Source organism: Streptomyces sp. NPDC037242, from assembly GCF_055604165.1.
This window is the reverse complement of record NZ_JBVJUY010000048.1, coordinates 1-46,376: the sequence shown is the minus strand read 5'-3', so window position 1 is coordinate 46,376 and position 46,376 is coordinate 1. Positions and strand designations below refer to the sequence as shown.

The 46,376-nt window shown below is 71.4% G+C and carries 39 protein-coding genes and 1 tRNA gene; 16 read left to right on the top strand and 24 right to left on the bottom strand.

Going from position 1 to position 46,376, the window contains the following annotated elements; genetic code table 11:
* Nucleotides 1-214 precede the first annotated feature (214 nt).
* Both ACZ7GJ_RS36175 and ACZ7GJ_RS36170 read left to right on the top strand, forming a co-directional pair.
* Nucleotides 215-1,573 carry an LCP family protein gene (locus ACZ7GJ_RS36175; protein ID WP_470757981.1) on the top strand — a complete coding sequence of 453 codons (1,359 nt, stop codon included), beginning with the start codon at nt 215-217 and terminating at the stop codon, nt 1,571-1,573.
* Nucleotides 1,574-1,731: 158 nt separating this feature from the next.
* Nucleotides 1,732-2,877, top strand: a complete 1,146-nt coding sequence (locus ACZ7GJ_RS36170) for an acyltransferase family protein (protein ID WP_470757979.1) — start codon at nt 1,732-1,734, stop codon at nt 2,875-2,877.
* Between the two features lie 118 nt (nt 2,878-2,995).
* Here ACZ7GJ_RS36170 and ACZ7GJ_RS36165 read toward each other — a convergent pair whose 3' ends face one another.
* From ACZ7GJ_RS36165 to ACZ7GJ_RS36155, 3 genes are all read right to left on the bottom strand, one after another.
* Nucleotides 2,996-3,799 (bottom strand): polyprenol monophosphomannose synthase, encoded by an 804-nt coding sequence (locus ACZ7GJ_RS36165; RefSeq protein ID WP_470757977.1) that lies wholly within the window; start codon nt 3,797-3,799, stop codon nt 2,996-2,998.
* Nucleotides 3,800-3,824: 25 nt separating this feature from the next.
* Nucleotides 3,825-4,907: a mannose-1-phosphate guanylyltransferase gene (gene manB / locus ACZ7GJ_RS36160; RefSeq protein WP_470757975.1), complete on the bottom strand. Its 1,083-nt coding sequence runs from the start codon at nt 4,905-4,907 to the stop codon at nt 3,825-3,827.
* 109 nt (nt 4,908-5,016) lie between these two features.
* Nucleotides 5,017-6,174 carry an acyl-CoA dehydrogenase family protein gene (locus ACZ7GJ_RS36155; protein WP_470757973.1) on the bottom strand — a complete coding sequence of 386 codons (1,158 nt, stop codon included), beginning with the start codon at nt 6,172-6,174 and terminating at the stop codon, nt 5,017-5,019.
* Nucleotides 6,175-6,368: 194 nt separating this feature from the next.
* Here ACZ7GJ_RS36155 and ACZ7GJ_RS36150 point away from each other — a divergent pair, with 194 nt between their 5' ends.
* Together ACZ7GJ_RS36150 and ACZ7GJ_RS36145 are read left to right on the top strand one after the other, a co-directional pair.
* Nucleotides 6,369-7,712, top strand: a complete 1,344-nt coding sequence (locus ACZ7GJ_RS36150; protein ID WP_365916603.1) for a UDP-glucose dehydrogenase family protein — start codon at nt 6,369-6,371, stop codon at nt 7,710-7,712.
* A 202-nt stretch (nt 7,713-7,914) separates the two neighbouring features.
* The gene (locus ACZ7GJ_RS36145; protein ID WP_470757971.1) at nt 7,915-9,204 is read left to right on the top strand and encodes a glycosyltransferase 87 family protein; all 1,290 of its coding nucleotides are present in this window, start codon (nt 7,915-7,917) and stop codon (nt 9,202-9,204) included.
* 6 nt (nt 9,205-9,210) lie between these two features.
* On the opposite strand, the gene ACZ7GJ_RS36140 is transcribed toward ACZ7GJ_RS36145, so the two are convergent.
* From ACZ7GJ_RS36140 to ACZ7GJ_RS36125, 4 genes are all read right to left on the bottom strand, one after another.
* Complete coding sequence (locus ACZ7GJ_RS36140; RefSeq protein WP_470757969.1) at nt 9,211-10,263, bottom strand: membrane dipeptidase; 1,053 nt, start codon at nt 10,261-10,263, stop codon at nt 9,211-9,213.
* Nucleotides 10,264-10,478: 215 nt separating this feature from the next.
* Nucleotides 10,479-11,669 (bottom strand): dipeptidase, encoded by a 1,191-nt coding sequence (locus ACZ7GJ_RS36135; protein WP_470757967.1) that lies wholly within the window; start codon nt 11,667-11,669, stop codon nt 10,479-10,481.
* Nucleotides 11,666-12,163 carry a 5-(carboxyamino)imidazole ribonucleotide mutase gene (gene purE, locus ACZ7GJ_RS36130; RefSeq protein WP_470757989.1) on the bottom strand — a complete coding sequence of 166 codons (498 nt, stop codon included), beginning with the start codon at nt 12,161-12,163 and terminating at the stop codon, nt 11,666-11,668. The genes ACZ7GJ_RS36135 and purE overlap by 4 nt, the downstream gene beginning before the upstream one ends.
* A 32-nt stretch (nt 12,164-12,195) precedes the next feature.
* Nucleotides 12,196-13,314 (bottom strand): 5-(carboxyamino)imidazole ribonucleotide synthase, encoded by a 1,119-nt coding sequence (locus ACZ7GJ_RS36125; protein WP_365916898.1) that lies wholly within the window; start codon nt 13,312-13,314, stop codon nt 12,196-12,198.
* A 230-nt stretch (nt 13,315-13,544) separates the two neighbouring features.
* On the opposite strand from ACZ7GJ_RS36125, the gene ACZ7GJ_RS36120 reads away from it, so the two are divergent.
* Nucleotides 13,545-14,066: a GtrA family protein gene (locus tag ACZ7GJ_RS36120; RefSeq protein ID WP_470757965.1), complete on the top strand. Its 522-nt coding sequence runs from the start codon at nt 13,545-13,547 to the stop codon at nt 14,064-14,066.
* Nucleotides 14,067-14,096: 30 nt separating this feature from the next.
* Here the strand turns inward: ACZ7GJ_RS36120 and ACZ7GJ_RS36115 are convergent, their stop codons facing one another.
* Both ACZ7GJ_RS36115 and ACZ7GJ_RS36110 read right to left on the bottom strand, forming a co-directional pair.
* Nucleotides 14,097-15,362 (bottom strand): ATP-binding protein, encoded by a 1,266-nt coding sequence (locus ACZ7GJ_RS36115; RefSeq protein WP_470757963.1) that lies wholly within the window; start codon nt 15,360-15,362, stop codon nt 14,097-14,099.
* Between the two features lie 14 nt (nt 15,363-15,376).
* On the bottom strand, nt 15,377-16,054 hold the full coding sequence (locus ACZ7GJ_RS36110; protein WP_183069176.1) for a response regulator transcription factor: 678 nt from the start codon (nt 16,052-16,054) through the stop codon (nt 15,377-15,379).
* A gap of 494 nt (nt 16,055-16,548) precedes the next feature.
* Between ACZ7GJ_RS36110 and ACZ7GJ_RS36105 the strand changes: the two genes are divergently transcribed.
* Nucleotides 16,549-18,066, top strand: a complete 1,518-nt coding sequence (locus tag ACZ7GJ_RS36105; protein WP_470757961.1) for a peptide MFS transporter — start codon at nt 16,549-16,551, stop codon at nt 18,064-18,066.
* Between the two features lie 101 nt (nt 18,067-18,167).
* On the opposite strand, the gene ACZ7GJ_RS36100 is transcribed toward ACZ7GJ_RS36105, so the two are convergent.
* The 8 genes from ACZ7GJ_RS36100 to hutU form a co-directional block, all read right to left on the bottom strand.
* Entirely contained in the window at nt 18,168-19,406 is a 1,239-nt protein-coding gene (locus tag ACZ7GJ_RS36100; protein WP_470757959.1) for a hypothetical protein, read from the bottom strand.
* A 14-nt stretch (nt 19,407-19,420) separates the two neighbouring features.
* Nucleotides 19,421-20,593 carry a hypothetical protein gene (locus ACZ7GJ_RS36095; RefSeq protein WP_470757957.1) on the bottom strand — a complete coding sequence of 391 codons (1,173 nt, stop codon included), beginning with the start codon at nt 20,591-20,593 and terminating at the stop codon, nt 19,421-19,423.
* Nucleotides 20,590-21,630: a COG1470 family protein gene (locus ACZ7GJ_RS36090; protein ID WP_470757955.1), complete on the bottom strand. Its 1,041-nt coding sequence runs from the start codon at nt 21,628-21,630 to the stop codon at nt 20,590-20,592. Before ACZ7GJ_RS36090 ends, ACZ7GJ_RS36095 begins: the two co-directional genes overlap by 4 nt.
* Before the next feature lie 17 nt (nt 21,631-21,647).
* Nucleotides 21,648-22,334: an LPXTG cell wall anchor domain-containing protein gene (locus ACZ7GJ_RS36085; protein ID WP_470757953.1), complete on the bottom strand. Its 687-nt coding sequence runs from the start codon at nt 22,332-22,334 to the stop codon at nt 21,648-21,650.
* A gap of 127 nt (nt 22,335-22,461) precedes the next feature.
* Nucleotides 22,462-23,640, bottom strand: a complete 1,179-nt coding sequence (hutI, locus tag ACZ7GJ_RS36080) for an imidazolonepropionase (RefSeq protein ID WP_470757951.1) — start codon at nt 23,638-23,640, stop codon at nt 22,462-22,464.
* A gap of 163 nt (nt 23,641-23,803) precedes the next feature.
* A complete protein-coding gene (locus ACZ7GJ_RS36075) occupies nt 23,804-25,144 on the bottom strand; it encodes a formimidoylglutamate deiminase (RefSeq protein ID WP_470757949.1) in 1,341 nt (446 codons plus the stop codon).
* On the bottom strand, nt 25,135-26,325 hold the full coding sequence (locus ACZ7GJ_RS36070) for an allantoate amidohydrolase (RefSeq protein WP_470757987.1): 1,191 nt from the start codon (nt 26,323-26,325) through the stop codon (nt 25,135-25,137). The genes ACZ7GJ_RS36075 and ACZ7GJ_RS36070 overlap by 10 nt, the downstream gene beginning before the upstream one ends.
* Nucleotides 26,326-26,336: 11 nt before the next feature.
* On the bottom strand, nt 26,337-28,001 hold the full coding sequence (hutU, locus tag ACZ7GJ_RS36065) for a urocanate hydratase (RefSeq protein ID WP_470757947.1): 1,665 nt from the start codon (nt 27,999-28,001) through the stop codon (nt 26,337-26,339).
* A gap of 104 nt (nt 28,002-28,105) precedes the next feature.
* Between hutU and ACZ7GJ_RS36060 the strand changes: the two genes are divergently transcribed.
* Nucleotides 28,106-29,446, top strand: a complete 1,341-nt coding sequence (locus ACZ7GJ_RS36060) for a type III PLP-dependent enzyme domain-containing protein (RefSeq protein ID WP_470757945.1) — start codon at nt 28,106-28,108, stop codon at nt 29,444-29,446.
* 31 nt (nt 29,447-29,477) lie between these two features.
* Here ACZ7GJ_RS36060 and ACZ7GJ_RS36055 read toward each other — a convergent pair whose 3' ends face one another.
* On the bottom strand, nt 29,478-30,320 hold the full coding sequence (locus ACZ7GJ_RS36055) for a MurR/RpiR family transcriptional regulator (protein ID WP_470757943.1): 843 nt from the start codon (nt 30,318-30,320) through the stop codon (nt 29,478-29,480).
* Nucleotides 30,321-30,461: 141 nt separating this feature from the next.
* Here ACZ7GJ_RS36055 and ACZ7GJ_RS36050 point away from each other — a divergent pair, with 141 nt between their 5' ends.
* A complete protein-coding gene (locus ACZ7GJ_RS36050) occupies nt 30,462-30,836 on the top strand; it encodes a hypothetical protein (RefSeq protein ID WP_470757941.1) in 375 nt (124 codons plus the stop codon).
* A gap of 291 nt (nt 30,837-31,127) precedes the next feature.
* Here the strand turns inward: ACZ7GJ_RS36050 and ACZ7GJ_RS36045 are convergent, their stop codons facing one another.
* Nucleotides 31,128-32,510, bottom strand: a complete 1,383-nt coding sequence (locus tag ACZ7GJ_RS36045; protein ID WP_470757985.1) for a cystathionine beta-synthase — start codon at nt 32,508-32,510, stop codon at nt 31,128-31,130.
* Between the two features lie 122 nt (nt 32,511-32,632).
* Here ACZ7GJ_RS36045 and ACZ7GJ_RS36040 point away from each other — a divergent pair, with 122 nt between their 5' ends.
* The 3 genes from ACZ7GJ_RS36040 (at nt 32,633) to ACZ7GJ_RS36030 (ending at nt 36,400) form a co-directional block, all read left to right on the top strand.
* Nucleotides 32,633-33,706 (top strand): SGNH/GDSL hydrolase family protein, encoded by a 1,074-nt coding sequence (locus ACZ7GJ_RS36040; protein ID WP_470757939.1) that lies wholly within the window; start codon nt 32,633-32,635, stop codon nt 33,704-33,706.
* Between the two features lie 182 nt (nt 33,707-33,888).
* Complete coding sequence (locus ACZ7GJ_RS36035; protein WP_365916642.1) at nt 33,889-35,109, top strand: acetyl-CoA C-acetyltransferase; 1,221 nt, start codon at nt 33,889-33,891, stop codon at nt 35,107-35,109.
* Nucleotides 35,110-35,593: 484 nt separating this feature from the next.
* Complete coding sequence (locus ACZ7GJ_RS36030) at nt 35,594-36,400, top strand: hypothetical protein (RefSeq protein WP_470757983.1); 807 nt, start codon at nt 35,594-35,596, stop codon at nt 36,398-36,400.
* On the opposite strand, the gene ACZ7GJ_RS36025 is transcribed toward ACZ7GJ_RS36030, so the two are convergent.
* Complete coding sequence (locus ACZ7GJ_RS36025) at nt 36,384-36,731, bottom strand: hypothetical protein (RefSeq protein ID WP_470757937.1); 348 nt, start codon at nt 36,729-36,731, stop codon at nt 36,384-36,386. The genes ACZ7GJ_RS36030 and ACZ7GJ_RS36025 overlap by 17 nt on opposite strands.
* Before the next feature lie 101 nt (nt 36,732-36,832).
* Here ACZ7GJ_RS36025 and ACZ7GJ_RS36020 point away from each other — a divergent pair, with 101 nt between their 5' ends.
* Nucleotides 36,833-37,063 carry a DUF4287 domain-containing protein gene (locus ACZ7GJ_RS36020; RefSeq protein ID WP_365916646.1) on the top strand — a complete coding sequence of 77 codons (231 nt, stop codon included), beginning with the start codon at nt 36,833-36,835 and terminating at the stop codon, nt 37,061-37,063.
* 122 nt (nt 37,064-37,185) lie between these two features.
* Here ACZ7GJ_RS36020 and ACZ7GJ_RS36015 read toward each other — a convergent pair whose 3' ends face one another.
* Both ACZ7GJ_RS36015 and ACZ7GJ_RS36010 read right to left on the bottom strand, forming a co-directional pair.
* Nucleotides 37,186-38,040 (bottom strand): Bax inhibitor-1/YccA family protein, encoded by an 855-nt coding sequence (locus ACZ7GJ_RS36015; RefSeq protein ID WP_470757936.1) that lies wholly within the window; start codon nt 38,038-38,040, stop codon nt 37,186-37,188.
* Nucleotides 38,041-38,208: 168 nt separating this feature from the next.
* A tRNA-Leu gene (locus ACZ7GJ_RS36010) sits at nt 38,209-38,293 on the bottom strand.
* A 556-nt stretch (nt 38,294-38,849) separates the two neighbouring features.
* Here ACZ7GJ_RS36010 and ACZ7GJ_RS36005 point away from each other — a divergent pair.
* Complete coding sequence (locus ACZ7GJ_RS36005) at nt 38,850-39,617, top strand: ABC transporter ATP-binding protein (RefSeq protein ID WP_365916904.1); 768 nt, start codon at nt 38,850-38,852, stop codon at nt 39,615-39,617.
* A gap of 57 nt (nt 39,618-39,674) precedes the next feature.
* Nucleotides 39,675-42,224, top strand: coding sequence for an ABC transporter permease (locus ACZ7GJ_RS36000; protein WP_470757935.1), 2,550 nt, complete (start codon nt 39,675-39,677; stop codon nt 42,222-42,224).
* A gap of 88 nt (nt 42,225-42,312) precedes the next feature.
* On the opposite strand, the gene ACZ7GJ_RS35995 is transcribed toward ACZ7GJ_RS36000, so the two are convergent.
* Nucleotides 42,313-43,626, bottom strand: a complete 1,314-nt coding sequence (locus tag ACZ7GJ_RS35995) for a class I SAM-dependent methyltransferase (RefSeq protein ID WP_470757934.1) — start codon at nt 43,624-43,626, stop codon at nt 42,313-42,315.
* A gap of 164 nt (nt 43,627-43,790) precedes the next feature.
* Nucleotides 43,791-45,176, bottom strand: a complete 1,386-nt coding sequence (locus tag ACZ7GJ_RS35990; protein ID WP_365916655.1) for an NAD(P)/FAD-dependent oxidoreductase — start codon at nt 45,174-45,176, stop codon at nt 43,791-43,793.
* Between the two features lie 538 nt (nt 45,177-45,714).
* Between ACZ7GJ_RS35990 and ACZ7GJ_RS35985 the strand changes: the two genes are divergently transcribed.
* Together ACZ7GJ_RS35985 and ACZ7GJ_RS35980 are read left to right on the top strand one after the other, a co-directional pair.
* Entirely contained in the window at nt 45,715-45,990 is a 276-nt protein-coding gene (locus tag ACZ7GJ_RS35985) for a type II toxin-antitoxin system Phd/YefM family antitoxin (protein WP_470757933.1), read from the top strand.
* Nucleotides 45,987-46,256, top strand: coding sequence for a type II toxin-antitoxin system RelE family toxin (locus ACZ7GJ_RS35980; protein WP_470757932.1), 270 nt, complete (start codon nt 45,987-45,989; stop codon nt 46,254-46,256). The genes ACZ7GJ_RS35985 and ACZ7GJ_RS35980 overlap by 4 nt, the downstream gene beginning before the upstream one ends.
* Nucleotides 46,257-46,376 lie beyond the last annotated feature (120 nt).

Below are 46,376 nucleotides of genomic sequence, written 5' to 3'. Positions count from 1 at the left end.
CCCCCCCCCCCCCCCCCCCCCCCCCCCCCCCCCCCCCCCCCCCCCCCCCCCCCCCCCCCCCCCCCCCCCCCCCCCCCCCCCCCCCCCCCCACGCCGCGGACACCCGCCAGACACCCCCTGAGTGCGTCGCAGAGGCATCAGCTCTGCAACAGCACCGGTACGAACGTCCGCCCGCCCTGTCGGCGGGCCTGCCCGAGCAGGCATTCTTGGGCACATGAGTGACTGGGACGGGTGGAACGGCGACCGCGAGGACCGCGGCCGCCGCGATGACGGGTACGGACGCGGCAGCGACCGGGCGCAGCCGGAAGGCGCGCGGCGGATGCGCCACGTCCAGCGGCCGCAGCAGCCGCAGCCCCCGCGGCAGCGGCCGGCCCAGCCCCCGAACCGCCCGGCGCCGCCGCCCGCGCCCGGGTACGGCGTACCGCAGCAGCAGGCGCAGAGCCACGACACGTACGGCGGGTACGACAGCGGCTACAACACCGGCCAGGTCTACGGGTCCCCGGCGGGCAGCGGCCAGGGCATCCCGCCGCAGTCCCCGTCGGGCCCGGGGGGCCCCGGGGGCCCGCGCAGGCCGGGCGGTGCGCCCGGTCCGGCCCCGGACTGGCGCAAGCGGATCAAGATCGGCTCGATCGTGCTGGTCTCGGCGCTGCTGGTGACCGGTATCGGCACGTACGTCTGGGCCGACTCCAACGTGCGCCGCGAGGTGGACCTCTCCAAGGTCATCGAGCGCCCGAAGGAGGGCGACTGCACGACGTACCTGATCGTGGGCTCCGACAGCCGCGAGGGCATGTCCGACGAGGAGAAGAAGAAGCTCCACACCGGCTCGGCCGAGGGCAAGCGGACCGACTCGATGATGATCCTGGCGAAGTGCTCCAGCGGGAACACGATGGTCTCGCTGCCGCGCGACTCGGACGTGGAGATCCCCTCCTTCGTCGGCTCGGACAGCGGGAAGAAGTACGCCGGCACGGGCAAGCGGACCAAGCTCAACGCGGCGTACGCGGAGGACGGCCCCGAACTGCTGGTGCGGACGGTGGAGTACAACACCGGTCTGCGCATCGACCACTACGCGGAGATCGGCTTCGCGGGCTTCGCGAACATCGTGGACGCACTGGGCGGTGTGGAGCTGGACATCGAGCAGGGCTTCAAGGACGAGAAGTCGGGCGCCGACTTCAAGGCGGGCAAGCAGACGCTGAACGGCGAGCAGTCGCTGGCCTACGTCCGCACCCGGTACGCCTTCGCCGAGTCGGACCTCCAGCGGACGAAGAACCAGCAGAAGTTCCTGTCGGCGCTCGCCAACCAGGCGGCGACGCCCTCGACGATCATCAACCCCTTCGCGCTGTACCCGATGCTGGGCGCGGGTCTGGACACGCTCATCGTGGACAAGGACATGTCCCTGTGGGACATGGGCCAGATGTTCTTCGCGATGAAGGGCATCAACGGCGGCGACGGCGTGTCGATGAACATGCCCATCTCCGGGCAGCGCGGTGGCAACCTGGTGTGGGACAAGGCGAAGGTGCAGCAGTTGGTGAAGCAGATCCAGAACGACGAGAAGGTCACCGTCCGCGGGGACTGACGTCGCCCGCCGCCGAGTTGCCGGTTGCCCGGGGGTGACGCCCGGGCGACGGGGGCGTTTCGCGGGGTGAGATGAAGCACTCGTTCCGCGACTCGCTGGACAGCCTTGTGTGTTTTTCGTAAAACTGATCCGCCCTGCTTGCTGGCTCTGGAGCGTAGATGTCTTTGCCATCGTCCCCGCCTGTCCTCGGCGACCGACGGCAGGACGGCGCGACAGCGGCGCCCCTGACCGCCTTCCCCGCGCAGCAGCACCGGGCGGCCGCCAAGCCCCGCCTGCGCGTGCTGGACGGCCTGCGCATCCTCGCGGCGGTGGTGGTGCTCAGCGCCCACTACCTGCACCCCGACATCTGGGGCAGCCGCAACGGCGAGCTCTTCGGCTTCGCGGCCACGGCCTCCCGGTACGGCTGGCTCGGCGTCGAGCTGTTCTTCATGATCAGCGGCTTCGTCATCTGCATGTCCGCCTGGGGCCGGCCGCTCGGCGGATACCTGCGCAGCCGGGTGATCCGCCTCGGGCCTGCGTACTGGTTCTGCGTGTTGACCACCGGGGCCGTGCTGCTGGCGTACGCGCAGTTCTACGGCGGCAAGCACCCCACCCCGAGCGAGATCCTCACCAATCTGACGATGGTGCAGATGCCGCTGAAGAACCCCTCGCTCGACCCCTCCTACTGGACCCTGTGGTCCGAGGCGCGGTTCTACCTGATCTTCGCGTTCGTCGCCTGGAAGGGGCTGACGTACCGCAGGGTGATGAACTTCTGCTGGATCTGGACGGTCGCCTCGCTGCTGGCGCCGACCTCCGGTCTGCCGCTGCTGGAGACGGTGGCCAACGCCGCGTACTCGCCGCTGTTCATCTCCGGCATCTGCTTCTACCTGATCCGCCGCGAGGGTGCGCGCGTGGGCGAGCCGTGGATCCTGCTGGCGCTGTCCTGGCTGCTCATGCAGCGCTACATGGTCGAGATCGCCACCTGGAACACCCGCTCCGGGGACAAGCTGTCCTGGGCCGTCTGCGTGGCCGTGGTGACCGCGTTCTACGGCGTGATGGCCGCCGTTGCGCTGGGATGGCTCGACCGGATCAACTGGGCCTGGCTGTCGGTCGCCGGTTCGATGTCGTACCCGCTCTACCTGCTCCACCAGCAGGTGGGCGTCAAGCTGATGGAGCGCTGGTCCGACAACGTCGGGGCGTACTGGCTGCTGCTGTCCATGACGAGCGCGATGCTGCTGGCCTCGTACCTGATCGTGCGGTTCGTGGAGCGGCCTGGCTCCGCGGCCCTCAAGCGGATGCTGGAGCGGCGGCCCGGCCGGCGCTGAGGCCCGGGCCCGGCGCGGCAGCGCCGTACGGAAACGGAAACGACGGAAGGGGCACCCCCGAGGGGGTGCCCCTTCTGCTTGTCCTGCTCGCCGGTCGTCCCGGCCTGCCGTGCGGTGGTCAGCGGACGCGGGCGCGCAGCTTCCACGGCATGGCGATGGACTCCAGCTGGACCGCGAGGTTCATCTTGGACTCACCGACGGTGCGGTCCTCGAAGTGGATCGGGACCTCCATGACCTGGAAGGCACGGCGCAGCGCCTTGAACTTCATCTCCACCTGGAAGCTGTAGCCGGCGCTGCCGACCGAGGCCAGGTCGATCGCCTTCAGCGCGTCGGCGCTCCACAGGTTGAAGCCGCCCGTGATGTCGCGCAGGCGGGTGCCCAGGATGGTGCTCGCGTAGGCGTTGGCCCAGCGGGAGAGCAGCTTGCGGTGCGCGCCCCAGGCGTCGGACAGGGTGCCGCCGGGGACGTAGCGGCTGCCGACGACGAGGCCGGAACCGGTGGACAGGGCCACGCCCAGCATCTCGGCGATCTTGCCCGCCGGGTGGGAGCCGTCCGCGTCCATCTGGAGCACGTAGTGGGCGCCCTCCTCGACGGCCTTGGCCATGCCCGCGGCGTAGGCGCGGCCGAGGCCGTCCTTCGTGGTGCGGTGCAGGACCGACATGCGCGGCTTGCCGTCCTTGGTGAGGAAGCCCTCCGCGAGCTCCTCGGCGATCTTGCCGGTGCCGTCGGGCGAGGAGTCGTCCACGATCAGCAGCCGCAGCCCCGGCTGGTCCAGGCCCATGAGGAGCTCGACCATGCCGGGGAGGTTGCCCGCCTCGTTGTACGTGGGCATGACGACGGTGAGCGGCGTGCTCGCCCAGGATTCGGGGAGCTGCGTGGTTGCGATGTCGGTCTCGCGGGGAGTCTGCTGTGCGCCTATCACAGGGTTATTGCCTCACTGAAGTTGGTCACCGGTCGGAGGAGAAGCGGACGGCGGCGGCAGGCACTTCGGCCTCGCACCACACACGCACCCCTGCGCGAAGTTCGTTGTCAGCCCCTACGACGGCACCGTCACCGATGACCGCACCGTCCACGACCGTGCGCGATCCCACGGAGGCGCCGGCGCCGATCAGGCTCGCGCTCACATGCGTGTCCGGGCCGATGGTCGCACCGTCCAGCACGATGGAGCCCTGGACGACCGCGCCCGATTCGATCCGAGCACCAGCGCCCACAACGGTACCGCCAGAAAGCTTCGCTCCGTCAGCGACCTGGGCACCCGGAAGTACCAGGGCCTCGCCGCGGGGACCGGGGACGGCCGGGGAGGAGACGACACCGCGTACCAGATCGGCGGAAGCCTGGACGAAAGACTCCGGCTTGCCGAGGTCGAGCCAGTAGGTGTTGTCGATGACACCGTGCAGCTTGGCGCCGGAGGCGAGCAGACCGGGGAAGGTCTCGCGCTCGACGGAAACCGATCGACCGGCCGGAATGGCGTCGATCACGCTGCGGCGGAAGACGTAGCAGCCGGCGTTGATCTGGTCGGTGATGATCTCTTCGGGGGTCTGCGGCTTCTCGGTGAAGGCCAGCACCCGCCCCTCGGAGTCGGTGGGGACCAGACCGAAGGCGCGCGGGTCCTCGACCCGCGTCAGGTGCAGGGAGACGTCGGCGTCGGCCGCCTGGTGGGCATCGACCAGGCCGGCGATGTCCAGGCCGGTCAGGATGTCGCCGTTGAAGACCAGGACGGGGGCGTCCGGGCCTCCGGTCAGGCTCTGCGCGGCGTTGCGGATGGCGCCGCCGGTGCCGAGCGGCTCGTCCTCGACGACGTATTCAAGGGTGAGGCCGAAGTCGGATCCGTCGCCGAAGTACGGCTCGAAGACCTCGGCCAGGTAGCAGGTGGCCATCACGATGTGCGTGACACCGGCGGCAGCAGCCCTGGCTATTTGGTGGGCGAGGAACGGGACACCAGCAGCCGGGACCATCGGCTTGGGGGTGTTCACCGTTACGGGGCGCAGACGCGTCCCCTGCCCACCGACCAGCAGGATCGCTTCCGTCATTTGTTCTCTCCCCAACCGGTTCGGGCGTACGAAGGTTCAAAGTTAGCCCATCCGGGGACGCGCAAAGGCCGGAGGCGGCGGACCACAGCCGCCTCCGGCCACGTTCCGGTTACGGCAGGTTGCGGGCCATCACGATCCGCTGAACCTGATTCGTTCCTTCGTAAATCTGAGTGATCTTGGCATCGCGCATCATGCGCTCCACCGGGTAGTCACGGGTGTAGCCGTAGCCGCCGAGCAGCTGGACGGCGTCCGTGGTGACCTCCATGGCCACGTCGGAGGCGAAGCACTTGGCCGCCGCACCGAAGAAGGTGAGGTCAGCGTCGACGCGTTCCGATTTGGCGGCCGCGGAGTAGGTCAGCTGGCGGGCGGCCTCGATCTTCATGGCCATGTCCGCGAGCATGAACTGAACACCCTGGAAGTCACCGATCGGCTTGCCGAACTGCTTGCGCTCCTGGACGTACCCCTTGGCATAGTCCAGGGCACCCTGCGCGATGCCCAGGGCCTGAGCCGCAATCGTGATACGGGTGTGATCAAGGGTCTTCATCGCGGTGGCGAATCCGGTGCCCTCGGCGCCGATCATGCGGTCGGCGGGGATCCGTACGTTGTCGAGGTAGACCTCGCGCGTCGGGGATCCCTTGATGCCGAGCTTCTTCTCCGGGGCTCCGAAGGAGACGCCCTCGTCGCTCTTCTCGACGACGAAGGCGCTGATGCCCTTGGAGCGCTTCTCCGGGTCCGTCACGGCCATGACCGTGTAGTACTCGGAGACGCCCGCGTTGGTGATCCAGCGCTTGACGCCGTTGAGCACCCAGAAGTCCCCGTCGCGCACGGCGCGGGTCTTCATGCCGGCGGCGTCGGAACCCGCGTCGGGCTCGGACAGGGCGTACGAGAACATCGCGTCGCCCTTGGCCAGCGGGCCGAGGTACTTGGCCTTGAGCTCCTCGGACCCGGAGAGGATCACCGGGAGCGAGCCGAGCTTGTTCACGGCCGGGATGAGGGAGGAGGAGGCGCAGACGCGGGCCACTTCCTCGATCACGATCACGGTGGCGAGCGCGTCCGCGCCGGCGCCGCCGTAGGTCTCGGGCACGTGGACGGCGTGCAGGTCGCTGGCGACCAGGGCGTCGAGGGCCTCCTGCGGGAAGCGGGACTCCTCGTCGACCGCCGCCGCGAACGGCAGGATCTTCGCCTCGGCGAGCGAGCGGACGGACTCGCGGAGCATGTCGTGCTCCTCGGCCGGGCGGTACAGGTCGAAGTCGGCAGAACCCGCCAAGATCTCTCACTCCCCAGGGTGATGCGTGATGCTAACTACCGTTAAGTAACCCAAGCTTAGTGTCCGGCCGCCGAGCGCGACATGGACGTCGCACGTGAGTTGCGTGACAGCAGGGGCGGCCGTGGGGAGCTTCCCCCGGACGGGCCCGACTATGCTCGGTGGCCGCGATCGGCCCCGCTACATCTGGAGCACTCATGGCCCCCCTCAAGATCACTGTGATCGGCACCGGCTATCTCGGGGCGACGCATGCCGCCGCGATGGCGGAGCTGGGGTTCGAGGTGCTCGGGCTGGACGTGGTGCCGGAGAAGATCGAGATGCTGTCGGCCGGGCGCGTGCCGATGTACGAGCCGGGGCTGGAGGAGCTGCTGGCCGCGCACGTCGCCGGACTGCCGGGCTCCACCGGGCGGCTTCGGTTCACGACCTCGTGGGAAGAGGTCGGCGCCTTCGGTGACGTGCACTTCGTCTGCGTGAACACTCCGCAGAAGCACGGCGAGTACGCCTGCGACATGTCCTATGTGGACTCCGCGATGGAGTCCCTGGCGCCCCATCTGACGCGCCCCGTCCTCGTGGTCGGCAAGTCCACCGTGCCGGTGGGCTCGGCGGAGCGGCTCGCGGCGAAGCTGGCGGAGCGGTCCCCGGCGGGCGCCGAGGTGGAGCTCGCGTGGAACCCGGAGTTCCTGCGCGAGGGCTTCGCCGTGCAGGACACCCTCCACCCGGACCGGATCGTCATCGGAGTGAAGGGCGAGCGCGGCGAGAAGCTGCTGCGAGAGGTCTACGAGACCCCGATGTCCGAGGGCACCCCCCTGATCGTCACCGACTTCCCCACCGCGGAACTGGTGAAGACGGCGGCCAACTCCTTCCTCGCGACGAAGATCTCCTTCATCAACGCCATGGCCGAGGTCTGCGAGGCGGCCGGCGGCGACGTGGTCAAGCTCGCCGAGGCCATCGGGCACGACGAGCGCATCGGCGCGAAGTTCCTGCGGGCCGGCATCGGCTTCGGCGGCGGCTGCCTGCCGAAGGACATCCGCGCCTTCATGGCCCGGGCCGGCGAGCTCGGCGCCGACCAGGCGCTGACCTTCCTGCGCGAGGTCGACTCCATCAACATGCGCCGCCGCGGCCACATGGTCGAGCTGGCCCGCGACGCGGTCGGCGGCTCGTTCCTCGGCAAGCGGGTCGCGGTCCTCGGCGCCACCTTCAAGCCGGACTCCGACGACGTGCGCGACTCCCCCGCGCTGAACGTGGCCGGGCAGATCCACCTCCAGGGCGGCCAGGTGACGGTCTACGACCCGAAGGGCATGGACAACGCCCGCCGCGTCTTCCCGACCCTCGGCTACGCGGACTCCGCCCTGGAGGCGGCCCGCGGCGCGGAGGTCGTCCTGCACCTCACCGAGTGGCGCGAGTTCCGCGACCTCGACCCGGCGGAGCTGGGCACCGTGGTGACGGACCGCCTGATCCTCGACGGCCGCAACGCCCTCGACCCCTCCCGCTGGCGCGAGGCGGGCTGGACGTACCGGGCGATGGGTCGCCCGCGCGCGTAACGCTGCCGCGACCACCCCGACGGACGGAGTCCGGCGCAGCGGGCCGAAGCCCGGAAGGCGCCCCGGCGCCGACCGGCGCGAGGGCCGCGTCGGGGAACGGTGCCGTACCGGGCGATGGGTCGCCCGCGCGCCTGAGCTGGGAGTCTTTCCGGCGGCTGCGGCCGGGGTCCGGCAAAAGAATGAATAGGTAGACTAACGACCGATGACCAGCACACGCAGCCTCCCGACGACCGCCACCGCACCAGCGCCGGGGGCAGCCCCCGGCAACGGCCGGGGATCCTTCGACGCAGCACTGCGCGGGCGCGCCGGAATGCTCGGCATGGCGGCCTTCTGGCTGGCCACCCGGGCCGCGATGCTCGTGCTGCTCGTGACGCCGTTCCGCGGCAACAGCGTCCGCACCGAGATCACGAACACGTACCACAACTGGTTCGACGTGCTCGTGACGTGGACGATGCCGCACAACGACGTCATGTGGCAGTACCCGCCCGGCGCCGCGGCGATCTTCCTGTCGCCGAAGCTGCTCCCCTTCCTCAGCTACTTCCAGGGCTTCGTCGCGCTCACCGTGCTCTGCGACGCCCTGATCGCCTTCGGGCTCTTCCGCGCCGCCCGGCGGCCCGACGGGAGCATGGCCGGCGTGGCGCTGTGGCTGGGCGCGCTGCCGCTGCTGCTGGGGCTGCCCTTCGCGCGCTACGACCTCCAGGTCACCCTGCTGGCCGTCGCCTCGCTGCTCTGCCTGCGCTACCGCACCAAGCTCGGCGGGGCGCTCGCCGGCATCGGCGCCATGGTCAAGGTGTGGCCGCTGCTCGTCCTGCTCGGCACCCCGCGGGGCAAGAGCACCCGCGAGGCCATCGTGTCGGCCGTACTGGCGGCCGTCGCGCTGTTCGCCGTCTTCGCGGCCTTCTTCCGCGACACCCTCGGCTTCCTCGGCAACCAGGGCGACCGCGGGGTCCAGATCGAGTCGCTCGGCGGCTCCGCGCTGATGTTCGGCAAGCTCGTCGACATCTGGCCCGGCAAGGTCAAGTACCAGTACGGCGCCTTCGAGTACGTCGGCCCGTACGTCTCCAGCGTCGCGCGGCTCTCCGTCGCCCTGACGGTCATCGGCTTCCTGTGGCTGCTGCTGTGGCGCGTGAAGGCCAAGCGCTGGACGACCGCGACGCCGGCGGACGCCGCGCTCTGCGCCATCCTGCTGTTCACGGTCACCAGCCGCGTCATCAGCCCGCAGTACATGATCTGGCTGCTCGGCCTCGCCGCCGTCTGCCTGACCTCCCGGCACACCACCCAGCGTCCGATCGCGTGGCTGCTGGTCGTCATCTCCGGGCTGAGCACGGTCATCTACCCGCTGGTCTACGACTCGGACATCCTGGCCGGCACCGCCTTCGGCACCTTCCTGATGTGCGCCCGCAACGGGCTGCTGCTGGTCGCCGCGGTGTGGTCCGGCGTCCGCCTGTGGAAGGCGAGCGTCTCGCCCCTCCCGGCGGCCCCCGCTCTCTGAGCGGGCTCAGTTCGCCCTTCGGTGCTGTGCGGCGCGGGCCGTGAATTCCGCGTCGCGCAGCACCCTTTGTGCGTTGCCCCAGGTGAGCAGCGCCAGGTCGGTCTCCGGCCAGCCGCGCTCCAGCAGCTCCGCGAGCAGCTTCGGGTAGCCCGAGGGGTCGGTCAGGCCCGTCGGCCGGGGGACGCCCGGCTCGGCGCCGAAGCCGGCGCCCAGGCCCACGCAGGTCGGACCCGCGACGGCCCGTACGTGGTCCAGGTGGTCCGCCACCGCGTGCAGGGAGTCCCCGGTCCGAGCGGTGTCGAAGGTGACCATCGCCAGGCCGTTCGCCTCCCGAAGCGCGGCCAGGACCTCGTCGGTCGCGTTGTCCGGATGCGGGTTGAGCGCCGCGGCCGCCGTGTGCGAGATGATCACCGGCGCCTTGGAGGCCCCGGCGAGCTGGCAGGCCACCACGGGCCGGCAGCCGGTGAGGTCGAGCAGCATCGCCAGCCGGTTCGTCTCGCGGACCACCTCGTGGCCGAAGGCCGTCAGGCCCTCGTCCGCCCAGGGGGCTCCCGCGGGCGCGAGGATCCGTACGCCCAGTGCGTGGAAGGCGCGCAGCGCGCCCAGCGAGTCGGTCAGCGTGCAGCCGGGCACGGGCCCGAGGAACGAGGCGATCCGGCCCCGGTTGCGGGCGTCGGCCAGGTCGTCGGCGCTGAGCGCGAGGCACAGGCTGTCGGGGTAGCGGCGCACCAGGGCGCGCGCCACGTCGATCTGTTCGAGGGTGTCGGACACCACCTGGTCGCCGGCCGCGGCCTCGCGCGGGCGGCCCGGCGGCACGAGCAGCGACCAGAACTGGGCGCCCACTCCCCCGGCGCGCAGCCGCGGGATGTCGGTGTCGACGCCCACGTCCGGGGTGTCGATGTCGTGGTACGGGCTCTGGCGCAGGGTCCAGACGAGGGTGTTGCACCCGTCCGCGACGGGATGCACGGACAGCAGGGCGGCGGCCCGCTCCAGCGCTCCGGCCACCATCGCGACGGGGGTGTCCTCGGCTCCGATGGAGCCGGGTCCTACGGGGGTCACGGGGCTCGTTTGCGGTTCATCCTGCAGGTCGGCCATGGCAATCGCTCCGGTCTCGGCGGCAGCGGGGAGAGAAGCAGGGAAGATGTTGCCACCGTGACATGTGGGACGCCTGAGCCGCCCGGCAGGTGTGGCGTTCGGGTGTAACCGGCAGGTCACACCCGTCGCCGCACCGCCGGGCCGAGCAGGGCTGCGCTGGGCTGAGCAGCGCGCAGGGCCTACGGCGCCGCGTCCAGGACGGCGTTCGACGGTCCGCGGGACGCCGACTCCGCGCGCGCCACCGCTTCGGCGTCGCGCAGCGCCCGTACCGCGTTCGACCAGGTCAGCTTGGACAGGTCGGCCTTGGACCAGCCGCGGGTCAGCAGCTCGGCGATCAGGTTCGGGTACCCGGCCACGTCGTCCAGCCCGGACGGGGTGAAGGCCGTGCCGTCGTAGTCCCCGCCGATGCCGATGTGGTCGACGCCCGCCACCTCGCGCATGTGGTCCAGGTGGTCGGCCACCGTGGCGGCCGTGGCCACCGGACGCGGGCGCCCCGCCTCGAAGGCCCGGTGCAGGGCCATCGCCTCGGAAGTGGTGTCGAGGTGGTGCAGGCCGTGTGCACGCAGGTTCTCGTCCGCGGCCAGCGTCCACTCGACCGCCGCCGGGAGGATGAACTTCGGCACGAAGGTGGCCATCGCCACCCCGCCGTTGGCCGGCAGCAGCGCCAGCACGTCGTCCGGGATGTTGCGCGGGTGGTCGCAGACCGCCCGCGCGGAGGAGTGCGAGAAGATCACCGGCGCGGCCGAGGTGGCGATGGCGTCCCGCATCGTCGTCGCGGCGACGTGCGAGAGGTCGACCAGCATGCCGATGCGGTTCATCTCGCGCACGACCGCGCGGCCGAAGTCCGTCAGGCCCCCGTGCCGGGGCTCGTCGGTCGCCGAGTCCGCCCAGTCGATGGTGTCGTTGTGCGTGAGCGTCATGTACCGCACGCCGAGGCGGTGCAGGGCGCGCAGCGTGGCGAGCGAGTTGTTGATGGAGTGCCCGCCCTCGGCGCCCATCAGCGAGGCGATCCGGCCGTCGGCGCGGGCCGCCTCCATGTCGTCCGCCGTCAGCGCCCGCACCAGGTCGCCGGGGTAACGGTCGATCAGCTGGTCGACCGCGTCCATCTGCTCCAGCGTGGCGCTGACCGCCTCGTCGCCGGTCAGCTCGGTGCTGACGTAGACCGACCAGAACTGTGCGCCGACACCGCCTGCCCGCAGCCGGGGGATGTCGGTGTGCAGGTGCTGCGACTGGTCGCCGGCGATGTCCCGCCGGTCGAGGTCGTAGCGGACCTGCTTGCGCAGCGCCCAGGGAAGGTCGTTGTGGCCGTCGACGACCGGGTGCTCGGCCAGCAGCTCACGCGCCTCGTCCAGGCGCTGCGCCGCGCTCACTTGCCGAACCCGAAGGACTCCTGGCCGGCGACCTTCGTACGCAGCCGCTTGCCCTTCTCGGTGGCCTGGTCGCCCAGCTCCTGCTGGAACTCGCGCATCCGGGCCAGCAGCTCGGTGTCGTGCGCGGCCAGCATCCGTACGGCCAGCAGGCCCGCGTTGCGGGCGCCGGCCACCGAGACGGTGGCGACGGGAACCCCGGCGGGCATCTGGACGATCGACAGCAGCGAGTCCATGCCGTCGAGGTACTTCAGGGGCACGGGTACGCCGATGACCGGCAGCGGGGTGACCGACGCGAGCATGCCGGGCAGGTGGGCCGCCCCGCCGGCGCCGGCGATGACGGCCTTCAGACCGCGCTCGGCGGCCTGCTCCCCGTACGCGATCATCTCGCGCGGCATCCGGTGCGCGGAGACCACGTCGACCTCGTAGGGGATCTCGAACTCGTCCAGGGCCTGGGCGGCGGCCTCCATGACCGGCCAGTCCGAGTCGGAGCCCATGACGATGCCGATGAGGGGGTTGCTCTGGGTGCTCACTCGGTGATCGTTCCTCTGAGGTAGTCGGCGGCGTGACGTGCGCGCTCCAGCACATCGTCCAGGTCGTCGCCGTAGGTGTTGACGTGGCCGACCTTGCGGCCGTGTTTCACGTCCTTGCCGTACATGTGGATCTTCACCTGCGGGTCGTGCGCCATGCAGTGCAGGTACGCCGCGTACATGTCGGGGTAGTCCCCGCCCAGCACGTTCGCCATGACCGTCCAGCGGGCCCGGGGGCGCGGGTCGCCCAGGGGGAGGTCCAGGACCGCGCGGACGTGGTTGGCGAACTGGGAGGTGACGGCACCGTCCTGGGTCCAGTGGCCGCTGTTGTGCGGGCGCATCGCCAGTTCGTTGACCAGGATGCGGCCGTCGGTGGTCTCGAAGAGCTCCACGGCCAGGTGGCCGGTCACGCCGAGCTCCTTGGCGATGCGCAGGGCCAGGGCCTGTGCCTCGCCCGCCAGCTCCTCGGAGAGGTTCGGGGCGGGGGCGATCACCGTGTCGCAGACCCCGTCGACCTGGACGGACTCCACGACCGGGTAGGCCACGGCCTGGCCGTGCGGGGAGCGGACGATGTTGGCCGCGAGTTCGCGGACGTACTCGACCTTCTCCTCCGCGAGGACCGGGACGCCCGCCTTGAAGGGGGCCTCCGCGTCCTCGGGCGTGCGCACGAACCACACGCCCTTGCCGTCGTACCCGCCGCGCACCGTCTTGAGGATGACCGGGAAGCCGCCCACCTCGTCCGCGAAGGCCGCCGCGTCCGCCGGATCGCTCACGATCCGGTGGCGGGGGCTGGGCGCGCCGATCTCGTCGAGCTTGGCGCGCATCACCCCCTTGTCCTGGGCGTGCACCAACGCGTCGGGCCCTGGGCGGACGGGGATGCCGTCCGCTTCCAGGGCCCGGAGGTGTTCGGTGGGCACGTGCTCGTGATCGAAGGTGATCACGTCGCACCCGCGCGCGAAGGCACGCAGGGTCTCCAGATCGCGATAGTCGCCGATGACGACGTCGCTCACGACCTGGGCCGCCGAGTCCTGTGGGGTGTCACTGAGGATCTTGAATCTGATGCCGAGGGGGATGCCCGCCTCGTGGGTCATGCGGGCGAGCTGTCCGCCGCCGACCATGCCGACTACCGGGAACGTCACTCCTCCAGGGTATCCGCCGGTATTCCGCCATCCGGACACACCCCTGGCCCGTACCGATCGGTGCGCGCGTAGGACGTATGGGTGTGCCGTGCGTCGCACGGGGCCCGAAGGCACAGACGGACCACCGGGGCGACACTTAACATGGACGGGTTGACGGACGACCCCAGACGCCTCATCGGGGCGACAACGGACAGGGACTGACCAATCACATGAGCGTGCCGAAGAACGGATCTGCCCTCGACCGCGTACGCGGCCTCGCACGAGAGGTCGCCAAGTTCGGGGCCGTCGGCGGGATCGGCGTGCTGGTCAACCTGGGCGTCTTCAACCTGATCCGCAACACGACGGACCTGCAGGTCGTCCGGGCGAGCGTCATAGCCACCGTCGTGGCCATCGCCACGAACTACCTCGGCTTCCGCTACTTCGCCTACCGGGACCGGGCCAACCAGACCGGCCGGACCCGCGAGCTGACCCTCTTCGCCCTGTTCAGCGCGATCGGCCTGATCATCGAGAACGGCGTGCTGTACTCGGCCACCTACGGCTTCGGCTGGGACGGCCCGCTCGCCAGCAACTTCTTCAAGTTCGCCGGTATCGGCATCGCCACCGTCTTCCGCTTCTGGTCCTACCGGAGCTGGGTCTTCAAGGCCCTGCCCACGCCCGCTCCGGCCTCGCTGGTCGTCGAGCAGCGCGACGGCCAGAGCGCGTCCCGCGCCCCCGAGCCCGCGAACAACTAGCCGACCGCAGCGACCAGCGGCCCGCAACGGCTAGCGCACCGTCTGCTCCGGCTCCGCCGGTTGCGGGGCCGTCCGGCTGAGGAACAGCGCGAACACCGGCGGCTGCGCCTGGAGCAGCTCCAGACGGCCGCCGTCCGCCTCCGCGAGGTCCCGGGCCACCGCCAGGCCGATCCCGGTGGAGTTGCGGCCGCTGATGGCCCGCTCGAAGATCCGGTTGCCGAGGTCCGGCGGCACGCCCGGTCCCTCGTCCGTGACCTCCAGCACCGCCTGGTTGCCGATCACCCGGGTACGCAGTGCGACCGTGCCGCCACCGTGCATGAGCGCGTTCTCCACGAGGGTCGCCAGGACCTGCGAGACCGCCCCCGGGGTGCCGACGGCCCGCATGCCCGTCTTCCCGGAGCGCACGATGGCCCGTCCGGCGCTGCGGTAGGCCGGCCGCCACTCCTCCACCTGCTGTTTGACGACCTCGTCCAGGTCGAAGGGCACGGCCGAGCCGGTCCGCGGGTCGCGCGAGTTCGTCAGCAGCCGCTGCACCACGTCCGTGAGCCGCTCGACCTGGGTCAGGGCGATGGTCGCCTCCTCCCGTACGGTCTCCAGGTCCTCGGTGACCGTGATCTCCTCCAGCCGCATGGACAGCGCCGTGAGCGGGGTCCGCAGCTGGTGTGAGGCGTCCGCGGCCAGGCGTCGCTCGGCGGTCAGCATCCGCCCGATCCGCTCCGCACTGGCGTCCAGCACATCGGCGACCCGGTCCAGCTCGGGGACCCCGTACCGCTTGTGCCGGGGCCTGGGGTCCCCCGATCCGAGGCGCTCCGCCGTCTCGGCGAGGTCCGTGAGCGGCGAGGTCAGCCGGTTGGCCTGGCGTACGGCGAGCAGTACGGCCGCCACGACGGCCAGCAGCGCCACCGCGCCGACCACGGCCAGGGTGCGCCCGACCTCCCTGGTGACCGTGGAGCGCGAGACCTCGACGACCACGAGCTCGCCCTGCTCGCCGCGGGCGGTGCCCCGGATCACGCTGTCGGTGATCCGCTCGCCGACCTCCACGGCCGGCTGCCCGGGGACCGTGATCCGCGCGTAGCGGCCGGCGTCGAGCTGCTCGGCGAGCGCCTCGGGGTCGATCCGCTGCTTCTCCAGGACGTTCGACTCGACGATGCCCACCAGCCGCAGCGCTTCGGACTCGATCCGGTCCTGGGCGCTGCTGGTGATCGTCCGGGTCTCCACGATGACCAGGGAGACCCCGAAGACGGCGATGACGACGAGCACCACGGCGAGCGTGGAGTTGATCAGGCGGCGGCGCATGGCTTAGTGAAGGCTCAGCTCTTCTCGAAACGGAAGCCGACGCCCCGGACGGTGGCGATGTAGCGGGGGTTGGCGGCGTCGTCCCCGAGCTTCTTGCGCAGCCAGGAGATGTGCATGTCGAGGGTCTTCGTGGAGGACCACCAGGTGGTGTCCCAGACCTCGCGCATCAGCTGGTCGCGGGTGACGACCCGGCCGGCGTCGCGGACCAGGACGCGCAGCAGGTCGAACTCCTTGGCCGTGAGCTGGAGCTCCTCCTCCCCCATCCAGGCGCGGTGCGACTCGACGTCGATCCGCACCCCGTGGGTGGCGGGCGGCTGCGCCGCCTCGGTGGAGCCGCGCCGCAGCAGGGCCCGTACGCGGGCCAGCAGCTCGGCGAGCCGGAAGGGCTTGGTCACGTAGTCATCGGCGCCGGCGTCCAGGCCGACGACCGTGTCGACCTCGTCCGCGCGGGCGGTGAGGACCAGGATCGGGAAGCCGTGGCCCTCGGCGCGCAGCCGGCGGGCCACCTCCAGGCCGTCCATCCCCGGCAGGCCCAGATCCAGGACGACGAGGTCGACGCCGCCCTGCAGTCCTGCGTCCAGGGCGGTGGGGCCGTCCTCCCGGACCTCGACCTCGTACCCCTCCCGGCGCAGAGCACGGGCCAGCGGTTCCGAGATGGATGCGTCGTCCTCGGCGAGCAGTACACGCGTCATGTGGGTGATGGTAGTCCGCGGCGGCTGTGACAAGGGGCCCGCCGGTACACCCCTGGCTATCTGGTCTTATGAACTACTAACCGCCTTCGAATGTGACCGAACGGTTCCCGCCGCGCCTGTGATCCATCTCTCAAGTCCTTTCATATGCCACAGTGTCGTGTCGTATGGTGGCGAGACGCCTGATGCACTACCTGAGAGACCTTTGTGCCCAAAAGTGCGCCGAAGGTCTCTACTTCTGTCCTGACCGGTTCTGGCAGTCTTCTGTGACTGACCTGTCCGGGCTTGATGACAGTGAATGACCTATGGGCCGGGCCCGCCGCGCGAAGGTGCGCGACCGGGCGTGGATCCCGGTTACGGATGTCCCTCCGCTCCCGCCACCGCGGGGCGGGACCCCCAGGCGTGGGGTGGGGCACCCGCTGCCGGTGCCGGCCACCCCCCACCGGGCGCGGATGAGCTCACGAAGCCGAAGCGTCCCGAGCAAGCAAGGATCGACCATGGCTTCCAGCCTGACGAAGGATGCGGCGGATCCGTCCACCGAGAAGACCTTCTTCGGCCACCCCCGTGGCCTGGCCACTCTGTTCATGACCGAGATGTGGGAGCGCTTCTCCTACTACGGCATGCGCGCCCTTCTCGTCCTGTACCTGGTCTCCGGCGGCACCGAAGCCGCGACCGGCAGCCAGGGCGGCGGCCTCGCCTTCACGATGGCCACGGCCACGGCGATCTACTCCGTCTACGTGGCGATGGTCTACCTCATGGCCATGCCCGGCGGCTGGTTCGGCGACCGCGTCTGGGGTGCCCGCAAGACGGTCGCCATCGCCGGTGGTGTGATCATGGCCGGCCACGTGTCGCTGGCCGTCCCCGGCCAGGCGATGTTCTTCCTCGGCCTGATCCTGGTCGCGGCCGGTTCCGGTCTGCTGAAGGCCAACATCTCCACGATGGTCGGCCACCTCTACGAGGGTCCGGACGACCCGCGTCGTGACGGTGGCTTCACGATCTTCTACATCGGCATCAACCTCGGTGCCTTCGTCGCGCCCTTCGTCGTCGGCACCGTCGGCGAGAAGGTCAACTGGCACCTCGGCTTCCTGCTCGCCGCCGTCGGCATGGGCCTGGGCCTGGTCCAGTTCCTGCTCGGCACCAAGCACCTCAACGAGCGCAGCAGCCTGGTTCCGAACCCGCTGTCGCCCGCCGAGCGCAAGAGCGTCATCGTCAAGGTCGCGGCCGTCGTCCTCGTCGGTGCCGTGTTCTACGGCGTCGTCGCCGCCCTGGGCATGTACACCCTGAACTGGGCGCTGGTCCCGATCACCCTCGCCGGCCTGATCATCCCGGTCGCCGTCCTGGTCCGCATCAAGCGCGACAAGGACCTCTCGGGTACCGAGCAGTCGAAGATGACCGCGTACATCTGGTTCTTCGTCGCCGCCGCCGTCTTCTGGATGATCTACGACCAGGGTGGTTCGACCCTGTCGCTGTTCGCCGACGGCAAGACCGCCGACACCGTCTTCGGCCTCGGCTTCCCGGCCACCTGGTACCAGTCGCTGAACCCGCTGTTCGTCATGGGTCTGGCGCCGCTCTTCGCCTGGGCGTGGGTCTGGCTGGCCCGCAAGAACCAGGAGCCGAACACCATCGTGAAGTTCGCGATGGGCCTGGTCCTGATCGGTGCCTCCTTCTTCGTCTTCATCGTCCCGATGAACATGGCGGGCGACGGCACCAAGGTCTCCCCGATGTGGCTGGTCTCGATCTACATGATCCAGACCATCGGTGAGCTCTGCCTCTCCCCGGTCGGCCTCTCGGTCACCACGAAGATGGCGCCCCAGAAGTACGCCTCCCAGATGATGGGTGTCTGGTTCCTCGCGGTCACCGCGGGTGACTGCACCACCGGCCTGCTCTCCATCGCCGGTGTCGACCTGAACGGCACGATGGTGATCGGCTTCGAGGCCGCCGCCGCGGTGCTCGCGGGCTTCGCGGTCTACTCGTACCGCAAGAAGGTCCAGTCCCTGATGGGCAACGTGCACTGACGCACGCCGCCCCGCGCACGGCCAACGGCCCGGCACACCTCTCGGTGTGCCGGGCCGTTGCCGTTGTGCCGTAGTACCGCTGCGCCGCTGCCCGGTGCGGGCTAGCGGGTGCCGCGCAGGCGGCGCCACGGGGTGAAGGTGAAGACCGCCGCACCGAGGAGGACCACGGTGCCGGCGACCAGGGCCAGGGCCTTGATGCCGCCCTCGTCCTCCGCGCCGGTCTCGGCGAGGTTGCCCGAGCCGCTGGTGGCGGCCCCGGTGGTGGCCGGCGCGCCGGAACCGCCCGCCTGAGCGGTGACGTCCAGCTCCAGCGAGACGCCGGTGCTGGTCGCCTTGCAGGGCACCACGATCGGATCGGCACCCGGGGCCATGACGACGTCGATCGTCAGCTGGTCCGGGCTCAGCGTCGCCTTGCCGCTCTTGCCCGGCTTGTAGGTGCCGGTCATGTCGCTGAGGGTGACGGGCGCCCCTGCCGCAATGGCCTCCTTGTTCGCGGGGCCGGAGACCTTGACCGTGCCGCTGTCGGCTCCGCCGAGCTTGATGTCCATCGAGGGCTTGAGGGCCCCCGCGGGCAGCGGGGCCGGGCTCTTCATCGCGTCCTTGGCGGTCTTGACGGTCAGGTCGTAGCTGCCGCCGTTCTTCTTGGCGTTGATCGTCACAGGGGTCTTGACGCCCCCTGCGACGAAGTTGCCGCAGTCGAAGGCCACCTCGATCGGCTTGCCCGGGAAGTCGGTCTGCCCGCCGGATCCGGCAGTGGCGCCGCCGTTGTTGGTTCCACCGTTGTTGGTGCCGCCATTGTTGGTGCCGCCATTGTTGCCGCCGCCGCCCTCGGTGACCTTGATGGTGGCGCCGACCCCGACCGACTCCTTCGGCGTGCAGTGCGTGATGAAGCCGCTGAAGTCCACGTCGTACTTGCCGGGCGTGATCGTGACGTCCCCGGCCTTGGTCAGCTTGATCTTGCCCTTCATGTCGGACATGACCATGGGTTCCTTCTTCTTGATCGGCGGGTTCTTGCGCTCGCCCTCCAGCTTCACCTCCGTGGTGAGCGCGCCGCCGAGCTGTACGAAGCCGATGGGCTTGATGGTGTTCTCGCCCAGGTCCATGAGGTCGGTGTTGTTCGAGGCCGGCTTGACGGTCTTCCAGACCACCTCGACCTCGTCACCGACCTTGGCGGTGGCGGGCGCCGTGATCGAGGCGGTGGTCGTGCCCTGGACCGGGCCGCCACCCCCGGCCGGCGGGACGCACTCCACCTTGTACGAGACCTCGGCCGCCTGGGCGGGGCTCGCCGCCAGCAGGATGCCCGCGCCGCCGAACAACAGCGCGACTGCGGCCGCACTCATCCTCCGTTGGGTCTTCACGAATGTCCCTTCGTCGTCGGACTGATCTCAGACGGTGCGGACGCCTGTGGTGCAGGTGATTCGGGTGGTGCGGATGCCCCCGGCGCGCTGTCCGGGGTGAACCACGGCAGGACCGCCGTGGTGGTCTGGGGGGACCGAGCCGGGTGCCCGGTGCGCGGCTGTGCGGGGCCCCGTAGGGCGGGGATCCGGGGCAGGCGGGCCGTCACCGCCGTCGCCGCGTCGGGGAGGCGGGCGCCGCGGTGCCGGCCGCTGCCGCCGGCGGGCTCGCGCGGGCGGACCCGGTCCACCACGGCCATGCCGATGCGGAAGATCCCGGCCGGGATCACGAGCAGGAGCAGCCCCCAGAACAGCAGCACGCCGTACGGGCGGGCCACGCCCCAGGGCTGGGTGGCCACGACCGTCTCGCCGTACTTGAGGGAGATCGTGTAGTCCCCGTGGGCCCCCGCGGACAGGGAGACGCCCAGGGCGACCTCCGCCTTGCCACCGGGCGGGATGGTGCCCTTCCAGCGGACCTCCTCCCAGATCGGCGCGAACACCCCGTGGGCGATGCCGAGTTGGAAGACAGGGTCCTTGACCGGTGCGGAGCCGAGATTGCCGACGGTGACCGTGAACTTCCGGCCGGGCGGGGCGCCGAACCAGGTCAGCACCCCGTCGTCGCCCTTGAGCCGGACGCCCGTGAGCATGGCCAGGCGGGCGGTGCCGCCCTCGGCCGGGAGCTCCGCCACCGGGTGGTCGGTGATCTTCAGCGCGGCGGCGACGGTGGACTGGTCGCCGTTGACGGAGGTGACGTTGACGATGCAGGGGCACGGCTTGGGCGGCGCCACGACGGGGAGCTGGGTGCCGAAGCGGCCGTCGTCGGCGACCGAGACCGCGACGCCGTCGGCGTTGGCGCAGCTGTTGGTCCCGCCGATCATGTTCTGTCCGCAGATCAGCAGCATCACCAGGGTCTTGGGCCGCCAGCCGGTACCGGTGACGGTGATCTCGGTCCCCTTGGCGGCCTCCTGGAGGGAGAGCCCCACGGCGGGCTTGCCGTCTGCCGCGGCGGCCCCGGCCGCCGGGAGCAGCAGGAGCGCCGGGACCGCGAGGAACACCGCCAACGCGGCCGCGACGAGGGCCCGTCCCCGAGCGCGGGCCCGGCCGCCGACCGTCCCGCCGACCTTGGCGCTCACCTGGGTGCTCCCGTCAACTCGTGTTCCGCTACCGGTTCTTGTTCTGGTACGCCGGCCAGGGCGGGCGGCGGATCGTCCCGCCGGGTCCGCCGCCTGCGTACGAGGAGCAGCGCGACCGAGGTGGTCGCGCCGAGGCCGAGCAGCCCGGCTCCGGTCCACCCGGCGATGCCCCAGGGCACGAACCAGGCCGAGGCGTGCCCCGTGGCCCGGGCGCCGCCGGGGGCGGTGACGGTCAGGGTGAGGGAGGCGTGGTCGAAGACCGGGGCGCCGGGCCAGGGTTCGGTCAGCTCGACGCGCTGGCCGGGCAGCAGTTCCACGGGCAGGGGGTGGGCGCCGCGGCCCGGGACCTCGCCGAAGCGGCCGCGGGCGCTGATGGACAGCTCGGGGGCGAGGGCGACGTTGCCCCGGTTGACCAGGGTGTAGGCGACCTCCGCGGCCGCGCCCCTGCCCCGTACGGCGACGTCCTCGACGGTGAGGGCGGCCAGCGTCGGGCCGCTGACGCGCAGGTGGACCCGTACGCCCACCTCGCGGCCGCCCTCGGTGGCGACCACGGCGGCCGGGTGGTCGCCGGGCGGGGAGGCGGGCGGCACGGTGACGGTGAAGGGGACCACCGCGCGGGTGCGGGGCGGGATCTTCACCGTGGCGGAGGCGCCGAAGCTGATCCAGGAGCCCGCACCGGCCGCTGCCTCCGCCGAGCGGTCCGCGGCCGCGGGCCGGGCGGGGCGCACCGCGAAGGCGCCGTCGGCGGTGTTGTAGGCGTCGGCCCCGCGCAGGGTGACGGTGCGCTCCTGGTCGGTGGTGTTGGCGAGGGCGAGCCGGTCCTCCAGCACGGTGCCGGGGGTGCCCGCGAGGTAGAAGTACGGCCGGGCGGCGGTGCGTCCGGCGGCGGGCTCGGCGGTCCAGCCGGGCTCGGCGGCGCGCGCGGGGGCGCCGTACAGCGCGGCGGCGGCGAGGAGCGGCACGAGGGCGGCGCGGCACAGGCGGCGGACGGGGAGTACCCGGCGGGGGCTCGGGCCGGGGGTGTGGAGCACGGGCATGGCCTGGGGTGCTCCGTTCAGGACGTGGCCCGCCGGCCGCGCCGGGTCAGCCAGAGCACCCCGGCGGCGCCGGAGAGCAGCACGGTGGCGCCGAGGGTGCCGAGGGCGATGGCGGAGTCGGCGGGGCCGGTCTGCGGGAGGGTGTTCCCGGCGGAGCTGCCGGACTGCGAGCCGGTCTCCTTGCCCGCGCCGGCGGGGGCCGTCACCTCCAGCTCCAGGGAGGGCTTGGGGCTGTTGCCGGGGGTGCAGGTGGTCGTCGTACCCATGGCCTTGATGGTGAGGACGCCGGCGGTGAAGGTGACCTTGCCGCTCTCCTTCGGCTTGTAGGTGCCTGAGAGGTCGGTGATCCTGATGGGCGTCTCGGCGGGTACGGCCTCGGGGTTGGGCGGGCCCGAGACGGGGACGGAGACCTTCTCGGCGCCCTCTACGAGGATGACGGCGCTGGGGCTCATCGCGCCCTTGCCGAGCTCGATGGGGCTGGAGGAGACGCCCTTCTGGAAGGACATCGTCAGCTTGTAGCCGTCGCCCTCCTTGACCGCCTTGATGTCGATGGGCGAGACCGCCGACTTGTCCCCGATCGGGGTCTTGCAGTCGTACTTGACGTCGACGACGGCGGCGTGGGCTGCGGGGGCGGCCAGCAGTACGGCCGATCCGGCCAGCACGGAGGCCAGTGCGAGAGCGGTGGAGCGTTTCCGGTTGGACACCTTCGTCTTCCCCTCAAGCCACAAGTTACTGACGGCACATCAGATTGGTGGCTCAAGGTACGCCCGGGACCTTACGGAGGGAAGACAAAGGACACGCCCGGATCAACGGCCCGCCGGCCGGGCGGAATCAGGCCACGCGGACGCCCTTCTGCCAGACCGCGGAGACCAGCGGGACACCGGGGCGGTAGGCGAGGTGGACGTGGCTGGGGGCGTCGAGCAGGGCCAGGTCCGCGCGCGAGCCGGGGGTGAGGGTGCCGATGTCGCTGCGGCGCAGGGCGCGGGCGCCTCCCGCGGTCGCGGACCACAGGGCCTCGTCGGGGGTCATGCGCATGTCCCGTACGGCGAGCGCGATGCAGAACGGCATGGAACTCGTGTAGGAGGAGCCGGGGTTGCAGTCCGTGGACAGCGCGACGGTGGCGCCCGCGTCGATCAGGCGGCGGGCGTCGGGCCACTGGGCGCGGGTGGAGAACTCGGCGCCGGGCAGCAGGGTGGCGACCGTGGTCGCGGCCGCCTGCGCGAGGGCGTCGACGTCGGCGTCGGTGAGGTGGGTGCAGTGGTCGGCGGAGGCGGCTTCGAGCTCGACGGCGAGCTGGACGCCCGGGCCGTAGGAGAGCTGGTTGGCGTGGACGCGCGGGATCAGCCCGGCGGCGGCGCCGGTGGTGAGGATCGCGCGGGCCTGGTCGCCGTCGAAGGCGCCCTTCTCGCAGAAGACGTCCACCCAGCGGGCGTACGGAGCGCAGGCCGCGAGCATCTCGCCGGTGACGAGGTCGACGTAGCCGGCCGGGTCCTCGGCGTAGTCCGGGGAGACGATGTGCGCCCCGAGGTAGGTGACCTCCTCGGTGTGCGCGGCGGCGATGCGCAGCGCGCGGGCCTCGTCGGCGACGGTGAGGCCGTAGCCGGACTTGGTCTCGAAGGTGGTGGTGCCCTGGCGGCGGGCCTCGTCGAGGTGGCGCAGCAGGTTGGCTTCGAGCTCGGCGTCGGTGGCGGCGCGGGTGGCGGCGACGGTGGTGCGGATGCCTCCGGCGGAGTAGCTGCGGCCGGACATGCGCGCGTTGAACTCGGCGGTGCGGTCGCCCGCGAAGACGAGGTGGCTGTGGCTGTCCACGAAGCCGGGGATGACGGCGCGGCCGCGCGCGTCGAAGGCCTCTTCCGCGGCCGGCGCCTGTGCGGTGGGGCCCACCCAGGCGATGCGGTCGCCGTCGATGACGACGGCGGCGTTCTCGATCAGGCCGAGGGGGCTGCCGTCGCCTGCGGCAGGGTCGTTGGTGACGAGGCTGCCGATGTTGGTGATGACGGTGGTGGTCACTGGGTTCCTCTCAGAGCCCCGTTGCGCTCAAACGCCGCGCGGGCTGGAGATGCCGCGCAGCGGCAATTCCAGCCCCGCCGGCGTTTGAGGCGCGGGGTCCGGGGCGGAGCCCCGGTTTCGGGAAGGGGCGGGGCGGGGGATGAGGCCCGCCGCAGGCGCGGGGTCAGCCGCGGAGGGCTGCGATGGCGGAGGCGAGGGCGGACGGGACGTCCTCGACGAGGGTGTGGGCGCCGTCGCGGACGATGTGGCGGCCGCCGACCACCGTGTGGCGGACGTCCGCGGCCGTGGCGGCGAAGACGGCGGTCTCCGCGCCGAGCCGCGGCAGCGGACCGGCCGTGCGTACGGAGTCCAACGCGATCGTGGTGAAGTCCGCGAGCGCGCCCGCCTCCAGGCGCCCCGCGTCGGGCAGCCCCAACGCCGCGTGGCCGTCCGCCGTGGCGGCGGTCAGCAGCGCGTTCGCCGTCCAGTGCCCCCGCGTCCGGCTACGGAGCCGCTCGTTCAGCTCCATCGCCCGCGCCTCTTCGAGCAGGTCGATCACCGCATGGCTGTCGCTGCCCAGCGAGAGCGGGCTGCCCGCGTGCTGGAGGCGGACCGCCGGGCCGATGCCGTCGGCGAGGTCGCGTTCGGTGGTGGGGCACATGCACGTGCCGGTCGTGGTGCCGCCCAGGAGGGCGATGTCCGCGTCGGTGAGGTGGGTGTTGTGCACGCCGGTGGTGCGCGGGCCCAGCACGCCGTGGTCGGCGAGGAGCTGGGTCGGGGTGCGCCCGTGCGCGGCCTGGCAGGCGTCGTTCTCGGCGGTCTGCTCGGAGAGGTGGACGTGCAGCGGCGCCTCGCGCTCCTCGGCCCAGCGGGCCACGGTGGAGAGCTGGCCGGCGGGCACGGCGCGGACCGAGTGGACCGCGGCGCCGATCAGGGCGTGCTCGCGGGGCTTGAGGGCGCAGACCCGCTCGGCCCAGGCCTCGGCGGTGCCGTCGGAGAAGCGCAGCTGGTGCTCGTTCGGGGCCTGCCCGAAGCCCGCCGACAGGTACGCGGTGTCCAGCAGGGTGATCCGGATGCCGGCCGCGGCGGCGGCCTCGATCAGGGCCTCGCCCATGGCGTTCGGGTCGGCGTAGCGCGCACCGCCGGGGGCGTGGTGGACGTAGTGGAACTCGCCGACGTTGGTGATGCCGGCCAGCGCCATCTCGGCGTACACCGCGCGGGCGAGCGCGAAGTACGAGTCGGGGGTGAGGTTCTGGGCGACCTTGTACATGAAGTCGCGCCAGGTCCAGAAGGTGCCGGAGCCGACCTGGACCGTGCCCCGCAGGGCCCGGTGGAAGGCGTGGCTGTGGGCGTTGGCCAGGCCCGGGACGGTGAGGCCGCGCAGCACCTCGGCCCCGGGCGGCGGAGCCCCGGCCCCGGTGCGGACGGCGGCGATCCGGCCGTCCGCGGACACGTCCAGGGCGACGCCCGGCTCGACATGGGTGCCGAGCCAGGCGTGCTCCAGCCAGTACGTCGTCAGCGACATGCCAGGCCTTCCAGTACGTCGGCGAGGGCGAGGACGCCCGCCACGCAGTCGTCCTCGGCGGCGAACTCCCGCGGGGAGTGGGAGACGCCGGTGGGGTTCCGTACGAACAGCATCGCCGTCGGGACGGCGGCGGAGAGGATTCCGGCGTCGTGTCCCGCCCCGGTGCCGAGGACGGGGACGGCCCCGCCCAGGATCCGGTTCATCTCGTCGCGCAGGGCGTGCTCGAACTCGACGACCGGGGTGAAGGACTCCCGGACGATGTCCAGGTCGATCCCGTCCTGGTCGGCGCGCTCGCGGGCGGCCTTCTCGATGCCGGTGACCACCGTGTCGAGGGTGGCCTGGTCGGCGGCCCGCGAGTCGAGCCAGCCGCGCACCAGCGAGGGGATGGCATTGACCCCGTTGGGCTCGACCGCGATCTTCCCGAAGGTGGCCACGGCCCCGGCGAGCGCCGCCTCACTGCGGGCGGCCAGCACGGTCGCCGCGTACGTGAGCATCGGGTCGCGGCGGTCCACCAGGCGGGTGGTGCCCGCGTGGTTGGCCTCGCCCCGGAAGTCGAACCGCCAGCGGCCGTGCGGCCAGATCGCGGAGGCGATGCCGACGCGGTCCCCCGACAGGTCCAGGGCCCGGCCCTGCTCCACGTGCAGTTCGACGAAGGCCCCGATGCGGGCCAGGCGCTCCGGGTCGGCCCCGATGGCCTCGGGGTCGTACCCGGCGGCCTCCATGGCCCGGGGCAGGGAGATGCCGTCGGCGTCGCGGAGCTCGTAGGCCTTCTCCCGGGTCAGCTGCCCGGCGGCGAGCCGGGAGCCGACGCAGGCGAGGCCGAAGCGGGCCCCTTCCTCGTCACCGAAGTTGGTGATGGCCAGCGGCCTGGAGAACTCCGCGCCCCTCCTGCGGAGTTCGTCCAGGGCCGCGAAGGAGGACACCACCCCGAGGGGGCCGTCGAAGGCCCCGCCGTCGGGTACGGAGTCCAGGTGCGAGCCGGTGACCACGGCGTCCCCGGCGAGGGGGTCGCCGAGCCACGCCCACTGGTTGCCGTTGCGGTCGGTCTCGTACGTCAGCCCGCGCGCCTGCGCCTGCTCCTGGAACCAGTTCCGGCAGTCGGCGTCGGCGCCGGTCCAGGCGTAGCGGCGGTACCCGCCCGAGTCGGCGTCGCGGCCGATGGGTGCGAGCTCGGCCCACATCTCGTGGAAGGTCACGCGGAGTCGCCCTCGCGCATCGGGACCCGCACCCCGCGCTCGTCGGCCACGGACTCGGCGATGTCGTAGCCGGCGTCGACGTGGCGGATGACGCCCATGCCGGGGTCGTTGGTGAGGACGCGGCGGATCTTCTCGCCGGCCAGCGCGGTGCCGTCGGCGACCGTGACCTGGCCCGCGTGGATCGAACGGCCCATGCCGACGCCGCCGCCGTGGTGGATGGAGACCCAGGAGGCACCGGAGGCGACATTGACCATGGCGTTGAGCAGCGGCCAGTCGGCGATCGCGTCGGAGCCGTCGAGCATGGCCTCGGTCTCGCGGTACGGGGAGGCCACCGAGCCGCAGTCGAGGTGGTCGCGGCCGATGGCCAGCGGGGCGGCGAGGGTGCCGTCGGCGACCATGTCGTTGAAGCGCTCGCCGGCCTTGTCGCGCTCGCCGTAGCCGAGCCAGCAGATGCGCGCGGGCAGGCCCTGGAAGTGGACGCGCTCGCCGGCCATCTTGATCCAGCGGTGCAGGGACTCGTTCTCCGGGAAGAGTTCGAGCATCGCCTTGTCGGTCTTGTGGATGTCCGAGGCCTCGCCGGACAGTGCGGCCCACCGGAAGGGGCCCTTGCCCTCGCAGAACAGCGGGCGGATGTAGGCCGGGACGAAGCCGGGGAAGTCGAACGCCCGGTCGTAGCCCGCCAGCTGAGCCTCGCCGCGGATGGAGTTGCCGTAGTCGAAGACCTCGGCGCCGGCGTCCATGAAGCCGACCATGGCCTCGACGTGCTTGGCCATGGACTCGCGGGCGCGGGTGGTGAAGCCCGCCGGGTCCTTGGCGGCGAAGGTCGCCATGTCGTCGAAGTCGACGCCGACGGGCAGGTAGGCGAGCGGGTCGTGCGCGCTCGTCTGGTCGGTCACGATGTCGATGGGCGCGCCCTCGGCGAGCATCTGCGGCAGCAGGTCGGCGGCGTTGCCGAGCAGGCCGATGGAGAGCGGCTTGCGGGCGTCGCGGGCCTCGACGGCCAGCTGGAGCGCGTGGCGGAGGTTGTCGGCCTTCACGTCCAGGTAGCGGTGCTCGATGCGGCGCTCGATGGCGCGCGGGTCGACGTCGATGCAGATCGCGACGCCGTCGTTCATCGTCACGGCCAGCGGCTGGGCGCCGCCCATGCCGCCGAGGCCGGCGGTGAGGGTGATGGTGCCGGCGAGGGTGCCGCCGAACTTCTTGGCGGCGACCGCGGCGAAGGTCTCGTAGGTGCCCTGGAGGATGCCCTGGGTGCCGATGTAGATCCACGAACCGGCCGTCATCTGGCCGTACATGGTCAGGCCCAGGTTCTCCAGGCGGCGGAACTCCTCCCAGTTGGCCCAGTCGCCGACCAGGTTGGAGTTCGCGAGCAGGACGCGCGGCGCCCACTCGTGGGTCTGCATGACGCCGACCGGGCGGCCGGACTGGACGAGCATCGTCTCGTCCTGCTTGAGGGTCTGGAGGGTGCGGACCATCGCGTCGTACGAGCGCCAGTCGCGGGCGGCCTTGCCGGTGCCGCCGTAGACGACGAGCTTGTCGGGGTGTTCGGCGACCTCGGGGTCGAGGTTGTTCTGCAGCATCCGCAGGGCGGCCTCCTGCTGCCATCCCAGGGTGCTGAGCTCCGTGCCTCGCGCTGCACGTACGGGGCGGGGTCCTGACATGGCGGTGCCTCCTCCGATGTTGGTATTTCCATTCACATCCTGGCGCCCTGAATAGATTCAGTCAACAGCTGCGGGCGGCCCCGCCGGGTGATGGGATGGCGGACATGGACACGGAAGGCGCAGCCGCACGTCGTGATCTGGCCGTACGGGCCGCTGTCGAGCAGGGCCTCGTGGGCGGGGCGGACGGCTCCGAGCCCCTGGTCTGCCTGCTGGACGTGGCCGGGATCCGCGCCTCGGCCGCCGCCCTGACCGGGGCCTTCGCGGCCGCGCTCCCGCCCGGCACGCCCGTGCTGCACGCCTTCGCGGTCAAGGCCGCCCCGCTCGTCCCGGTGCTCGCGCTGCTCGCCGACGCCGGGCTCGGCTGCGAAGTGGCCAGCCCCGGCGAGCTGGCGCTGGCCCGCGCCGCGGGCGTCCCGCCCGGGCGGACCGTGCTGGACTCCCCCGCCAAGACCCCGGCCGAACTGCGCGAGGCGCTGGCGCTGGGCATCGCCGTCAACGCCGACAACCCCCAGGAGCTGGAGCGCCTCGATGCGCTGGTGGGCGCGGGCCCCACCGCCTCGCCGCTGGGGCTGCGGATCAACCCCCAGACCGGCGCGGGCACCATCGGCGCGCTCTCCACCGCCACCGCGACCTCGAAGTTCGGCACCGCCCTGCGCGACCGGGGCGCGCGGGAGTGGATCGTACGGGCGTACCTGGACCGCCCCTGGCTCACCCGGCTGCACACCCACTCCGGGTCCCAGGGCGTGCCGCTGCCCCTGATCGCGCAGGGGGTACGGGACCTGCACGCCCTGGCCGAGGAGATCAACGCGGCGGCCGGGCGCCGCCAGGTCGACACGCTCGACATCGGCGGCGGGCTGCCGGTGAACTTCGCCTCCGACGCCGAGACCCCGACGTACGCGCAGTACGTGGCGGCCCTGCGGGAGGCCGCGCCCTCGCTCTTCTCCGGCCGCTACGGCCTGGTGACGGAGTTCGGCCGGTCCCTGCTGGCCAAGCACGGGCTGGTGCTGTCCCGGGTCGAGTACACCAAGACCACCGGGGCCCGCCCGATCGCGCTCACCCACGCGGGGGTCCAGCTGGCGACCCGCACGGTGTACGCCCCGGAGGCGTGGCCGGTGCGGATCCTGCCGTACGACGCGAAGGGCGCCCCGAAGACCGGCGACCCCGTCGCGCAGGACATCGCGGGCCCGGCCTGCTTCGCCGGCGACCTGCTGGCCGCGGGCCGGGAGCTGCCGCAGCTCTCGCCCGGCGACGTGATCGCGGTCCCGGACACGGGCGCGTACTTCTTCACCGCCCACTACGGCTACAACAGCCTCCCCCGCCCGGCGGTGCACGGCTTCACGGTCACCCCGCGCGGCGAGGTCCGCTTCACCCTGGCCCGGGCCGCGCAGCCCCTGTCCGCCATCGTCGCCGAAGCCGGCGGCGCCCTGCGGGACGCGCTGCTGTAAACCGGCTGCTGCAACCCGGCGCGGCCGGGGGTCACTCGACGAACAGGCCCCGCGCCGCGGCCCGCGCGTCGAACGCCTCCAGCCGCGCCTGCGCGTCCGGCAGCGCGTCCGCCATCGCCTCCAGCAGCACCCGCCCCAGCAGCATCGGCGCACACGCCGTGTCGAAGGCCAGCCCGGTCCCGACCGGCGCCGGGATCAGCAGGTCCGAGTACGCGGCCACGGGGGCGAACGCCGAGTCGGCGACCGTCACCACGGTCAGCCCGGCCGCCCGCCCGTGCTCCAGGGCCTCCGACACCTCCTTCGGATGCCGCGGCAGCGCGAAGCACAGCAGCGCCGAGGCCCCGGCCGCCACGGCGGCGTCGATCCGGTCGGCGAGCATCGAGCCGCCCTCGTCGAGCAGCCGTACGTCCGGGTGCACCTTCGCGGCGAAGTACGCGAACCCGCGCGCCTGCGAGGACGCCGCCCGCAGGCCCAGCACCGGCAGCGGGGCCGACGCGGCGAGCAGCCGGCCGGCCTCCTGCACGGGCGAGGGATCGGCGAGCACGGCCGCGAGCTGCCGCAGGTTCTCGATCTCCCCCTGCACGGCCTGCTGGTACTCGTTGTACGAGTCCTCCTGCACGGGCTCGACCCGCTCGGCGGGGGCCACCTCGCGCAGGTGGCGGCGCAGCGCCGGGTATCCGTCGAAGCCGAGCGCCACCGCGAAGCGGGTCACCGAGGGCTGGCTCACCCCGGCCAGCTCGGCGAGCTCCACGCTCGACAGGAAGGGCACCTCCGCCGCCCCGCGCACCATGCAGTGCGCGATCCGCCGCTGGGTCGGCGTGAGCCGGTGCCCCTCGAACAGCTTCTGCAGCCGCGCGGCCGGGTTCTCGCCCATCCCGTCCCCCTCAGTAGCGGTGAATATTCAGTCTCCCAGCACTCTGCATGCGGTTATGCAGGACGGCAAGCCGCGGACCGCTCCGCGAGACGGGGGCTAGCCCCAGTGCCGGTCCGCCCCGCCGGTTCCTAGGCTGGTGGGATGGAGCCTCAAGAGCTGAAGAAGGAACTCGACGCCACGCTGGAGGCCCGGCGGGAACTGGGCCCGGAGTACGAGTCCGCGCTGGTGGACTCCTTCGTCGAAAAGGTCGACACCCAGGTCAGGCGCCGGCTCGCGGAGGACCGCCTGCTCGCCGCCCGCGGCGGCTCGGGCCGCCCCGACCCGGCCGAGGGGAACTTCGGCGAGCGCTTCGGCTTCGCCATCGTCACGCTGGTCCTGGCGATCCCGTTGTCCGCCATCGGCGCGGCCCACGCGAACCTGAGCGGCCTGCTGGTGGCGTGGGCGGGGATCCTCGGCGTGAACTTCATCCACGCCAGGACGACCCTGGGCCGCCGCGACCGCGAACCCCAGGATTAGAAACGGACAGCGCGGGGACCGCCGCACCCCGGTTGCCCGGGGGCGGGACGACGGCGGTCCCCGCGAAGGACACGGGCCGGGTCAGGGCCGTCCGCGCGTCCGTGACGCCCGCGCTGTCCGGGAGCCGCTCCGGAGTCGCGCCGGCGTCGTTCGTGGTGTCGGCCGGGTTCCCGGTTGCCCGGGCTTCCCTGCCGACAACCACCACTGTGCCGGGCCCTTGTTAAGCGGGTGCTGCCGTTGCGTGACGGGCCCGTACCGTTTGCGCGACGGACGCACCCGCTCCCGTAACGGCTACTTGCTGCCCTTCGCGAGGAACGCCAGCAGGTCCTGACGGCTCACCACACCGGTCGGCTTGCCCTCGACCAGCACGATCGCCGCGTCCGCCTCGCCCAGCACGGCCATCAGCTCGGAGACCGGCTCGCCGGAGCCGACCTGCGGCAGCGGCGCGCTCATGTGCTTCTCCAGCGGGTCGCTCAGCGAGGCCTGCTTGGCGAACAGCGCCGCCAGCAGTTCCTTCTCCACGACCGAGCCGATGACCTCGGCGGCCATCACGTCGGGGTGGCCGGCGCCGGGCTTGACGATCGGCATCTGCGAGACGCCGTACTCGCGCAGGACCTCGATGGCCTCGCCGACGGTCTCCTCGGGGTGCATGTGGACGAGGGAGGGGATGCCGCCCTCCTTGTCGTTCAGCACCTCGCCGATGCGGGCGGCGGGGCCCGCCTCCTCCAGGAAGCCGTGACCGGCCATCCACTCGTCGCTGAAGATCTTGCTGAGGTAGCCGCGGCCGCTGTCCGGCAGCAGGACGACGACGACGTCGTCCGGGCCCAGGCCCTCGGCCGCACGCAGCGCCGCGACGACCGCCATGCCGCAGGAGCCGCCGACCAGGAGGCCCTCCTCCTTCGCGAGGCGGCGGGTCATCTGGAAGGAGTCCTTGTCGGACACCGCGATGATCTCGTCGGTCACGTTGCGGTCGTAGGCGCTCGGCCAGAAGTCCTCGCCGACACCCTCGACCAGGTACGGGCGGCCGCTGCCGCCGGAGTACACCGAGCCCTCGGGGTCGGCGCCGATGACCTTGACCTCGCCGCCGGACACCTCCTTCAGGTACCGGCCGGTGCCGGAGATCGTGCCGCCCGTGCCGACGCCGGCGACGAAGTGGGTGATCTTCCCGTCCGTCTGCTCCCACAGCTCGGGACCGGTGGTCTCGTAGTGCGAACGGGGGTTGTTCGGGTTGCTGTACTGGTCGGGCTTCCAGGCGCCGGGCTCGCGCGCGAGGCGGTCGGACACGTTGTAGTACGAGTCCGGGTGCTCGGGGTCGACGGCGGTCGGGCAGACCACGACCTCGGCGCCGTAGGCGCGCATCACGTTGATCTTGTCCATGGACACCTTGTCAGGGCAGACGAAGATGCACTTGTAGCCCTTCTGCTGGGCCACGATGGCGAGTCCGACACCCGTGTTGCCGCTCGTCGGCTCCACGATGGTGCCACCGGGCTTGAGGGCTCCGCTCTGCTCGGCGGCCTCGATCATCCGGACGGCGATCCGGTCCTTCACGGACCCGCCCGGGTTGAAGTACTCGACCTTCGCAAGGACGGTGGCCTGGAGGCCTTCGGTCACACGGTTGAGCTTCACCAGCGGGGTGTTGCCGACGAGGCTGATCATCGAGTCGTGGAATTGCACCATGTTCTCCAAGGAGGGGACTCCACGGGTTCTCCGGGAGGTCCGGCCAGAGTATGCGTAAAGGGATTGGCCGACCGGCAGTACGGGGCAGGTAGGTCAACAGGGCCAGGCACGGAAGCGAGGTGGCTCGAAGGGTGTCCAGGGCGAGGACGGCCCGCCGGATCGCGGCGGGTGCGGCGTACGGCGGCGGCGGGCTCGGGCTGGTCGGGGCCGCCGCGGTGGGACTGGTGGTGGCGGAGATGCAGTTCGCCAAGCGGACGGTCGGCACCGGCCTGCCCGATCCGCCGCGCGCGGACGGGCTGTACGGGAGCGAGTTCGGCGGGCCCGAGCTGAGCCCTGGCCCGCTGCGGCTGGGCATGCTGGGCGACTCCACGGCCGCGGGCCTCGGCGTGCGCAGAGCGAGACAGACCCCGGGGGCCCTGCTGGCCTCGGGGCTGGCCGCCGTGGCCGAGCGGCCGGTGCAACTGCGCAACGTCGCGCTGTCCGGTGCCATGTCGGACGACCTCGACCGCCAGACGGGCCTGCTGCTCGACGGGGACGAGCCGCCCCCCGACGTCTGCGTGATCATGATCGGCGCCAATGACGTGACCCGCCGGATGCCGCCGACCCAGTCGGTGCGGCTGCTGACCTCGGCCGTACGCCGGCTGCGGCTCGCGGGCTCCGAGGTCGTGGTCGGCACCTGCCCGGACCTGGGCACCATCGAGCCGGTGTACCAGCCGCTGCGCTGGCTGGCCCGCCGGGTCTCGCGCCAGCTGGCCGCCGCCCAGACCATAGGAGTGGTCGCGCTGGGCGCCCGTACGGTCTCCATGGGGGACCTGCTGGGCCCCGAGTTCGCCGCCAACCCGCGCGAGATGTTCGGCCCGGACTCCTACCACCCCTCGGCGGAGGGCTACGCGACCGCCGCGATGGCCGTCCTGCCCACCCTCTGCGCGGCCCTGTCGCTGTGGCCGGAGTCCGACCGGCTGGACGTGTCCCGCAACGAGGACATGCTCCCGGTGGCCAAGGCCGCCTCCGCCGCCGCGGGCCAGGCCGGCACCGAGGTCACCGCGGCCCGCGGGCCCTGGGTACTGCTCAAGCACCGGCGGCGCCGGCGGGTACCGGCCACGGACCCGGACCCGGCCCACGCCGGAGCGGGAGCCGGAGCTGGAGCCGGAGCCGAGGCCGGGGCCGGGGCGCCGGAGACACCGGTGCCCTGATCCCGGGCCGATCATGAGCCGATCACCAGCCCGATCCGCCGTCCCGACCGCGGCCCCGGCCCCGGAGCCGGCCCTGGAGTGCGGCCCGCATCACATGACAGGGGCCGTGACCTGGACCGTACGGGCCGGTAACTTCGCATGCGGTCCCGCAACGAGCCGCAACTCACCCCCTTGGAGCCCCGATGCCCGAAGCCGTCATCGTTTCCGCCGCCCGCTCCCCGATCGGGCGCGCCGGCAAGGGGTCCCTCAAGGACGTCCGCCCCGACGACCTGACCGCGACGATCATCCAGGCCGCCCTCGCCAAGGTCCCCGAGCTGGACCCGCGCCAGATCGACGACCTGATGCTCGGCTGCGGCCTCCCCGGCGGCGAGCAGGGCCACAACCTGGCCCGCATCGTGGCCGTGCAGATGGGCATGGACTACCTGCCGGGCACCACGATCACCCGCTACTGCTCCTCCTCGCTCCAGACCTCCCGCATGGCGCTGCACGCCATCAAGGCCGGCGAGGGCGACGTCTTCATCTCTGCGGGCGTCGAGACGGTCTCCCGGTTCATGAAGGGCTCCTCGGACGGCCTGCCGGACACGCACAACCCGCTCTTCGCCGACGCGGAGGCCCGTACGACCGCGGTCTCGCAGAGCACCGGCTCCTCGTGGCACGACCCGCGCGAGGACGGCCTGATCCCGGACGCCTACATCTCCATGGGCCAGACCGCCGAGAACCTGGCCCGCCTCAAGGGCGTGACCCGCCAGGACATGGACGAGTTCGGCGTCCGCTCCCAGAACCTGGCCGAGGAAGCCATCAAGAACGGCTTCTGGGCCCGCGAGATCACCCCGGTCACGACCCCGGACGGCACGGTCGTCTCCACCGACGACGGCCCGCGCGCCGGGGTCACCCTGGAGGGCGTCTCGGGCCTCAAGCCCGTCTTCCGCCCCGACGGCCTGGTCACGGCCGGCAACTGCTGCCCGCTCAACGACGGCGCGGCCGCGCTGGTCATCATGAGCGACACCAAGGCGCGGGAGCTGGGCCTGACCCCGCTGGCCCGGATCGTCTCCACCGGTGTCACCGGCCTCTCCCCCGAGATCATGGGCCTGGGCCCGGTCGAGGCGTCGAAGCAGGCGCTCAAGCGGGCGGGCCTGACCGTCGGCGACATCGACCTGTTCGAGATCAACGAGGCCTTCGCGGCCCAGGTCATCCCGTCCTACCGGGACCTGGAGATCCCGCTGGACAAGCTGAACGTCAACGGCGGGGCCATCGCCGTCGGTCACCCCTTCGGGATGACCGGTGCGCGCATCACCGGCACGCTGATCAACAGCCTGCAGTTCCACGACAAGCAGTTCGGCCTGGAGACGATGTGCGTCGGCGGCGGCCAGGGCATGGCCATGGTCATCGAGCGGCTGAGCTGAGCCGGAGCGGAGGGTAGGGGCCGTGCGAGGAACGAGCACGGCACCTGCCCGCAGCGGTGGCGAAGATCAGCGCGACCAGCAGAACCGAGCGGCTGAGCCGAGCCGGAGCGGCGGCACCTGCCCGTAGCCGGGTGAGGCTGCAACTACCCACCGCTAGCGCGAAGATCGGCCCGCGGGAGGGGGAAGTCGGCTCGACCGGCCGCTCCCCCCAGTCCCCCCAAGGGATCCGCGGGGATCCGCCCCTCTCTACTGACGCCGAATCTAACCCCGTCGCGGCCGACCTGTGACCGAATCTCCCCCAGGATGTGACCTTTGTCCTGGGGGATCGGCATTTACCCAGGTCAGGCCATGTTCGGGGAGGGGCTCCGGGACGAAAGCCCTGTCCAATTCGTGACGTAATGCACTGCACGCCATTCCCAGGTCAGGACAAGCTGATGTAGGAAGTCGGGGGATCGAATCAATCAGGAGTTAGTCAGTGAGCGCCATGTCTCTTGCCCTGCTGCTGACCACGGCCGCTGCCACGGCCGTGGGCGCTGCTGCGCTGCACGCCGTCCACGGCCTGCGCAAGCAGGTCACGGCCCTGCGCAGTGAGCTGGTCGTGTCGGCCCACCCCCGCGGTACGACCGTCCCGCACGCCCGCAACGCCGTGGAATCCCCCGCCGCCGAGATACGAGCCGCCGTCGCCGAGGCCCTCGCCGAGGAGCGCGAGCGCGAGCTCGCCGAGGCGCGGGCCTTCTGGGCCGCCCAGGAAGCCCGTGACGCCGCCGACGCTCCCTCGCTGCTGGGCGGCCTGCCCGGCCTCGGTGGCGAGGACGGTCCGGTCTTCCTGCCCCGGCAGGCCGACATGGTCGGGCTGGAGCCCGTGCTCGGTGAGGAGCTCGACGACTACCCGGAGGACTCCGCCGAGCTGGCGGCCGCCCGCCGGCGCCACCCCTCGCACCCCGACTTCGTGCCCGTGCAGGCCCCGCACCCCGGCGCCGACCACGAGCGCACGGTCAGCCGCCTGGAGGAGCTCGCGCAGGCCCGTACGGCCCTCGCGGACGTCCGCCCGGGTCCGCTGGGCACCCTGGACGTGTACGTCTTCACGGACGGCACCACGCTCTGCATGACCCCCGGCCACCGGGAGACCGCGGAGCGCCTCGCCGAGGCCCTGCGCTCGGGCACCGCGCCGGTCCTGCTGGGCGGCTCGGGCATTTCCGGCGCCTACGCCCTGACCTTCTCCTGCGGCGACACCGAGGACCCGGACAGCAACGTCTACATCCTCGCGGACCGCGTCATCGCATCGCTCTGACTTCCGCCTGCTCCACCAGCCGCACGGCCTCGTCCAGCACCTCGGACGGGGCCGTCGTGCTTTCCCCCTCGCGTGCGCCGCGCAGCGCCTCGGCGAGGTCCTGCCCGGCCACCGCAACCTGGTCCCCGACGACGAACACCCCGGCGTCCGGCATCAGGCGCGCCGGAGCCGCCCCCGCGGGGTCCTCCAGGCGCTGTGCCCGTACGGAGAGCTCCCGGGCCAGCTCCAGCGCCTCGGCGGCGGCCCCGCGCTGCAGACGGCTCTGGGGCGCGGCCCTCAGCCGGTCGGAGAAACGTTCCACGGCGGCGGTCAGGGGCGAAGTATCAAGCACCCGGCCGACCTTACGCGCCGCCCGGGCACCATTGCCAACGGGCGAACTCTCCGGCACGGTGGCGTGAAGAGAACAGCACGGCAAACCTTCCGGAGGCGCCCATGTCCGTAGAGTTCTCCGAGCAGACGCACCGCAACATGATCGACAGAATTCCCCAGTCGACCGGTCGTGAGGTCTCCGACTGGCTCCGCGCCGTGGACGACGGCCCTTCCCTCGTCCGGTTCGAGGAGAAGGTCAGCTGGCTCCTCGGCGCGCATGAGCTGTCGTACGGCCAGGCCAAGGCGATCATCCACGAGTACGACCTGCGCAGGGCCGCCCGCAGACTCGGCTGAGCCCCTGCCCCCTTCCGAAGCCCCCGACCCCCGTACCCCACTCAGACACGCGAAGGCCCCGCGAGCGGTGCGCTCGCGGGGCCTTCGCCGTACTTAAATGTCGTGCCGGGCGGCACGTCCTGCTAGTCGCCCCGGAGGATCGACAGCAGGCGCAGCATCTCCAGGTAGATCCACACCAGGGTCATGGTGAGGCCGAAGGCCGCCAGCCAGGACTCCTCGCGCGGGGCGCCGTATGCCAGACCGTCCTCGACCTGCTTGAAGTCGAGGGCGAGGAAGCAGGCGCCGAGGATGATGCCGATGACACCGAACAGGATGCCGAGGCCGCCGCTGCGGAAGCCGAGGCCGTCGCCGCCCGCGAACATCGAGAACAGCATGTTGACGACCATGAGCAGGACGAAGCCCATGGCCGCGGCCATCACGAAGCCGTAGAAGCGGCGGGTCACGCGGATCCAGCGCATCTTGTAGGCGAAGAGCACGCCCGCGAAGACGCACATCGTGCCCAGGACGGCCTGGACGACCACGCCCGCACTGATGTAGGTGCTGACGGCGGAGCTGATGACACCGAGGAAGACGCCCTCGAAGGCCGCGTAGGCCAGGATCAGCGCCGGAACCGGCTTGGCCTTGAAGGACTGGATCATCGCGAAGACGAACGCGACGAGCGCCGCGCCGAAGGCGATCATGTACGACTTGTTGATGTTGGCCGGGTCGACCGGGAGCACGATCCAGGAGATGACGGCCGTCAGGACGACGGTGCCGAGCGTCATGGCCGTACGGCTCACGACGTCGTCGATGGTCATCGCGTTGGTGCGCGCCGGCGCCTGCGGCATACCCGTCGCCGGGTCGGTCGCATACGGGTTCGTCGCGTACGGGTTGGCGGCGGTCCCGGCCTGTTCGTGCTGCTGCGTACCGAAGCCCGCGTAGCCACCGTTGTCGCGGCTGAACCCCCGTCGCGAGAAGACCGGGTTACTGCTCCTCATCTCACTCCTCCATGGCCACGGTGCGCGGCCTTGCATCAAGAGTAATGCGTTCGCAAAGAAAGCACCCTACTGCTGGAGGAGGATCTTAGGAGAAGGCATGGCAGAGCGCAGAGGATAAATGAGGAGATCCCCTGCGAAGCCGCGCAAGGGTCGCGAGAGTCGCGAGAGTGCCCGGAGCCGGACTTGAACCGGCACGACCACCGAAGGTCAGCGAGGTTTAAGCTCGCCGTGTCTGCCATTCCACCATCCGGGCAGGCTGGCGACTCCCGTGCAGAAAAGCCTTGAACGCTGCGCCGAGCCTATCCGGAACGCCATGATCGCCAGGCGGCCGGTAATGCGATGTTGTCTGATTTTATTGGCGATTGATGGGCCGTCAGAGCCGAGAACGCACGGTCGGACCGCTCCGGACGGCGGTGATCGACGTTGTGGGATTGACGGGATTTCGATGGCCCGCGCCACCCCGCCCGCCACCCCTCCACGCCACCCCGGCGCACCTGGGGCGAGCTCGGACGATCCGCGGGCCCCTCGGAGCATCCGCGGACAGCTCCCGGACAGCTCCCGGACCGCCGCCCGACGACTCCCGGCGGCCTCCGGGCGCCCCTCGGGCGGTCCCGTCCGGCGGCCGCGCACCCCGAGCCGCGTCAGGGTCTGTCATACCAGAGGAGGAGACGGGTACCCCTTCCGGTCAGACTCCAGTGGGCTGTGGAACGGGCACACCGGCTGATCCCGAGCGGGGGTGGCCACGGCGAGGATTGAGGGGTACCGCCCCACCGCAGCAGCCGCTCGACAGGAGTCCCTCCGTGACCGCCATGAACTACGCCCCCCAGCACACCGCCCAGGCCGTGGCCGCCCGCGCCACGCAGCTCTCCAAGGTGTACGGCCAGGGCGAGACCCAGGTGGTCGCGCTCGACAACGTCTCCGTCGACTTCGCCCAGGGCCAGTTCACCGCGATCATGGGCCCGTCGGGCTCCGGCAAGTCCACGCTGATGCACTGCGTCGCCGGCCTGGACACCTTCTCCGCGGGCTCGGTGCGCATAGGCGACACCGAGCTCGGCACGCTGAAGGACAAGCAGCTGACCCAGCTGCGCCGGGACAAGATCGGCTTCATCTTCCAGGCCTTCAACCTGTTGCCGACGCTGACGGCCCTGGAGAACATCACGCTCCCCATGGACATCGCCGGCCGCAAGCCCGACAAGCAGTGGCTGGACAAGGTGATCGCCATGGTCGGCCTCTCCGACCGGCTCTCCCACCGCCCCACCCAGCTCTCCGGCGGCCAGCAGCAGCGCGTGGCCGTGGCCCGCGCCCTGGCCTCCCGCCCCGAGATCATCTTCGGCGACGAGCCCACCGGAAACCTCGACTCCCGCTCCGGCGCCGAGGTCCTCGGCTTCCTGCGCAACTCCGTCCGCGAGCTCGGCCAGACCGTCGTGATGGTCACCCACGACCCGGTCGCCGCCTCCTACGCGGACCGCGTCATCTTCCTCGCGGACGGCCGCATCGTCGACGAGGTGCTCAGCCCCACCGCCGACGGCGTGCTCGACCGCATGAAGGCCTTCGACGCCAAGGGCCGCACCAGCTGAGGGACTGCCCCTCCGCCAGTCCTCCGCTGACCCCTCGACATCCTGGACTCCTCCACCATGTTCCGTACCGCCCTGCGCAACGTGCTCGCGCACAAGGCGAGGCTGCTGATGACGGTGCTCGCCGTCGTCCTCGGCGTCGCCTTCGTCTCCGGCACCCTCGTCTTCACCGACACCCTCGGCAAATCCCTCAGCAACCAGTCCGCGAAGAGCTACGAAGGCGTCGCCGTCTCCGTCACCTCGTACGGCCAGAGCCGCGACGAGAACGGCCAGAAGCAGGGCGAGCCGGGCATCAGCCAGCAGACCCTCGACAAGGTCAAGGCCGTCAAGGGAGTCGACCTCGTGAGCGGCCGGGTCTCCGGCTTCGCCGGCGTCGGCGACGAGAACGGCAAGCTGATCGGCCAGGGCTGGGCGAACAAGGGCTCCAACTTCGCGCCCGTCAAGGACGGCAAGGACCCCCGCTACACCTTCACCGACGGCGCCGGCCCGGCCAAGGACGACCAGATCGCCCTCGACAAGGAGACCGCGTCCAAGGGCAAGTACAAGGTCGGCGACAAGGTCCGCGTCGCCACCAACGGCCCGGTCAAGGAGTACGCCCTCACCGGCGTCTTCACCACCGAGGACGGCTCGGTCAACGCCGGCGGCAGCCTGGTGCTCTTCGACACCGCCGTCGCGCAGCAGCTGTACTCGAAGCCCGGCTACTTCCAGGAGCTCTCGGTCAGCGCCAAGGCCGGCACCGGCGCCGACCAGCTGCTCTCCGAGATCAAGCCGCTGCTCAACAGCGACAACACCAAGGCCCAGACCGGCGCCCAGCTGGCCGCGGACCAGGCCAAGGACATCGAGAAGGGCATGAGCGGCATGAACACCATGCTGCTGATGTTCGCCTTCATCTCGCTCTTCGTCGGCGTCTTCCTGATCTACAACACCTTCACCATGCTGGTCACCCAGCGCACCAAGGAGCTGGCCCTGCTGCGCGCCGTCGGCGCCAACCGCGGCCAGGTCGTCCGCTCGGTGCTCGCCGAGGCCACGGTCGTCGGCGTCATCTCCGCCGCGATCGGCCTCGCCACCGGTGTCGGCCTCGCGGTCGGCATGCGGTCCCTGATGGACTCCCTCGGTGCCAAGGTCCCGGCCGGCGACCTCGTGATCGCCCCGACCACGATCGTCGCGGCCCTGGTCATCGGCGTCCTCGTCACCGTGCTCGCCGCGCTGGTGCCCGCCTGGCGCACCGGCCGGATCGCCCCGGTCGCGGCCATGGGCAGCGCCCACCTGCCGGCCACCGCGAAGTCCCTCGTCCTGCGCAACGTCATCGGCAGCATCCTCGGCCTGCTCGGCGTCGGCCTGGTCATGCTCGGCGTGTCCATGGGCAGCGACGGCCGGATGGTCATCGGCGGCGGCGCCTTCTTCCTGCTCCTCGGTCTGATCGTGCTGCTGCCGCTGCTGTCGCGGCCGGTCATCTCGGCCCTGCGCCCGCCGCTGCAGAAGGTCTTCGGGGTCCCCGGCAAGCTGGCCGCGCAGAACGCCCTGCGCAACCCGCGCCGTACGGCCGTCACGGCCGCCTCGCTGGCCATCGGCCTGACCCTGGTCACCGCGCTGTCGGTCGTCGGCATCACCATGGGCAAGGCCGTGGACCGGATGAGCACGGACAAGATCAAGGCCGACTACAAGGTCTCCATGAACGGCGGCGTCGGCAGCCTCGACAAGTCCGTCGCCGAGGCCTTGTCGAAGGCCCCCGGCATCAAGGCGGTCTCCCCGCAGACGGCCGGGACGTTCAAGATCGGTGACGAGTACAACTCGGCGTCGGGCGTCAACCCGGCCGCCATCGGCGAGATGCTCAACATCGACGTCGTCAGCGGTTCGCTGAGCAGCCTGGCCAAGGGCGAGGTCGCCGTCGCGGACAAGACCGCGGCGAAGGCCAAGCTCTCGGTCGGCTCCACGCTGGAGGTCATGTTCGACGACGGCCAGAAGGTCTCGCTCAAGGTCGGCGCGGTCTACAAGGAGCTGGAGGGCCTGCTCTCCCCGTACGTCATCGACGACAAGGTCCTCAGCGCGCACACCGAGGACCAGTACATCCCCGAGGTGTACGTCAACACCACCGGCGGCGGCTCCAAGGCCGGCGAGAAGGCCGTCCTGGACGCGCTCGGCAACAACCCGGCGATCGGCATCGCCACCCAGCAGGACATGCGCAACGAGATGGGCGGCATCGTCAACCTCGCCCTGAACATCATGTACGGCCTGCTGGGCATGGCGCTGATCATCTCGGTGCTCGGCGTGGTCAACACGCTGGCGATGTCCGTCTTCGAGCGCAAGCAGGAGATCGGCATGCTGCGGGCGATCGGTCTCGACCGCAGCCGGGTCAAGAACATGATCCGCCTGGAGGCCGTGGTCATCTCGCTCTTCGGCGCGATCCTCGGCATCGGCGTCGGCATCTTCCTCGCCTGGGCCGTCGGCACCACCTTCAGCAAGTCGATCCCGAACTACGAGCTGGTGCTCCCGTACGACCGGATCGGGATCTTCCTCCTGCTCGCCGGTGTGGTCGGCGTCCTGGCGGCCATGTGGCCCGCCCGCAGCGCCGCCCGGCTGAACATGCTCACCGCCATCAAGACCGAGTAGCGGCGCAGGGATGACGCGAAGGGCCCCGGGGCACACGCCCCGGGGCCCTTCGCGTTCGTACGGGGGCCGGGCGCGGGCCTTACGGGGGCTACGCGCCCCAGGTGCGCAGCCGCAGCGGCAGCCCGGCCTCGCCGCGCGGTGCGGGCTTGACCGCGAGGACCTGGTTGACCCCGAGCCGGCCGTGCTCGAAGCCGAGTGCCGAGGCCGCCATGTACAGCAGCCAGACCCTGGCGCGCCCGGGCGAGGTCAGCCGTACCGCCTCGTCCCAGCGCTCCTCCAGCCGGGCCACCCAGGCCCGCAGGGTGAGCGCGTAGTGCTCGCGCAGGGCCTCCACGTCCCGGACCTCGAAGCCGGCCCGCTCCAGCTCGCCGACGGTCGTGCCGAGCGGGGAGAGCTCCCCGTCGGGGAAGACGTAGGCGTCGATGAACACGTCGATCCGGTACGTCTCCTCGTCCGGCTCGGGGGGCCGGGCGATCTGGTGGTTCAGCAGCCGTCCGGCGGGCCGCAGCAGCCCGTGCAGGGTGCGGGCGTACTCGCGGTACCGGTCGGCGCCGACGTGCTCGGCCATGCCGACGGAGGAAATGGCGTCGTACGGGCCGTCCTTGACGTCCCGGTAGTCCTGGACCCGGATCTCGACCAGGTCGGCCAGCCCCTCCTCCGCGACGCGCTTGCGGGCGTACGCGGCCTGCTCGCCGGAGAGCGTGACGCCGGTGACCCGCGCGCCGTACTCGCGGGCGGCGTGCAGGGCCATGGAGCCCCAGCCGCAGCCGACGTCCAGGAGCCGGTCCCCCGGCCGCAGGGCGAGCTTGCGGCACACGAGGTCGAGCTTGTCGTGCTGGGCCTGCTCCAGGGTCCCGCCGGGGCTCCAGTAGGCGCAGGAGTACACCATGGTGGGGCCGAGGACGTGGCCGTAGAACTCGTTGCCCACGTCGTAGTGGTGGCCGATGGCGGCGCGGTCGCGGCCCTTGGTGTGGCGGGGGCCGCCGCGGCGGACGGCCTCCTCGGCGGGGGGCGCGGGCGGCGGCAGCGGCCGGGCGAGCGCGATCAGCTCGCGCACGGCGGCCCGGTGCGCCGGATCGCGCAGCAGTCCGGCCGCCCCCGGCGGGGCGGAGGGCTGCGGGCCGCTCCGCGGGGGCCGCTCCCACAGGAGGCCGCCCACCCGGTCCAGCAGTTCGAACAGGTCCCCCTCGACCGTCAGCTCGCCGGCGACCCAGGCCCGGGCCAGCCCCAGTTCGCCCGGCTTCCACAGCATCCGGCGCAGGGCGCGGCGGTGGCGCAGGACGAGCACGGGTCCGGTCGGCGGGCCCGCCTCGGTGCCGTCCCACGCACGGACGCGGACGGGCAGGGGGGCGCCCAGCAGGGTCTCGGCAAGAGCGGCCAGCCGCGGCGCGGCGTCGTTCATGGCGCACCTCCAGAAGAGCTCCGCCACAAGGCTCTACCCCGACCGCGCTCCGCGTAAGCAGGCGCGGGGAGGCGCCGGGCACGCCGAAGGGGCCCCCCGCACCACGGATGGCGGGCGGCCCCTTCGGGTCGTTCGGTCCTGCTGGTCCTACGGGTCGAGCCGGGTCAGGAGGCCTTGGCCTTCTGGGCCGGCGCCGCGGCGGCGGCCGGAGCCGGCGCCGGCTTGGCGGCCTCGTAGAACTCCTCGCGGGGGGTCTCCAGCGCACCGAGGGAGACGACCTCGCGCTTGAGGAACATGCCGAGGGTCCAGTCGGCGAAGACGCGGATCTTGCGGTTCCAGGTCGGCATGGCCAGACCGTGGTAGCCACGGTGCATGTACCAGGCGAGCCGGCCCTTGAGCTTGATCTTCATCTTGCCCATGACGATCATCGCGACGCCCTTGTGGAGGCCGAGGCCCGCCACCGCACCCTTGTTGGAGTGCGCGTACTCCTTCTGCGGGAAGCCCCGCATGCCGGAGATCACGTTGTCGCCGAGGACCTTGGCCTGGCGCAGCGCGTGCTGGGCGTTCGGCGGGCACCAGGCGTTCTCGACGCCGGCCTTGCGGGCCGCGACGTCGGGGACCTGGGCGTTGTCGCCCGCGGCCCAGATGTAGTCGCTGCCCTGGACCTGGAGGGTCGGGGCGGTGTCCACGTGGCCGCGCGGGCCCAGCGGCAGGCCGTAGCGGGCCAGCACCGGGTTGGGCTTGACGCCCGCGGTCCACACGAGGGTGTTGGAGTCGACCTCGAGGCCGTTCTTCAGCACCACGTGGCCGTCCACGCAGGAGTCCATGGAGGTGTTGAGGTAGATCTCGATGCCACGCGACTCGAGGTGCTCCTTGCCCCAGGTGCCGAGCTTGGGCCCGACCTCGGGAAGGATCTTGTCGGCCGCGTCCACCAGGATGAAGCGCATGTCCTCGCGCTTGACGTTGGTGTAGTACTTCGCGGCGTCGCGGGCCATGTCCTCGACCTCGCCGATGGTCTCCGCACCGGCGAAGCCGCCGCCGACGAAGACGAAGGTGAGGGCCTTGCGGCGGACGTTCTCGTCCGTCGTGGACTCGGCCTTGTCGAGCTGCTCGAGGACGTGGTTGCGCAGGCCGATGCCCTCTTCGACGCCCTTCATACCGATGCCCTGTTCGGCGAGGCCGGGGATCGGGAAGGTGCGGGAGATGGCGCCGAGCGCGATCACCAGGTAGTCGAAGGGCAGCTCGTACGCCTCGCCGACGAGCGGCGTGACGACGGCGACCTTGCGGTCCTGGTCGATGCTGGTGACCCGGCCGGTGAGAACCTCTGCCTTGGGCAGCACGCGTCGCAGCGGGACGACGACGTGCCGAGGCGAGATGCTGCCTGCGGCCACTTCAGGGAGGAAGGGCTGGTAGGTCATGTACGAGCGCGGGTCGACGACCGTGACGGTCGCCTCGCCGTAGCGCATCTTCTTCATGATGCGCTTGGCTGCGTACAGGCCTACGTACCCACCTCCTACAACGAGGATCCTGGGACGCTCCGTGGTGCTCATGGAACGAGTATCCAGCACCCGATAGGGGGACGCTCGTGAGCCCCTTCACAAGGTACTGGAAGGCCTCTGCTACACTCCGCCGCCCACGTGACCGAGGTCATGGCGCAAACGGGGAACCAGGGTGTAACGGGAGTCGTTGTTTACCCGTCCTGAACTGGGCTCCAGGCCCGTAACCGGAGTAGACCACCGGCTTCGTCGGTACCTACGGCCACCACCCGGCGGCGGCCTCGAATCGCACGAACGCTCGCACAAAAAGAGGCCCATGGGCCTCCGGAGCGCCTCAAAGTGCCCTCTCGGTGGCCCAACAGGCCCCTTTTCCTTGTGAAGAACTTCACGAAGTTCATGTGGATCACAGGACTTTCGACCCCCGAAGGACCCCCGAAAGGCCCCCGTCCAGGCTCCGTCCAGGCCCCGTCCAGACCCGGTCAAGGCCCGCTCAGGCCACCGACCAGGCGATTCCGTCCGGCATTACCGGTGAACCCACACCCGTTTACGCGACACCCGGCAGGTGTACACGTTCGCGCGTACACTGGCTGTCATGAGTGATGAGAACGCCGTGACCGTGCGCGAAGCCCGCGCCCATCTTGCGGACCACATCAACCGTGCCGAGCAGGGCTCCCCGACCATAATCACGCGGAACGGCGCTCCGGTGGCCGCCCTCGTCCCCATCGCGGACTTCAACGCGCTCGAAGAGGCGGCAGACGAGCTGCTCGCACGCGAGGCGGAGGCGGTACTCGCCGAGGGCGGAACGACCGTGACGATGGCCGAGCTGCTGGCCGACCTGTTCAGCGAACGGGGTGACGGCGCGGCGTGAAGTACGCCTTTCGGTTCACGACTGCGGCGCAACGGCAGCTCCGGGCGATCGACAGGCCGGCAGCGATGCGGATCCTCGCCGCCCTGACCACGCTGGGAGACGATCCGTACCGCGAGGACGCCGACATCAAGAAGCTCACCGGCCCCTCCGGCCTGTACCGGCTCCGGGTCGGCAGCTACCGGATCGCCTACCAGGTCCTGGACGGCGAGCTCGTCATCCTCGTCGTCAAGGTGGGCGACCGCCGCGACATCCACCGCAGCATCTGAATCCCAGGCAGACGGCGGGGGGGGGGGGGGGGGGGGGGGGGGGGGGGGGGGGGGGGGGGGGGGGGGGGGGGGGGGGGGGGGGGTTGTTTTTACTTCCTCGTTTTTTTCTCCGTACAGTAA

Coding starts and splice junctions, on each gene's coding strand:
- ACZ7GJ_RS36120 (WP_470757965.1), top strand. CDS start 13,545: ATGAGCGTGCCGAAGAACGGATCTGCCCTCGACCGCGTACGCGGCCTC.
- ACZ7GJ_RS35990 (WP_365916655.1), bottom strand. CDS start 45,176: ATGAGCACCACGGAGCGTCCCAGGATCCTCGTTGTAGGAGGTGGGTAC.
- ACZ7GJ_RS36015 (WP_470757936.1), bottom strand. CDS start 38,040: ATGAGGAGCAGTAACCCGGTCTTCTCGCGACGGGGGTTCAGCCGCGAC.
- ACZ7GJ_RS36060 (WP_470757945.1), top strand. CDS start 28,106: ATGGACACGGAAGGCGCAGCCGCACGTCGTGATCTGGCCGTACGGGCC.
- ACZ7GJ_RS36100 (WP_470757959.1), bottom strand. CDS start 19,406: ATGAGTGCGGCCGCAGTCGCGCTGTTGTTCGGCGGCGCGGGCATCCTG.
- ACZ7GJ_RS36000 (WP_470757935.1), top strand. CDS start 39,675: ATGTTCCGTACCGCCCTGCGCAACGTGCTCGCGCACAAGGCGAGGCTG.
- ACZ7GJ_RS36150 (WP_365916603.1), top strand. CDS start 6,369: ATGGCCCCCCTCAAGATCACTGTGATCGGCACCGGCTATCTCGGGGCG.
- hutU (WP_470757947.1), bottom strand. CDS start 28,001: ATGTCAGGACCCCGCCCCGTACGTGCAGCGCGAGGCACGGAGCTCAGC.
- ACZ7GJ_RS36030 (WP_470757983.1), top strand. CDS start 35,594: ATGTCTCTTGCCCTGCTGCTGACCACGGCCGCTGCCACGGCCGTGGGC.
- purE (WP_470757989.1), bottom strand. CDS start 12,163: ATGGGCTCCGACTCGGACTGGCCGGTCATGGAGGCCGCCGCCCAGGCC.
- ACZ7GJ_RS36055 (WP_470757943.1), bottom strand. CDS start 30,320: ATGGGCGAGAACCCGGCCGCGCGGCTGCAGAAGCTGTTCGAGGGGCAC.
- ACZ7GJ_RS36110 (WP_183069176.1), bottom strand. CDS start 16,054: ATGACGCGTGTACTGCTCGCCGAGGACGACGCATCCATCTCGGAACCG.
- manB (WP_470757975.1), bottom strand. CDS start 4,907: ATGACGGAAGCGATCCTGCTGGTCGGTGGGCAGGGGACGCGTCTGCGC.
- ACZ7GJ_RS36050 (WP_470757941.1), top strand. CDS start 30,462: ATGGAGCCTCAAGAGCTGAAGAAGGAACTCGACGCCACGCTGGAGGCC.
- ACZ7GJ_RS36145 (WP_470757971.1), top strand. CDS start 7,915: ATGACCAGCACACGCAGCCTCCCGACGACCGCCACCGCACCAGCGCCG.
- ACZ7GJ_RS36175 (WP_470757981.1), top strand. CDS start 215: ATGAGTGACTGGGACGGGTGGAACGGCGACCGCGAGGACCGCGGCCGC.
- ACZ7GJ_RS36005 (WP_365916904.1), top strand. CDS start 38,850: ATGAACTACGCCCCCCAGCACACCGCCCAGGCCGTGGCCGCCCGCGCC.
- ACZ7GJ_RS36070 (WP_470757987.1), bottom strand. CDS start 26,325: ATGTGGGCCGAGCTCGCACCCATCGGCCGCGACGCCGACTCGGGCGGG.
- ACZ7GJ_RS36105 (WP_470757961.1), top strand. CDS start 16,549: ATGGCTTCCAGCCTGACGAAGGATGCGGCGGATCCGTCCACCGAGAAG.
- ACZ7GJ_RS36020 (WP_365916646.1), top strand. CDS start 36,833: ATGTCCGTAGAGTTCTCCGAGCAGACGCACCGCAACATGATCGACAGA.
- ACZ7GJ_RS36125 (WP_365916898.1), bottom strand. CDS start 13,314: ATGGTCGGCGGCGGACAGCTCGCCCGCATGACCCACGAGGCGGGCATC.
- ACZ7GJ_RS36115 (WP_470757963.1), bottom strand. CDS start 15,362: ATGCGCCGCCGCCTGATCAACTCCACGCTCGCCGTGGTGCTCGTCGTC.
- ACZ7GJ_RS36170 (WP_470757979.1), top strand. CDS start 1,732: ATGTCTTTGCCATCGTCCCCGCCTGTCCTCGGCGACCGACGGCAGGAC.
- ACZ7GJ_RS35995 (WP_470757934.1), bottom strand. CDS start 43,626: ATGAACGACGCCGCGCCGCGGCTGGCCGCTCTTGCCGAGACCCTGCTG.
- ACZ7GJ_RS36075 (WP_470757949.1), bottom strand. CDS start 25,144: ATGTCGCTGACGACGTACTGGCTGGAGCACGCCTGGCTCGGCACCCAT.
- ACZ7GJ_RS36035 (WP_365916642.1), top strand. CDS start 33,889: ATGCCCGAAGCCGTCATCGTTTCCGCCGCCCGCTCCCCGATCGGGCGC.
- ACZ7GJ_RS36090 (WP_470757955.1), bottom strand. CDS start 21,630: ATGCCCGTGCTCCACACCCCCGGCCCGAGCCCCCGCCGGGTACTCCCC.
- ACZ7GJ_RS35985 (WP_470757933.1), top strand. CDS start 45,715: ATGAGTGATGAGAACGCCGTGACCGTGCGCGAAGCCCGCGCCCATCTT.